60 protein-coding genes and 1 pseudogene (2 of these 61 cut by a window edge) are annotated in these 55,037 nt (G+C 67.0%); 28 read left to right on the top strand and 33 right to left on the bottom strand.

Annotation, left to right across the window (positions count from 1 at the left end):
- The 3 genes in view from TY25_RS12240 to TY25_RS12230 are tightly spaced (at most 54 nt apart) and all read left to right on the top strand, a layout consistent with a single transcriptional unit that may run on beyond the window.
- Positions 1-46, top strand: the 3' end of a protein-coding gene (locus TY25_RS12240) for an ABC transporter ATP-binding protein (protein WP_042256028.1). 950 nt of this gene lie to the left of the window's left edge; only the last 46 of its 996 coding nucleotides appear in the window; its start codon lies off the left edge, out of view; its stop codon occupies positions 44-46.
- An 8-nt stretch (positions 47-54) separates the two neighbouring features.
- Positions 55-813, top strand: a complete 759-nt coding sequence (locus TY25_RS12235) for an ABC transporter ATP-binding protein (RefSeq protein ID WP_041562585.1) — start codon at positions 55-57, stop codon at positions 811-813.
- 54 nt (positions 814-867) lie between these two features.
- A complete protein-coding gene (locus tag TY25_RS12230; protein ID WP_226887428.1) occupies positions 868-2,544 on the top strand; it encodes a DUF885 domain-containing protein in 1,677 nt (558 codons plus the stop codon).
- Positions 2,545-2,754: 210 nt separating this feature from the next.
- Here TY25_RS12230 and TY25_RS41585 read toward each other — a convergent pair.
- Together TY25_RS41585 and TY25_RS12225 are read right to left on the bottom strand one after the other, a co-directional pair.
- A pseudogene (locus tag TY25_RS41585) lies at positions 2,755-3,144 on the bottom strand (integrase core domain-containing protein); the annotation flags it as partial.
- Between the two features lie 47 nt (positions 3,145-3,191).
- Entirely contained in the window at positions 3,192-3,554 is a 363-nt protein-coding gene (locus TY25_RS12225; protein ID WP_042256026.1) for a hypothetical protein, read from the bottom strand.
- A 675-nt stretch (positions 3,555-4,229) separates the two neighbouring features.
- On the opposite strand from TY25_RS12225, the gene polA reads away from it, so the two are divergent.
- Positions 4,230-6,974: a DNA polymerase I gene (polA, locus tag TY25_RS12220; protein WP_081868830.1), complete on the top strand. Its 2,745-nt coding sequence runs from the start codon at positions 4,230-4,232 to the stop codon at positions 6,972-6,974.
- A 116-nt stretch (positions 6,975-7,090) separates the two neighbouring features.
- Here polA and TY25_RS12215 read toward each other — a convergent pair whose 3' ends face one another.
- Complete coding sequence (locus TY25_RS12215; RefSeq protein WP_226887427.1) at positions 7,091-7,312, bottom strand: hypothetical protein; 222 nt, start codon at positions 7,310-7,312, stop codon at positions 7,091-7,093.
- Between the two features lie 1,284 nt (positions 7,313-8,596).
- Positions 8,597-9,004: a nitroreductase/quinone reductase family protein gene (locus TY25_RS12205; protein WP_042256020.1), complete on the bottom strand. Its 408-nt coding sequence runs from the start codon at positions 9,002-9,004 to the stop codon at positions 8,597-8,599.
- Between the two features lie 538 nt (positions 9,005-9,542).
- On the opposite strand from TY25_RS12205, the gene TY25_RS12200 reads away from it, so the two are divergent.
- Positions 9,543-10,703, top strand: coding sequence for an IS110 family RNA-guided transposase (locus TY25_RS12200; RefSeq protein ID WP_081868828.1), 1,161 nt, complete (start codon positions 9,543-9,545; stop codon positions 10,701-10,703).
- 243 nt (positions 10,704-10,946) lie between these two features.
- Here the strand turns inward: TY25_RS12200 and TY25_RS12195 are convergent, their stop codons facing one another.
- Positions 10,947-11,591, bottom strand: a complete 645-nt coding sequence (locus TY25_RS12195) for a TetR/AcrR family transcriptional regulator (protein ID WP_052382941.1) — start codon at positions 11,589-11,591, stop codon at positions 10,947-10,949.
- 74 nt (positions 11,592-11,665) lie between these two features.
- Here TY25_RS12195 and TY25_RS12190 point away from each other — a divergent pair, with 74 nt between their 5' ends.
- On the top strand, positions 11,666-12,553 hold the full coding sequence (locus TY25_RS12190) for an oxygenase MpaB family protein (RefSeq protein ID WP_042256016.1): 888 nt from the start codon (positions 11,666-11,668) through the stop codon (positions 12,551-12,553).
- Complete coding sequence (locus TY25_RS12185; protein WP_052382940.1) at positions 12,550-13,068, top strand: PaaI family thioesterase; 519 nt, start codon at positions 12,550-12,552, stop codon at positions 13,066-13,068. The genes TY25_RS12190 and TY25_RS12185 overlap by 4 nt, the downstream gene beginning before the upstream one ends.
- 238 nt (positions 13,069-13,306) lie before the next feature.
- On the opposite strand, the gene TY25_RS12180 is transcribed toward TY25_RS12185, so the two are convergent.
- Positions 13,307-13,498, bottom strand: a complete 192-nt coding sequence (locus tag TY25_RS12180) for a hypothetical protein (RefSeq protein WP_042256015.1) — start codon at positions 13,496-13,498, stop codon at positions 13,307-13,309.
- 104 nt (positions 13,499-13,602) lie between these two features.
- On the opposite strand from TY25_RS12180, the gene TY25_RS12175 reads away from it, so the two are divergent.
- On the top strand, positions 13,603-14,223 hold the full coding sequence (locus TY25_RS12175) for a TetR/AcrR family transcriptional regulator (RefSeq protein WP_052382939.1): 621 nt from the start codon (positions 13,603-13,605) through the stop codon (positions 14,221-14,223).
- A gap of 184 nt (positions 14,224-14,407) precedes the next feature.
- On the opposite strand, the gene TY25_RS12170 is transcribed toward TY25_RS12175, so the two are convergent.
- Positions 14,408-15,142, bottom strand: coding sequence for an SDR family NAD(P)-dependent oxidoreductase (locus tag TY25_RS12170; protein WP_042256014.1), 735 nt, complete (start codon positions 15,140-15,142; stop codon positions 14,408-14,410).
- Between the two features lie 120 nt (positions 15,143-15,262).
- Positions 15,263-15,859 carry a TetR/AcrR family transcriptional regulator gene (locus TY25_RS12165; RefSeq protein ID WP_042256013.1) on the bottom strand — a complete coding sequence of 199 codons (597 nt, stop codon included), beginning with the start codon at positions 15,857-15,859 and terminating at the stop codon, positions 15,263-15,265.
- Positions 15,860-15,927: 68 nt separating this feature from the next.
- Between TY25_RS12165 and TY25_RS44450 the strand changes: the two genes are divergently transcribed.
- Positions 15,928-16,056, top strand: coding sequence for a hypothetical protein (locus TY25_RS44450; protein WP_256656731.1), 129 nt, complete (start codon positions 15,928-15,930; stop codon positions 16,054-16,056).
- A 3-nt stretch (positions 16,057-16,059) separates the two neighbouring features.
- Here TY25_RS44450 and TY25_RS12160 read toward each other — a convergent pair whose 3' ends face one another.
- The 3 genes from TY25_RS12160 to TY25_RS12150 all read right to left on the bottom strand — a co-directional run bounded on the left by TY25_RS12160 (position 16,060) and on the right by TY25_RS12150 (position 20,824).
- Positions 16,060-16,590, bottom strand: coding sequence for a hypothetical protein (locus tag TY25_RS12160; RefSeq protein WP_115347035.1), 531 nt, complete (start codon positions 16,588-16,590; stop codon positions 16,060-16,062).
- A 386-nt stretch (positions 16,591-16,976) separates the two neighbouring features.
- Positions 16,977-18,377: a DEAD/DEAH box helicase gene (locus tag TY25_RS12155; RefSeq protein ID WP_081868826.1), complete on the bottom strand. Its 1,401-nt coding sequence runs from the start codon at positions 18,375-18,377 to the stop codon at positions 16,977-16,979.
- Positions 18,378-20,032: 1,655 nt separating this feature from the next.
- On the bottom strand, positions 20,033-20,824 hold the full coding sequence (locus tag TY25_RS12150; protein WP_088606930.1) for a helix-turn-helix domain-containing protein: 792 nt from the start codon (positions 20,822-20,824) through the stop codon (positions 20,033-20,035).
- Positions 20,825-21,003: 179 nt separating this feature from the next.
- Between TY25_RS12150 and TY25_RS12145 the strand changes: the two genes are divergently transcribed.
- The gene (locus tag TY25_RS12145) at positions 21,004-21,597 is read left to right on the top strand and encodes a nuclear transport factor 2 family protein (protein WP_052382948.1); all 594 of its coding nucleotides are present in this window, start codon (positions 21,004-21,006) and stop codon (positions 21,595-21,597) included.
- 477 nt (positions 21,598-22,074) lie between these two features.
- Complete coding sequence (locus tag TY25_RS12140) at positions 22,075-23,559, top strand: MFS transporter (protein ID WP_042256010.1); 1,485 nt, start codon at positions 22,075-22,077, stop codon at positions 23,557-23,559.
- Between the two features lie 6 nt (positions 23,560-23,565).
- On the opposite strand, the gene TY25_RS12135 is transcribed toward TY25_RS12140, so the two are convergent.
- The 4 genes from TY25_RS12135 to TY25_RS12120 all read right to left on the bottom strand — a co-directional run bounded on the left by TY25_RS12135 (position 23,566) and on the right by TY25_RS12120 (position 26,589).
- Positions 23,566-24,156: a TetR/AcrR family transcriptional regulator gene (locus TY25_RS12135; RefSeq protein ID WP_042256009.1), complete on the bottom strand. Its 591-nt coding sequence runs from the start codon at positions 24,154-24,156 to the stop codon at positions 23,566-23,568.
- Between the two features lie 278 nt (positions 24,157-24,434).
- Positions 24,435-25,001: a hypothetical protein gene (locus tag TY25_RS12130; protein WP_042256167.1), complete on the bottom strand. Its 567-nt coding sequence runs from the start codon at positions 24,999-25,001 to the stop codon at positions 24,435-24,437.
- A 113-nt stretch (positions 25,002-25,114) separates the two neighbouring features.
- Positions 25,115-25,990 (bottom strand): NAD(P)-dependent oxidoreductase, encoded by an 876-nt coding sequence (locus tag TY25_RS12125; protein ID WP_042256008.1) that lies wholly within the window; start codon positions 25,988-25,990, stop codon positions 25,115-25,117.
- 29 nt (positions 25,991-26,019) lie between these two features.
- On the bottom strand, positions 26,020-26,589 hold the full coding sequence (locus TY25_RS12120) for an NADPH-dependent FMN reductase (protein ID WP_042256007.1): 570 nt from the start codon (positions 26,587-26,589) through the stop codon (positions 26,020-26,022).
- A gap of 154 nt (positions 26,590-26,743) precedes the next feature.
- On the opposite strand from TY25_RS12120, the gene TY25_RS12115 reads away from it, so the two are divergent.
- The 3 genes from TY25_RS12115 to TY25_RS12105 all read left to right on the top strand — a co-directional run bounded on the left by TY25_RS12115 (position 26,744) and on the right by TY25_RS12105 (position 28,646).
- Positions 26,744-27,196: a MarR family winged helix-turn-helix transcriptional regulator gene (locus tag TY25_RS12115; RefSeq protein ID WP_042256006.1), complete on the top strand. Its 453-nt coding sequence runs from the start codon at positions 26,744-26,746 to the stop codon at positions 27,194-27,196.
- Between the two features lie 123 nt (positions 27,197-27,319).
- Positions 27,320-27,703: a DoxX family protein gene (locus TY25_RS12110; RefSeq protein WP_042256005.1), complete on the top strand. Its 384-nt coding sequence runs from the start codon at positions 27,320-27,322 to the stop codon at positions 27,701-27,703.
- Positions 27,704-27,755: 52 nt separating this feature from the next.
- Positions 27,756-28,646, top strand: a complete 891-nt coding sequence (locus tag TY25_RS12105) for an RNA polymerase sigma-70 factor (protein ID WP_042256004.1) — start codon at positions 27,756-27,758, stop codon at positions 28,644-28,646.
- 338 nt (positions 28,647-28,984) lie between these two features.
- Here TY25_RS12105 and TY25_RS12100 read toward each other — a convergent pair whose 3' ends face one another.
- Positions 28,985-29,302 carry a DUF222 domain-containing protein gene (locus TY25_RS12100; RefSeq protein WP_226887425.1) on the bottom strand — a complete coding sequence of 106 codons (318 nt, stop codon included), beginning with the start codon at positions 29,300-29,302 and terminating at the stop codon, positions 28,985-28,987.
- Between the two features lie 244 nt (positions 29,303-29,546).
- Between TY25_RS12100 and TY25_RS12095 the strand changes: the two genes are divergently transcribed.
- Positions 29,547-30,191, top strand: coding sequence for a hypothetical protein (locus TY25_RS12095; RefSeq protein WP_201773658.1), 645 nt, complete (start codon positions 29,547-29,549; stop codon positions 30,189-30,191).
- Between the two features lie 249 nt (positions 30,192-30,440).
- Here TY25_RS12095 and TY25_RS12090 read toward each other — a convergent pair whose 3' ends face one another.
- From TY25_RS12090 to TY25_RS12080, 3 genes are read right to left on the bottom strand one after another with little or no spacing between them, the layout of a single operon-like run.
- A complete protein-coding gene (locus TY25_RS12090) occupies positions 30,441-31,196 on the bottom strand; it encodes an SDR family NAD(P)-dependent oxidoreductase (RefSeq protein WP_042256001.1) in 756 nt (251 codons plus the stop codon).
- A gap of 30 nt (positions 31,197-31,226) precedes the next feature.
- On the bottom strand, positions 31,227-31,985 hold the full coding sequence (locus TY25_RS12085; protein WP_042256000.1) for an SDR family NAD(P)-dependent oxidoreductase: 759 nt from the start codon (positions 31,983-31,985) through the stop codon (positions 31,227-31,229).
- On the bottom strand, positions 31,982-32,254 hold the full coding sequence (locus tag TY25_RS12080; protein WP_042255999.1) for an Atu4866 domain-containing protein: 273 nt from the start codon (positions 32,252-32,254) through the stop codon (positions 31,982-31,984). The genes TY25_RS12085 and TY25_RS12080 overlap by 4 nt, the downstream gene beginning before the upstream one ends.
- 101 nt (positions 32,255-32,355) lie before the next feature.
- Here TY25_RS12080 and TY25_RS12075 point away from each other — a divergent pair, with 101 nt between their 5' ends.
- Positions 32,356-33,198 carry a helix-turn-helix transcriptional regulator gene (locus tag TY25_RS12075; RefSeq protein ID WP_042255998.1) on the top strand — a complete coding sequence of 281 codons (843 nt, stop codon included), beginning with the start codon at positions 32,356-32,358 and terminating at the stop codon, positions 33,196-33,198.
- Positions 33,199-33,316: 118 nt separating this feature from the next.
- Here the strand turns inward: TY25_RS12075 and TY25_RS12070 are convergent, their stop codons facing one another.
- Both TY25_RS12070 and aat read right to left on the bottom strand, forming a co-directional pair.
- Entirely contained in the window at positions 33,317-33,781 is a 465-nt protein-coding gene (locus TY25_RS12070) for a pyridoxamine 5'-phosphate oxidase family protein (protein ID WP_042255997.1), read from the bottom strand.
- 273 nt (positions 33,782-34,054) lie between these two features.
- A complete protein-coding gene (gene aat, locus TY25_RS12065; RefSeq protein WP_201773657.1) occupies positions 34,055-34,792 on the bottom strand; it encodes a leucyl/phenylalanyl-tRNA--protein transferase in 738 nt (245 codons plus the stop codon).
- Between the two features lie 201 nt (positions 34,793-34,993).
- Between aat and TY25_RS40465 the strand changes: the two genes are divergently transcribed.
- Entirely contained in the window at positions 34,994-37,201 is a 2,208-nt protein-coding gene (locus TY25_RS40465; protein ID WP_162184199.1) for a DUF4328 domain-containing protein, read from the top strand.
- 93 nt (positions 37,202-37,294) lie between these two features.
- Here TY25_RS40465 and TY25_RS12055 read toward each other — a convergent pair whose 3' ends face one another.
- Positions 37,295-38,089, bottom strand: coding sequence for a phosphotransferase (locus TY25_RS12055; protein WP_236639111.1), 795 nt, complete (start codon positions 38,087-38,089; stop codon positions 37,295-37,297).
- A gap of 237 nt (positions 38,090-38,326) precedes the next feature.
- On the opposite strand from TY25_RS12055, the gene TY25_RS12050 reads away from it, so the two are divergent.
- A complete protein-coding gene (locus TY25_RS12050) occupies positions 38,327-38,923 on the top strand; it encodes a nucleotidyltransferase family protein (protein ID WP_226887424.1) in 597 nt (198 codons plus the stop codon).
- Between the two features lie 199 nt (positions 38,924-39,122).
- On the opposite strand, the gene TY25_RS12045 is transcribed toward TY25_RS12050, so the two are convergent.
- The 4 genes from TY25_RS12045 to TY25_RS12030 all read right to left on the bottom strand — a co-directional run bounded on the left by TY25_RS12045 (position 39,123) and on the right by TY25_RS12030 (position 42,614).
- On the bottom strand, positions 39,123-40,316 hold the full coding sequence (locus TY25_RS12045) for an FAD-dependent monooxygenase (protein ID WP_042255996.1): 1,194 nt from the start codon (positions 40,314-40,316) through the stop codon (positions 39,123-39,125).
- A 180-nt stretch (positions 40,317-40,496) separates the two neighbouring features.
- On the bottom strand, positions 40,497-40,751 hold the full coding sequence (locus tag TY25_RS12040) for a hypothetical protein (protein WP_042255995.1): 255 nt from the start codon (positions 40,749-40,751) through the stop codon (positions 40,497-40,499).
- A 177-nt stretch (positions 40,752-40,928) separates the two neighbouring features.
- The gene (locus tag TY25_RS12035) at positions 40,929-42,101 is read right to left on the bottom strand and encodes a DUF6545 domain-containing protein (protein WP_042255994.1); all 1,173 of its coding nucleotides are present in this window, start codon (positions 42,099-42,101) and stop codon (positions 40,929-40,931) included.
- Between the two features lie 12 nt (positions 42,102-42,113).
- The gene (locus TY25_RS12030; protein WP_042255993.1) at positions 42,114-42,614 is read right to left on the bottom strand and encodes a hypothetical protein; all 501 of its coding nucleotides are present in this window, start codon (positions 42,612-42,614) and stop codon (positions 42,114-42,116) included.
- 278 nt (positions 42,615-42,892) lie between these two features.
- Here TY25_RS12030 and TY25_RS12025 point away from each other — a divergent pair, with 278 nt between their 5' ends.
- The gene (locus TY25_RS12025) at positions 42,893-43,621 is read left to right on the top strand and encodes a hypothetical protein (RefSeq protein WP_146154024.1); all 729 of its coding nucleotides are present in this window, start codon (positions 42,893-42,895) and stop codon (positions 43,619-43,621) included.
- An 8-nt stretch (positions 43,622-43,629) separates the two neighbouring features.
- Here the strand turns inward: TY25_RS12025 and TY25_RS12020 are convergent, their stop codons facing one another.
- The 3 genes from TY25_RS12020 to TY25_RS12010 all read right to left on the bottom strand — a co-directional run bounded on the left by TY25_RS12020 (position 43,630) and on the right by TY25_RS12010 (position 45,705).
- Positions 43,630-44,277, bottom strand: coding sequence for a maleylpyruvate isomerase N-terminal domain-containing protein (locus TY25_RS12020; RefSeq protein WP_042255991.1), 648 nt, complete (start codon positions 44,275-44,277; stop codon positions 43,630-43,632).
- Positions 44,278-44,520: 243 nt separating this feature from the next.
- The gene (locus TY25_RS40460; protein WP_052382937.1) at positions 44,521-45,006 is read right to left on the bottom strand and encodes a hypothetical protein; all 486 of its coding nucleotides are present in this window, start codon (positions 45,004-45,006) and stop codon (positions 44,521-44,523) included.
- Between the two features lie 123 nt (positions 45,007-45,129).
- Complete coding sequence (locus tag TY25_RS12010) at positions 45,130-45,705, bottom strand: TetR/AcrR family transcriptional regulator (RefSeq protein ID WP_042255990.1); 576 nt, start codon at positions 45,703-45,705, stop codon at positions 45,130-45,132.
- A gap of 78 nt (positions 45,706-45,783) precedes the next feature.
- On the opposite strand from TY25_RS12010, the gene TY25_RS12005 reads away from it, so the two are divergent.
- Together TY25_RS12005 and TY25_RS12000 are read left to right on the top strand one after the other, a co-directional pair.
- On the top strand, positions 45,784-46,176 hold the full coding sequence (locus TY25_RS12005; protein ID WP_042255989.1) for a nuclear transport factor 2-like protein: 393 nt from the start codon (positions 45,784-45,786) through the stop codon (positions 46,174-46,176).
- Positions 46,173-46,676 carry an anthrone oxygenase family protein gene (locus TY25_RS12000; RefSeq protein ID WP_042255988.1) on the top strand — a complete coding sequence of 168 codons (504 nt, stop codon included), beginning with the start codon at positions 46,173-46,175 and terminating at the stop codon, positions 46,674-46,676. Before TY25_RS12005 ends, TY25_RS12000 begins: the two co-directional genes overlap by 4 nt.
- A gap of 8 nt (positions 46,677-46,684) precedes the next feature.
- Here TY25_RS12000 and TY25_RS11995 read toward each other — a convergent pair whose 3' ends face one another.
- The 3 genes from TY25_RS11995 to TY25_RS11985 are packed head-to-tail and all read right to left on the bottom strand — an operon-like array spanning position 46,685 to position 49,104.
- Positions 46,685-47,422 carry a MerR family transcriptional regulator gene (locus tag TY25_RS11995; RefSeq protein ID WP_042256161.1) on the bottom strand — a complete coding sequence of 246 codons (738 nt, stop codon included), beginning with the start codon at positions 47,420-47,422 and terminating at the stop codon, positions 46,685-46,687.
- 34 nt (positions 47,423-47,456) lie between these two features.
- The gene (locus TY25_RS11990; RefSeq protein WP_042255987.1) at positions 47,457-48,359 is read right to left on the bottom strand and encodes an alpha/beta fold hydrolase; all 903 of its coding nucleotides are present in this window, start codon (positions 48,357-48,359) and stop codon (positions 47,457-47,459) included.
- A 55-nt stretch (positions 48,360-48,414) separates the two neighbouring features.
- Positions 48,415-49,104, bottom strand: coding sequence for a hypothetical protein (locus tag TY25_RS11985; RefSeq protein WP_042255986.1), 690 nt, complete (start codon positions 49,102-49,104; stop codon positions 48,415-48,417).
- A 329-nt stretch (positions 49,105-49,433) separates the two neighbouring features.
- On the opposite strand from TY25_RS11985, the gene TY25_RS11980 reads away from it, so the two are divergent.
- The 4 genes from TY25_RS11980 to TY25_RS11965 all read left to right on the top strand — a co-directional run bounded on the left by TY25_RS11980 (position 49,434) and on the right by TY25_RS11965 (position 51,891).
- Complete coding sequence (locus TY25_RS11980) at positions 49,434-49,772, top strand: hypothetical protein (protein ID WP_146154023.1); 339 nt, start codon at positions 49,434-49,436, stop codon at positions 49,770-49,772.
- Positions 49,773-49,795: 23 nt separating this feature from the next.
- Positions 49,796-50,107 (top strand): alpha-amylase inhibitor, encoded by a 312-nt coding sequence (locus TY25_RS11975; protein ID WP_042255984.1) that lies wholly within the window; start codon positions 49,796-49,798, stop codon positions 50,105-50,107.
- Positions 50,108-50,486: 379 nt separating this feature from the next.
- Positions 50,487-50,981 (top strand): beta-class carbonic anhydrase, encoded by a 495-nt coding sequence (locus TY25_RS11970; RefSeq protein ID WP_042255983.1) that lies wholly within the window; start codon positions 50,487-50,489, stop codon positions 50,979-50,981.
- 475 nt (positions 50,982-51,456) lie between these two features.
- Positions 51,457-51,891, top strand: coding sequence for a 2-isopropylmalate synthase (locus TY25_RS11965; RefSeq protein ID WP_042255982.1), 435 nt, complete (start codon positions 51,457-51,459; stop codon positions 51,889-51,891).
- Between the two features lie 72 nt (positions 51,892-51,963).
- Here the strand turns inward: TY25_RS11965 and trxA are convergent, their stop codons facing one another.
- The gene (trxA, locus tag TY25_RS11960; protein ID WP_014983374.1) at positions 51,964-52,338 is read right to left on the bottom strand and encodes a thioredoxin; all 375 of its coding nucleotides are present in this window, start codon (positions 52,336-52,338) and stop codon (positions 51,964-51,966) included.
- Between the two features lie 194 nt (positions 52,339-52,532).
- Here trxA and TY25_RS11955 point away from each other — a divergent pair, with 194 nt between their 5' ends.
- The 3 genes from TY25_RS11955 to TY25_RS11945 form a co-directional block, all read left to right on the top strand.
- Positions 52,533-53,627 carry an isocitrate/isopropylmalate dehydrogenase family protein gene (locus tag TY25_RS11955; RefSeq protein WP_042255981.1) on the top strand — a complete coding sequence of 365 codons (1,095 nt, stop codon included), beginning with the start codon at positions 52,533-52,535 and terminating at the stop codon, positions 53,625-53,627.
- A gap of 182 nt (positions 53,628-53,809) precedes the next feature.
- Positions 53,810-54,670 (top strand): ABC transporter substrate-binding protein, encoded by an 861-nt coding sequence (locus TY25_RS11950; RefSeq protein WP_081868823.1) that lies wholly within the window; start codon positions 53,810-53,812, stop codon positions 54,668-54,670.
- A gap of 4 nt (positions 54,671-54,674) precedes the next feature.
- Positions 54,675-55,037 carry the 5' end (the start) of an amino acid ABC transporter permease gene (locus TY25_RS11945; protein WP_042255979.1) on the top strand. The gene runs 597 nt beyond the window's last position, so only the first 363 of its 960 coding nucleotides appear in the window; the start codon lies at positions 54,675-54,677; its stop codon lies off the right edge, out of view.

Below are 55,037 nucleotides of genomic sequence, written 5' to 3'. Positions count from 1 at the left end.
CGGCACCGACGCGGAGACGGCAAGCGCACACGGGACGAACGGGTAGGAGCAGCGATGACATCGCAGACAGAACCGGTGCGGCGCAACGGCTCCGACGCCTTGCTCGAGGTCGACGACATGGTCGTCAACTACGGCAGAATCCAGGCGCTGCACGGGATTTCGCTGAAAGTGGCGCCGGGTGAACTGGTGACCTTGCTCGGCGCGAACGGTGCCGGCAAGACCACCACCATGCGGGCGCTGTCCGGACTGCTGCCCCTGACCAAGGGGCGGGTCCTGTTCGAGGGCCGCGACATCACCCATATGAAAGCGCACGAGCGGGTGGGTCTCGGGTTGATCCAGGCACCGGAGGGCCGTGGCGTGTTCCCCGGCATGACGGTGCAGGAGAACCTCGACATGGGTTGCTACGGAAGGCCGTTCAAGCAGAAGGCGGAATACGACAAGACGCTCGAGTGGGTGTTCGAGTTGTTCCCGCGCATGCTGGAACGGCGCAAGCAGGTCGGCGGCACGCTCTCCGGCGGCGAGCAGCAGATGCTGGCCATCGGCCGTTCGCTGATGGCCCGGCCACGACTGCTGTTGCTGGACGAACCGTCGATGGGCTTGGCGCCCATGATCATTCAGCAGATCTTCCGGATCATCTCCGAGATCAACAAGCAGGGCACCACGGTGCTGCTGGTCGAGCAGAACGCGCAGCAGGCGCTCTCGCGCAGCGATCGCGCCTACATCATGGAGACCGGTGAGGTCACCAAGACCGGATCGGGCAGCGAACTGCTGACCGACCCGGCCGTGAAGTCGGCCTACCTCGGTGTCGGCTAGCCGATGAGGTAAACCCCGGTGCCGCGCGGCCGCACTCGAGGCATGATCATGCTCATGACTGAGCGCGATCAGCTGAGGGATCTGGCCGAGCGGTACTGGGACTCCTTCCTGGCGGCCCGGCCGAGCGACGCGACGTTGCTCGGCGACCGGCGATTCGACGACAAGATCGAGGATCTGTCCGCCGCCGCCGACGAGCGGTTGCTGTCGACCTGGCGCGAGCTGCTCGGCCAGGTCGACGCGCTCGACCCCGCGGGACTCGACTCGACCGACCAGGTCACCCACAGCCTGCTGCGCACCGAATTGTCCGGCGCGATAGACCGTTTGGCGTGGCGGCCGACGGAGCTGGCCTCCGATCAGATGGAGGGCGTGCACGCCTGGGTGCTCACCATCGCGCCGCAGCTGAATGCCCCGCAACCGGAGCACGCGCTCGCGCTCGTGCAGCGGTTCCGGCAGTTCGGCGATCTGCTCGGGCAGGCGGTCGTGCGGTTCCGGGACGGTCTGGCCGCAGGCCGCACGCCGCCGCGAATCACGCTGGAGCGCTCGCTGAATCAGCTCGACGGGTACCTCTCCTCGGAGCTGTCCAAGGATCTGTTCGTCACCTTCCCCGGCCCCGAGGGCTGGGCCGGCGAGGCGGCGTGGCGGGCCGAATTGACCGACGTGGCAAGGGATGTCATCCGTCCCGCGTTCCAGAGCTACCGGGACATGCTGTTCGAGGAACTGGTGCCGGTCAGTCGCCCGGACGACAAGCCGGGCCTGTGCTGGCTCGGCGCCGACGGTGAGGACATCTACCGGCGCCAGCTGCGCTTCCACACCACCCTGCCCGAACTCGGCGCCGAGGAGATCCACGAACTCGGCATGACCGAATTGGCCGGGCTGCGTGAGGAATACGCGACCATCGGCGAGCGGCTGTTCGGCACCGCCGAACTCGGCGAAATCTTCGCCAGGCTGCGCGAGGACCCGGAACTGCGCTACGCCGACGGCGAACAGATCATGTTCGACGCGCGGCGCGCCCTCGCCGCGGCGAGCGCCGAGATGGGCAACTGGTTCGGCAGGCTGCCCAAGGAATCGTGCGATATCGTCCCGATGCCGGAGTTCCTCGCCGCGGATGCGCCTGCGGCGTACTACTTTCCGCCCGCCGCCGACGGATCCCGGCCCGGCGCCTACTTCGTCAACCAGTACCACCCGACCGGTCGCGGCCGGTTCGAAACCGCCTCGGTCGCCTTCCACGAGGCCATCCCGGGCCATCACCTGCAACTCACCATCGCCAACGAACTCGACCACCTGCCGCGGTTCCAGCGCCAGTCGTACGCGAACACCGCGTTCGTCGAAGGCTGGGCGCTCTACACCGAACGACTCGCCGACGAAATGGGCCTGTACGAGGACGATCTCGGCCGGCTCGGCATGCTGTCGGGCGACTCGTGGCGTTCCTGCCGCCTGGTCGTCGACACCGGTCTGCACGCGAAAGGCTGGAGCAGGCAACAGGCCATCGACTTCATGGTCGCCAACGTGCCGGTCGGGCTCGCCGAGATCACCGCGGAGGTGGACCGCTACATCGGCATGCCCGGCCAGGCTGTCGGCTACAAGGTCGGCCAGCTGGAAATCCGCAAACAGCGCCTCGCCGCCACCGAACGCCTCGGCTCCGCCTTCGACATCAAGGCGTTCCACGACGTGGTGCTCGGCTCCGGTTCGGTGAGTTTGCCGGTGCTGCGGGAGCTTGTCGCCACGCTGTGAGGTTGTGTGCCGGGGTGCGGGTATGTGTGCCCGGGACGCGTGCCGGGCGTGGTGAGGTTGCGTGTCGAGGCGGCGACGTTGCGTGCCGGGCGCGAGGTTGTGTGGCCCGGTGCGGTGAGGTTGTGTGCCGGGCGCGGTGAGGTTGTGTCTGGTGCGGTGAGGTTGTGTGCCGGGCGCGGCGAGTTTGCGCGCTGGGGCGCGGCGACTGCGCTAGGTGTACTGACCTGAGAGGTCCGCGACGCGGCTGGCTGGTGGGTGGCCTGCGAGTGCGGTGTGGCCGCGGTGGTGATTGCAGGTGTGGAGCCAGGTGGTGAAGGCTGCATCTGTCGGCGTCGCTGCGGTAGAGCCGTGCGTAGGCCCATTCGTCGGCGAGGGTGCGGTGGAAGCGCTCGACTTTGCCGTTGGTTTGGGGCCGGTAGGGCGGGTGCGTTTGTGGATCACCGGTCCGAGGGCTTCGGCGAAGGTGCGTGATCGGTAGCAGGAACCGTTGTCAGTCGGCACTTTTCGGGTGGTGATGCCGTGGTTGGTGAACCAGGCCTGGGCGCGGGCACAGAACGCGGCGGCGGTGTCTTTGCGTTCGTCGCCGAGTAGTTCGGTGTAGGTCGCTGGTGTCCCTTGCGGGAGCGGCGTCGGGATGCTGATTCGGTTCAGCAGTGCTCTTCGATCATCACCATCACGCGGTGGTCGGTGTCGCGGAACTCGGTGAGGTGGAAGTCGGCCATGGGGTGTGCCCGGTCCGCCCAGAATTCCTCGACCTGGTGCACGAGGTCGGCGCGGTCCTGTCCGACCACCTCGTGTGCCGCGCCGATGTAATCGTGGAACACGACCGTGTCAGGATTCTGGAGCAATCGACGTGCCCGCGACGGGATGAGCAGATCCTGGCCGCGTCGTCGCCAGGTCGTGCCGTTCTGGTCCGTCCAGAATCGCTTGGTAGGGCGGGGAGTCGCGTAGCTCGCGGCCGCGTTTTCGAGCGGGTCGGCGCTGAGGCGTCGACGACGATTGGTCGACATAGCGTGAGTGTGCCAGCGGACGCGGCATCGCTCGACCGATTTTCCGGCACGGCTCCGAGCTGTGGTGCGCGGGCGCGGCGTCGTTTGGCTGTGTGCGCGGGGATTGTGCCGCGTGGCTCGACTCTATCTCGGGGGCACGGGTCCAGGCTGTGGTGCGCGGGGATTTCAGGTCCGGCGTCGTTCAGCTCCCACTACGTTTCACGACTTCCGCATCGCGCGGCCGACCCGCTCGCCCACTTGTTCCAAGTTCTCGCACGGGTTTTGGGTTCTCGCACCCGCTGCGGCGTGGCATAGGGGGTGCGCGAGCACAGAAGGGGTGCGGGAGTCGAGGGCGGGCGTGTTGCTTTTGGGCGTGGCGTCGTGAGTGCTCGGGTTGCAGGAGTGTGGCGCTGGAGCGGGGGCGTCGGGCGTGAGGGACTTCGGGTTTCGGGCGCGGGGGGACTTCGGACTTCGCGTGCAGGCGGCGTGGTGCCGTGTTGTTGTGACTGGGTGCTTGTGTTGTCGGTGGCTCCGAACCTGGTGTCTGCGGTGGCTACTCAGGTCTCGGCGAGGCGCGCCTGGATCGGGTAGCGGGGGCGGTGGTGTGCGTCACAACGAGGGGGTGTCGAGACTCGATGCGATGCGCATGGGTGTCGGCGTAACACCTTGTCGGTGGCGGTCCCTAGACTCGGGGGCGTGAGTTCACCCACGACTGCTCAGCGTCCCGCCACCGCGTCCGCCACCAGCGAAGTCGCGCCGGGAGACCGGCCGACTCTGATGTTGCTGGACGGGCATTCGATCGCCTATCGCGCGTTCTTCGCGCTACCGGCGGAGAACTTCAAAACGGTGACGGGCCAGACCACCAACGCGGTGTACGGCTTCACCGCGATGCTGATCAACCTGCTGCGCGACGAGAAGCCGACGCATATCGCGACGGCGTTCGACGTGTCGCGCAAGACCTTCCGCACCGAGGCGTACCCGGAGTACAAGGCGAACCGGTCGCAGACGCCGGACGAGTTCCGCGGGCAGGTCGAACTCACCAAGGACGTGCTCGGCGCGATGGGCATCCCGGTAATGGCCATCGAGGGTTTCGAGGCCGACGACATCATCGCCACGCTCACCACCCAGGCGGTGTCGGAGGGTTTCCGGGTGCTGATCGTCTCCGGCGACCGTGACGCGATCCAGCTGGTCAACGACAACGTGACGGTGCTCTACCCGCGCAAGGGCGTCTCCGATCTCACCCGGTTCACCCCCGACGAGGTGTTCGCGAAATACCAGCTCACCCCGTCCCAGTACCCGGACTACGCGGCCCTGCGCGGCGACCCGAGCGACAACCTGCCCGGCATTCCCGGCGTGGGGGAGAAGACCGCCGCCAAATGGATTCGTGAGTACGGCGACCTGAACACCCTGGTCGACAAGGTGGACGAGGTGAAGGGCAAGGTGGGCGACGCGCTGCGGGCGAACCTCAGCAGCGTGGTGCTCAACCGCCAGCTCACCGAGATGGTGCGCGACGTGCCATTGCCCTACACGCCCGACCAGCTGGCGCAGCAGCCGTGGGACCGCAACAAGATCCACCAGCTCTTCGACGACCTGGAGTTCCGCGTGCTGCGGGACCGGCTGTTCGAGACGCTGGCCCCGAAGGAGCCCGAGGCCGAGGCCGGCTTCGAGATCAGCGGTGGCGCGCTCGAGGTGGGCGCGGTGGCGGACTGGCTCGCCGAGCACGCAAAAGCCGGTGTGCGGCAGGGCGTTTCGATCGTCGGCAGCGGCACCCCCGGTAACGGTGACGTGCGCGCGCTCGCCATCGCGGCGGGCGACGGCGAGAGCGGCTACATCGATGTCGCGATCCTGACCCCGGAAGACGAAGCGGCACTCGGCGCCTGGCTCGCCGATCCGGCCGTGCCGAAGGCGCTGCACGAGGCCAAGGCGGCGATGCACGCTTTGCGCGGACGCGGCTGGACCCTCGGCGGACTCACCAGCGATACCGCGCTCGCCGCGTACCTGGTCCGTCCCGGGCAGCGTAGCTTCAACCTCGACGACCTGTCCCTGCGTTATCTGCGGCGCGAACTGCGCGCCGAGACCGACGAGACCCCGCAGCTGTCGCTGCTCGACGACGAGGACACGGTCGACGCCGAGCTCGCGCAAACCGAGATGCTGCGCGCCCGGGCAGTCGCCGATCTGGCCGACGCGCTCGATACCGAACTCCAGCAGATCGAATCGGTGCCGCTGCTCGCGGACATGGAGCTGCCACTGCTGAGTGTGCTTGCCACGCTGGAGGATTCGGGCATCGCGGTGGACACCGACCAGCTGGAGACCTTGCAGCGGCAGTTCGCCGACAAGGTGAACGAGGCCGCCAACGCCGCCTACGAGGTGATCGGCAAGCAGATCAACCTCGGCTCCCCGAAGCAGTTGCAAGTGGTGCTGTTCGACGAACTCGACATGCCGAAGACCAAGCGCACCAAGACCGGCTACACCACCGACGCCGACGCGCTGGAATCGCTGTTCGAGAAGACCGAGCATCCGTTCCTGCAGCACCTGCTCGAACACCGGGATGCGACCCGGCTCAAGGTGACCGTCGACGGTCTGCTCAAATGCGTCGCCGACGATGGCCGCATCCACACCACGTTCAACCAGACCATCGCCGCCACCGGCCGGCTCTCCTCCACCGAGCCGAACCTGCAGAACATCCCGATCCGCACCGATACCGGCAGGCAGATCCGCGACACGTTCGTCGTCGGCTCCGGCTACCAGTCGTTGATGACCGCCGACTACAGCCAGATCGAGATGCGCATCATGGCGCACCTGTCCGGCGACGAAGGCCTCATCGAAGCCTTCAACTCGGGTGAAGATCTGCACACGTTCGTCGCCTCCAAGGCGTTCGACATCCCGCTCGCCGAGGTGACGCCCGAACTGCGCCGCCGCATCAAGGCCATGTCGTACGGTCTCGCCTACGGTCTCAGCTCCTACGGCCTCGCCGCCCAGCTGAAGATCAGCACCACCGAGGCCAAAGAACAGATGGACGTGTACTTCGACCGCTTCGGCGGCATCCGCGACTACCTGTACGAGGTGGTCGAGCAGGCCCGCAAGGTCGGCTACACCTCCACCCTCTTCGGCCGCCGCCGCTACCTGCCCGACCTCGATTCCAGCAACCGGCAACGCCGCGAAGCCGCCGAGCGCATGGCCCTCAACGCCCCCATCCAGGGCACCGCCGCCGACATCATCAAGGTGGCGATGATCAACGTGCACAAGGCGATCCAGGAAGCCGGCCTGCGTTCCCGCATGCTCCTCCAAATCCACGACGAACTCCTCTTCGAAGTCGCCGAAGGCGAAAAGGAAACCCTCGAAGCCCTCGCCAAAGCCCAGATGTCAGCCGCCATCCACCTCTCGGTCCCCCTGGACGTCTCAGTAGGCACCGGCCGCAGCTGGGACTCCGCCGCCCACTGATTTCCTGGGGTGCGGGTGTTGGTCGGTTGATCACGAGGAACTGGTGGCGGCATCGGTCGAGAGGCTCCCGCCACCAGTTCCTCGTGATCATGTGTCCAGGAGCCGGGGTGGAGCGTTCAGCGCTGGTCGGTGCGGGGGCGCAGGGCGTAGGCCGGGACCAGTTGCCCTTGAACTACCAGGTCAGGGCGTCCGTCGGCGTATTGCACGCTGAATGTCACCCGCCCCATCCAGTCCCCGGCGACCGTCGGCACCCAGTGGGTGAGCAACCCTGCTCGCTCCCCGGTCATGATCACTCCGGCCCCGTTCGTGTGCTCGGGCGTGCCTGGATCACGAATCACGATCGCATCCAATCGAACCCACACCGGCCGTGGCCGCACAGTGACCGCAGCCGCATAATGCCCGACCCCATCCGGTTCGATCAGCTCAGGCTCCGTACCTTCCGTGCGCGGCACCCCAGACTCTGATGTCGAACTCATGTTCGAATAGTAGCGCCTCTATCGCGTCATCATGGGTGGCAGGATCCGCAGGTTTAGGGTCGGGCCACTCATCCCCACGGAAGGGAGCGCCATGTCGCGATCGGCGAGGACCAGAATCCCGGTCGAGGACAAGCTGCGGATCGTCCTATCGGTGCTCAGGGGTGGTGAGATGAGTGTGTCCGAGGCCGCTCGGCGGCGGGGCGTATCCGCGGTGGCGGTGTCGTAGTGGAGGCAGGCGTTCCTGGAGGCGGGTACGAAAGCTCTCGAGCCGCGCCCGAGCGGTCCCGCCGGTGCCCGTGGCGGTGCGGAGGAGCGGCGGTTGCGGATCGAGAACGAGCAGCTCGAGCTCGCCCTAGCCGAGGCGGCGGTGCAGCTTCGGATCCAGCGGCACGGCGGTGTCGAACGTGTCCCTTCGTCGACCTCGAAGCCCTGAGAGCGGCACGACGGTTGCCGGTTTCGAGGTTCGCCCCACTGGCCCGAATCCCGGAACGCACCTATCGCCGACGGCTGGCCAGGCTGCGCGGCGGAGAGCCGCAACGTGCACTGCGGCCGTCACCGCGACGCGATCGGATCGAGCCGATCGCGGCGGAGTACGGCGAGGCGTGGCCGGCCTGGGGGCACCGCAAGATCGCGGCATCGATGCGCGCCGACGGTTACGAGGTGTCGACGTCCACGGTCGAGCGGGCACTACGCCATCGCGGGTTACTGTTGCCGCCGGGATTTCGCGCGGACCGTAAGTCGTGGGCGGCGTTGCGGCGCAAGGTGTTCCGGACACCGCCGACCCGACGAAATGTGGTATGGCAGGGGCCACGACGCACTGAAATGCCTCCAACTCGCCGTTGCCGAAGCCGAGCATGTCCTGGGACTGAACGACCTGCGCACCGACCGGCGCCTGGCCGAGGTCTTCGGCCCCCACGGCGAGTCGGCCGGCATGGCACCGGCGCCGATCGCGGCGTCATCGCCGACGGTGAGGCCCTGGACATGGAAGTACACCGCTTCCGCGTCATCTACAACACCCTCCGTCCACATCAAGCACTCGGAGACCGAACACCCAAGGGCGCCTACAGCCACGAGCAATCTGGCTGAGAACACGCGATATGCGGCGATACGGGGTGTTGCTCGGAAGTTCCGCGGCCAGGCCGCGAATCAACTGGTTCGGGTGATCCGCAGCACCGGGATCCGTCGCCGTGTCTTGGCCTCGAACTCGGCGAAACCCGGTTGGACGGTTATGGCCTTCGCGAGCAGCCGGGTGCGCTCCTCGCCCTCGGTGGGCGTCGCTTCGGCCCGGTAGCTGTCGGCGCCGACCTCGACGGTGAGTTCCGGGTTGGCGACGAGGTTGTGATACCAGGCCGGATTCCGGTCGGAACCGGCGGCGGAGGCGACGACGAAAATGTCGCCACCGTCGGTGAAGTACACGACGGGGCTGATGCGCGTCAGGCCGGTCCGGGCGCCGACGGTGGTCAGCAATGCCATATCGAACGTGGCGAATCGGCCGCCGACCCGGCCGCTGTTGGCGCGGAACTCGGCGATGACTTCGGGGTTGTACTCGAACATTCCGTTCCGATCGTCGATTCGGATGTTGGTGCGGGACAACGAGGATGCCGGCTCGCAGGACCGGCCCGGGTCGTACGAGCCGGCGCCAGTGGCCGAAGTGGCCTGGGGCCCGTCTCGATCGCCACCGCGTCGCCTCGCCGACCGCCGGAATCGGCCAGCTCTCACATTGCCTTTATTTTGAATCAAATGGTTTTATTGCGAGTCAAACACAAGGCTCTGTCGTCGTCAATCGCTCGCGTATCGCCGCCGCGTGGCCTGTCGGTGCACTCTCCGAGGGTGGGGGTGCTGCAAGCCGCGCGGGTCGCGGCTAGTAAGAGACTGGTGTCAGGATCGGATCCCGGCCAGGATCAGGTCTAGGTGCCCGGTGGGATGCTCCCTTTATTCGGCTGCCCGCCTGTCGTATTGGTGTGGCTCTCTAATGGCTTGCCTCCCATCGGGTGCCGTGCTGGGAGTGGCTGAAGAGGGGTCTGCCCCAAGCTCGTACTAGCGGTGCCCTCCCGCACGGACACCACCATGTCGACTACGGGAGGAACCAGCGGTGACCGTCATCATCGGAATGGATCCACACAAACGCTCGGCCACCATCGAAGCCATCGACCCCACCGGCCGGATCCTGGCCACCGGAAGATATGCCACCGACACCGCCGGCTATACCGATATGCTCACCGCCGCACAGCAATTCACCAAGCGGGTCTGGGCGGTCGAAGGCTGCAACGGCATTGGCCGCCACCTCGCCCACCGCCTGGTCCACGACGGAGAAACCGTCATCGACGTCCCCGCCAAACTCTCCGCCCAAGTCCGGGTATTCGCCACCGGCAACGGCCGCAAGACCGATCCCGTCGACGCGCACTCGGTCGCCCTCGCCGCCCTGCACGCACCGAATCTGCGCCGGGTCACCGCCGATCCGGAGTTGGTTGCTTTGGGCATGCTCGCCGACCGCCGCGACGAGCTGGGGCGCGCCCGCACCGAAACCCTCTGCCGGCTGCACCGGTTGCTGCTCGAGCTGATCCCTGGTGGCGCCAAACAGTTTCTCTCCGCTCGCCAGGCCCGCGAGCTGGCCGTCACTGTCACCCCATCGGATGCGGCCGCGCGGGTCCGACTGCGCCTGATCATGGAGATGATCGAGGACCTGGAAACCATCGACCGCAAAACCAGAGCTGCCGACAAAGAACTGTGCCAGCTGGTCGCCGACCGCGGCTCGACATTGATGGAGCTCCACGGCATCGGACCTTCCTCCGCGGCAAGGCTTTTGGCTGATGCGGGTGATGTTCACCGTTTCCGGGATCGAGACCGGTTCGCGTCCTGGAACGGCACCGCACCACTGGACGCGTCCTCCGGTGATCAGCAACGGCATCGGCTTTCTCGCGCCGGGAACCGGAAAATCAACCGGGTCCTGCACATCATGGCGATCGTCCAGCTGCGCAACCGCACCACCGGCCGGGTCTACTACGACGCCCGCAAAGCGGGCGGGAAAACCTCGATGGAAGCACTGCGGGCGCTCAAACGGCGGTTGTCGAATGTCGTCTACGCCCGAATGCTCGCTGATCAACGTCGTCGTGAATGGGCAGGCCCGGGAGGGCAATCGGGAACGGCTACTGACTCCAGCGCGACCGGTTCCAACCCGCACACCGATCCTTCGGACAAGCCACATCCCGGACCCGCCATCCAGGCTAACCCCGCATCCACCCCAACGCCTTGACATAGAGGGGAGCCATTACAGCGCGTTCTCAGGAGCGAGCCAGACAACCGAACTCGCCGTCGCATCCTGCCATCGACTTGACGCAAGACAGGGGCCTTGCGTCAACCCGCTGGCAGGGTTCGGTGAATTGTTCGGGATCACGGCCGGACGGAGTTCGTTCCGTTCTACTCCTGTGTGGAGAGTTGAGCGCTGTCCCTCCCCGAGAGCGGCAAACGTATGCGTGGGCTGGTTGCCGAGGTCCGGTCAGCGGGTGTGGTCGAGGTTGTGAAAGGCGGTTCCGAGGCCGATGAACAGCACGGTGAGATCGTCGACGAGAAGGCGACGGTCGACGGGGACGCCGTCGGCGAGGACGGCGGTCAAGGCTGCGGTGAAGCCGCCGATGGCGAACTGCGCGGTGACGCGAACCGGGCGGGAGTGGGGATCTGCGCCGCGCCAGGCGGCAGGTGAGTAGCGAGCCAGCAGGTCGGCGAAGCGTTGCACTTCGGCGTGGAACCGGGGGCCCAGGACGGGGGAAGTCGCAGGTTGCATGAGCAGGACGCGACCTTTGCGGGGGTCGTCGAGCATCAGGTCGACCATGGCTTCGAGCACGGCGCGGATGCGGTCGCGACTGCGGGGCGCAGCGGTGACCATAGCTAGTTTGGCGAGGTGTTCGGCTTCGGTGATCAGTTGGTCGAACACCGCCAGTTGTAATTGGTCCAGGTCGGTGAAGTGGTCGTAGAAGTAGCGGGGTGCGAGCCCGGATTCGTCGATCACCTTGCGCACGGTGACCGGCCCCAGGTCGGGGGTGCCCAGCACCTGCAGCCCGGCGTCCAGCAACCGGGCCCGGCGAGCCGCCGCCCGGTCGGCCGGGGTCTGTCCGCCGTAGATGCGACCTTCGGTGACTCCCACCCCCACATCTTGACACAGATGTTTCCTGATCGCATGATCATCTGGAAACGGTTTGTGACAGATGGGAGAGTCTGATGTCGCGCTCGAGCGGGCCCGGCGGTCTGGCTGCGGAGTTGGCCTCGGATTGGCGGTTGTTGCTGCTGGCGCCGACCGCGTTGGCGTTGCAGGTGACTCATCCGGTGATCGGGGCCGGTGTCGGGCAGTATTCGAACTACCGCACCGATCCGTGGGGCCGGGCGGCCCGGTCGGTGTGGCCGGTACTGGCCTTGGTGATGATCGAGGACAATGGCTATGCCGCGCAGATGCGGCAGTTGCACCGCGGGATCGGCGGTGTCGATGATCGGGGTCGCCGCTACCATGCGTGGCACCCCGAAGCCTCCTACTGGGTGCTGGCCACCGCCGGATACGCCAGCGAGCAATGGCGCGAACACTTCGCCAGCCCGCTGACCGCCGACCAGCGCGACGAGGTGTTCCGGGCTTGGCGGGCGGCGGCGGTCGATTTCGGGATTCCCGACCGAGAGCTCCCGACGGACTATGTGGCCTACCAGCGATGGTTCACCACCATCGTGGAACAGAAGCTGGAAAACCACACCACCTTCCACGAACTGGTCGAGACATTGCGCGCACCCGCGGCGCCGCCGCTGGTGCCGAACTGGTTGTGGCGCCCGGTCGCCCGGTGGGTGATCGGCCCGCTGGTCCTGCTCGCGATCGGTGCGACGATCCCGCCGGTCCTGCGCGAGCGGGTCGGCATGGAGTGGACCGCCCGCCACGACCGCCGGTTCGCGCTCGCCGCACGAGCGGTCCGGATCGTCAACACGGTCCTGCCGCGACCACTGCGATCGATCAACGGGCTCATCGTCGGTCGTTACGAACAAACCATGCGCGACTACATCGCCCGAGGTGCCGAACTGGGCATCGCGCCCTCCATAGCCGCCCACCACGCCAACGGACACGTCGCATGATCCCCCCTCAGCACCCGAGCGCCGCGACAACTGCCGCCCTCCCCGCGCACGGCCCGCAGACCAGCGCGGCCCTCGCGCCCCATCACGACCACTGCTACGTCTGCGGGCCGCGCAACCCGGCCGCCACGGGAATCACCTTGCGCCGCAACGGTGATCGAATCGTCGGACAGGTCTGCCTCGACCAGCGCCATCAAGGCGTGCCCGGGCTCGCCCACGGGGGAGCCATCGCCGCACTCGTCGACGAGACCGCCGGCGCGCTGCTCATCAGCCGCGGCCTACGGTTCGTCACCGCCCACCTCGACGTCGACTACCACGCACCCGTGCCTATCGGCCGACCGTTCACCGCCGCCGCGCGGCTCGACCACCACGACGGCCGGAAATACACCGTCATCACCGAACTCCGCACCGACACCACGCTTCTCGCGACGGGCCGCGTCCTGTTCCTCACCGTGGAGGCCGACCACTTCACCACTCACGGCGTCGCCCCCGGCGCATTCCCCCACTTCGGCATCTGACACCAAGCCCTGGCGGCACCCGTGCAAACGCGCTGTCATGCCGCTGACTACGCGGAGAAATGCGGCCAGGCGTACCGATCTGTCGAATTGAGCGCGTTCGACCCGCTGTTCATGTCCCGCCGCAAGCTCGTGCAGGCAGACCGGCCTTCGATCCAGATGGCCGGCCGTCGCGTCATTCGGGCGGACGCCGGCCGCGCTCATTGCGACCCCCGTACAACCAGGCGCCTGACTTGCTCGATCAGCGGAAAGCCTTGTGCCGCAGCGCGAGGACAGCACCGGCAGCGCTCAGGATCAGGTAGCCGGTGAGTCGCGCCCACCCGGGGAGGTCGAGATAGTTGAGTAGGAACCAACTCTTCGAGCCTCCGGCGAGGTTGTTGATCAGCCCGCCGACGCCCTGAATGAGCAGGAGTACCCCAAGTGTTTCGAACATCGCTCCACCTTATCGATACGATCGTATTGATTTGATGGATGTCAGGGTAGCCTCGGGCCTCCACTAGAGTCAAACCAATACAATCGACACGGAAAGGTGGGGTAGTGGGCGGCAAGGGCGCAGCGGTGCGTGGTGTGGGCGCCGCGCACGACGAGCGACGGCAGTCGATCCTGGAGGCGGTGTTCGCGATCGTGGACACCGACGGGGTCGAAGGAATGAGCATCCGGAACGTCGCCCAGCAGGCCGGCGTCTCCATCGGCCGAGTCCAGCATTACTTTCCCGCAAAGGAAGATCTGTTGGCGGCCGCATTCACCAGCATCGCCGAGGTCGGCGGCAAGCGAGTTCAGGAGCAAGTCGCAGCGGCGGGCACCGACGACCCGGTCACTACGCTTCGCGCGATACTCGCCGAGACCATTCCGCGCACCGCAGCCGACCACCGCCGGTTCCGAATCATGCAGGCATTCGAGACACACGCATTGCCACGCCCGAGTCTCGCCGCGCAGGTGACCCAGGGCTACAACGAGCTGATCGACCTGATCGCACTTCTTCTGAGTCGCACGGCCGCAACCGGTCTCGACGTTGCCGAGGCTGCACGCGAACTCCTCGCGCTGTGCACGGGCCTCGCCGGACTGACCCTGACCGGCAACATCACTCCGGAGCGAGCCCAGCACATAGTTTTCGCTCGCCTGGATGCCTTCGTGAGCGGATGTCGAGGATCCAGCTGAAGCCGGGGCCCGCGGCGACGAACCGACGTGCAGCGTGGGCCTCGAACGCTGCCGGCCCCGACGAATCCGTGGCATCGGTCGTGGCTGCTCGGCGTTTCCGGTGGCATCCGCTACAAGCGCATCCACGAACTCGGGCGCCGCTGTCGCCCGGCTCGGCGCGTGGCGTGCAGCGCTCGAGGAGCATTCACACCTGCGCGTACCCGCCGTCGGCGAAGAACTCGGCACCGTTGACGTACCTCGACGCGTCCGAGGCGAGGAACGTCGTGACCGCGGCGACCTCCTCGGGCTCGGCGAGCCGGCCGAGGGGGACGGCATCTTCGGCCTGCTCGAGCATCTCGGGCGTGATCAGCTTGAGCAGGCCGGGGGTGCGTGTACCGCCTGGGGATACGACGTTGACCCGGAACCCGTGCGTGCGCGCGCTGAGTGCCCAACCGCGGGCGAGGGTGCGGACCGCGGCCTTCGACGCCGCGTAGATTTCGAGTCCCTGGTTGGGTCGCGTCGCGGCGGTCGAACCCGTCAGGATCACCGAAGCGTTCGTGCTGAGGAATGGCAGCGCTTGCTGCAGGGTGAAGATCGTTCCCTTGACGTTGGTGGCGAATACGGAGTCGATCAGATCCTCGGTCACCTCGCCGAACGGAGCTGCGGTGCCGACGCCGGCGTTGGCGACCAGCACGTCGATGCGCCCGGCCTGGTCGTGCACGGTCCCGTAGAACGCGTCGAGTTCCGCGGGCACCGAAGCATCGCAGACCGCGCCGGTCACGTCGGGCCCGAGCTCGGCGACCGCGGCGTCGAGCGCGTCCTTGCGGCGGCCGGTGATGAACACCTTGGCGCCCTCGTCGCGGAACGCGCGTGCGGTCGCGAACCCGATGCCACTGCTGGCCCCGGTGATCACAGCGACCTTGTCTGCCAAGACGGCCATGCCGCCTCCCTCCAGGTTATGGACTACTACGTCCATAACCTTCCCTGTTATGGACCGGGCAGTCAAGATTCCTTCGGCAGCGAGAAAAATGAACTCGCCAAGGCTGATGGGTGAGTGTTGCTACTGCGTCGGGGCGGGCAGCAACCGCGCCAGGGTGGACCGGGCCACCGTGGTGAGCACGTCGATGTCCATGCCGGTGCGCCCGAGCGCGATGACGCCGAGTTGGGCGACGAGGACCGCGCGGGCGGTCTCGGCGGGGTCGGTGTCGGGGTCGAGGTCGCCTTCGCGCTGGGCGCGCTCCAGCGCGGCGGTGAGGATGGTGGCGATCGCGTCGTAGCTGCGGCGGGCCTCCGCGGCCACGTCCGGCGTGCTGGTGGCGAGCTCGGCGTTGGTGTTGGCGAGCAGGCACCCCCGGCGCGCAGTTGCTCCGGTCGGGTCGCCGGTCGAGCCGAGCACGAACTCGCGGACCAGGTCGATCCCTCGCGCCGCGGCGGCCAGACGCTCGCGCAGCAGCAGCAGGTTCGCATCGTCGTAGGCGCGCAACACCCGCAGGAACAGGCTGCGTTTGTCCCCGAAAGCCCCGTAAAGACTGCCTTTGCCCAACCCGCTCACGCGCAGCAGGTCGTCCATCGACGTCGCCGCGTAGCCCTTGTTCCAGAACTCGTCACGGACGGCGAGGAGCACGCGATCTTCGTCGAACTCACGAGGGCGGGGCATGCCCCTACGGTACTAGTTCTGGACCGTACGGGCCATAATGGGCGTCCACGAACGTCTGCCCATGCCGCATGGAGCGCGGCCTGAAGGAGTCGCTCGGCGTTCTTGAAGATCAACTGGCCGAGATCATCTCGGGCAGAGGAACGCACGAAAATGCCGATGTGCGTGCCTCGGCGGGTCTGGCCTCCAACGAAACGTGACCGCTACTGATTACCAGGGAGTTGGGAGCGCAGAGACTCCATCTCGGCGCCTTCCCCAAGCACGTCTACCGCCAACTCTATTAGGCTCCTCAGTGAATGCTGGTCGTCGAGGTCTCTCACGTGCTCGGTGATCAGCCCACGTAGTTGCGGCCACCGCTTCACCCACTCGCGCAGGTGCCAACGAATCGCGTCGTCAAGATAGGTAACGGCGGGCCCCGTGCCGTTGAGTTTCCACTGCCGCACCAGGCTTCTTCTGCCGACGAGAATTCCTTCGAAGCACCACAGCAGCGCAAAGTAGCTCGGCAGGATATCCTTGGCGTCTCGTCGACTCCGCTGCGCCGCACGGCGATACGCTTCCAGCGCATCGCGGACCTCGCACATCTGCGCCGACACGAGTGTGCCGTATAGCGAACGCGCCAGTTCATAGCCCGCATGCAGCTTCACCCCACGCGCGTTTCGCCACGTCAGTCCCGCTCCCGCGAGGGAGACAACAGCAGACAGAGCGCCGATGATTGCCGGGTCGATCAAAGCCACAATGGGGCGACGCTACTCCACGGGGAGCGACGCGTCTACGCGATGGTATTGACCTGCAACGGGATTCATTCGGTCAGTACCGGCCGCCACAGTCGGGAAGGTCAGCCACGACACCGCCGCGACGTGGCGAATGTCCGCAAATGCCGGTGGGCGCGCATTGGGGATTCGTCGAAATCGGTTGGCTGACAGCACTTCCCAACGCATGCGAATGCCGAGGAGTGCGCCACATGGGTTGACGCTTCTGCCGAGCAGCGCGCACCCAAGGCGGGTACGCGCTGCTGCCGGCAAACCTCCGCATGATTCGCTATCAGCTCATACCGCTGTCGCTCTTCTCATCCGGGGATGGGGATCGAACGCTGCATTGCGTTCTTGTCGCCGAATCGGCCCTATGCGGCCGCTCGGCGCGCGGAGTGAGCGCGCGGCTTGGCGCGCGACTGCCCTTGTGCCGCACTGCCGTTGCGACGGCCGCCGCCTTGGCGCGGTCCGCCACTGCTCCGGCGCGGTCCGCCGCTGTTTCGGCGCGGTCCGCCGCTGTTCTGGCGCGGTCCGCCGCTGCTGCGGCGGTCGTCTTCGCGTGCTGCCCGCTCACTGTATGAGGGGGCGACGAATGCGGCAATCGTGCCGACGAGCTCGGCGACCACGGGCGAATCGGCGGTGACTCGTTGCGGGGTGACAGTGATCTTGGCCTTGCGCATGAGGTCGGCCAGGTCGCGTCGTTCGCCGGGCAGGACCAGGGTGATCACTTCACCGGAGTTGCCGGCCCGCGCGGTACGGCCCGAACGGTGCAGGTATGCCTTGTGTTCGGCGGGCGGATCCACGTGTACGACCAGCTCGACATCGTCGACGTGCACGCCGCGCGCGGCCACATCGGTCGCCACCAGCACCCGGGCGTCACCGGCGGCGAAGATCGCGAGGTTGCGGTCGCGGGCGCCCTGCGAGAGGTTGCCGTGCAGGTCGACAGCCGGAATTCCGGCGAGGGTCAGCTGCTTGGCCAGTTTGCGAGCCTGATGTTTGGTGCGCATGAACAGGATTCGCCGGCCCGAGCCCGAAGCGAGCCGGTGCACGACCTCGCGCTTGGCTTCGACGCTCGCGATTTCGAAAACGTGATGGGTCATGGCGGCGACCGGGGAGTTCGCCTCATCGACGGAATGCAGCTCGGCATCCGGTAGGAAGCGGTTGACCAGCTTGTTGACGCCATTGTCCAGGGTGGCCGAGAACAGCAGGCGCTGACCGTCGTTCGGGGTGGCCGCGAGGATGCGGGTCACGCCGGGAAGGAAGCCGAGGTCGGCCATGTGGTCGGCCTCGTCGATGACGGTGACCTCGACGGCATCCAGCGAGATCAGGCGCTGGTTCATCAGATCCTCGAGCCGGCCGGGGCAGGCGACGACAATGTCGACGCCGGCGCGCAGCGCCCGGACCTGCCGGTTCTGGGGGACGCCACCGAAAATCGTGGTGACGGTCATCCGGTAGGCCGCGGCGAGGGGTTCCAGCGCGGCCGCGATCTGGGTGGCCAGTTCCCGAGTCGGCGCCAGCACGAGGCCGGTGGGGCGGCTGGGTGCGCGTCTACCGGCGAGGCCGCCGCCGAGACGGTTGACCATCGGGATGGCGAACGCGAGCGTCTTGCCGCTGCCGGTCCGGCCGCGGCCCAGCACGTCGCGTCCGGCCAGCGAATCGGGCAGGGTGTCGGTCTGGATCGGAAAAGGTTCGGTGATCCCGGCGCGAGTCAGCGCCTTCACCAGGGGCGCGCTCACGCCGAGCGCGGCAAAAGAGATGTCAGCAGAAGTCATAGGTGTTGCAGTGCCTTTCGGGCATCAGGTGGTGCCCGAGCCGTCTGCGGACCTGCGGTCCGCGCCGGGGGCACGAATGGCGAGATTGCCGATGGGCAAAATCGATCGCCGTAAGAAGAGCGGATGCGGCAAGCGCTGGTTGCGAAGCGAATGCGATCTACGACGCTGGGCGCGACATTGTCACGCTCTTGATCAACTATAGCCTGTGGTGAGCGATTCATGCTTATCGGGTGAGTTTTCTCGCCCTGCGAGGCTGGCTGCCGGGTCACGGTTCCGGCGGACAGGGGGTGTTCACATCGCGGACGGTGACCGTACTTCCATGTCTACGCGAACCAGCCCACCCCGCAAACGTCCGCTCTCAGCCGCCTATCGTCCGGTCCGAAACGGCCGGGTGTTACGCCGGAAGATCAACGGGAAGTCAACCCCCGCCACGATGCGAGCCACCGCAACAAGAACCCTGGCCATCCTGGTCGGCGGTGAATTCCCTTGTGCCCAAAACTTCCCGATCGAATCCAGTGCAGCCGCATGGTGGGTTTCGGTGTGGATGGCAACCCCGCCGACGATCGCGATCGGGTCGCTGATGCTGCTCTTCGGTGTCCTCGAATCGAATTCGTCTGCATCGCAGCGGGATAGACGGACAAGGCAGTGCCGAGCCTCTCGGCAGGATCCTATGAGGTCACGGCCACCCGACACGATGTTCGTGCCGTCGCGCAGGAGCCGAGTCGACAGAGCGCAACAAGGACACCCCACGATAGCGAGAGTCGGTCGAACTAGAGGCCAACCCGGCGCCTGCGCGACCCAACCATCTTCACTGGCATACGAGGGGCAGGATTCGCAGGTTCGGGGTCCAGCTCCTCGGAAAGGTGGCGGTTTGCCCGGTGATCCGGCGCAGGCATCGCGCGCATGTGGCGGCGGCCGGGTCGGTTCCAGCGCGACCGAGCGACCCCGGTGCGGCACAACAGTTCTGGCATCCTCTTCGCCGACCACGGGCCTGAGGGTGACCGAGTGCACGGTACATACGACCGCGTGCACGCCCGGGTCACCGAAGGTCGGCGAACGGTAACGACGATTGGTTTGCGAGCGGGACCGCCGGTTGGCAGTCCCGCTCGCCGTGGTTTGCATAGAGGTGACGGAGGCGCGTCATTGCCGCGCGCAGCGGCTACCTCTGCACCTTGCCGGAGCCGGACTACTTGCCGTCGTTGCGTCCGGACTTGGGCTCACTCTTCCTCGGCGGAATCCGCTCGTACGTGCAGGCTCCGCCCGAATTCGGGGGGCAGCTCAGGCATCGGTAGCCGGGGATTTCCCGGCCGGCGCAGGAGGCGGCGAAATACATTGAGGTGCTTTGCGCTCCATCGGCAACCGGGGCTGCCGATGCCTCGCTCATGCCGAGACCGAGACCGGCGGTACAGACGGCGATCGCGGCGCCGACGGCAATACGTTTGAACACAGTTCTTTCCCTCCCAAGGCGACTCCCCGCCGCCAATCGTGATTTGGCTCGACAGCAAACCTTGTTGTCGCCGAACGGTTTACAAGCTAGCAGTACAACCGCTCTGCGCGGCCCCTCCTCGCAACCATGGCAGTGCCATGTTCACAATGGCAGGCGCAATAGCGACTGACTCGTGCATGGCCGACTACGCTGCCCGCCTCGTAGGCGGCTAGAGCGTTTGCCCGCTGTTCTCCCGCGGGCGCCGCAGATCGGCCTGATAACGGCCCGGGGTCTGGCCGATGAGGGCGGTGAAGGCCTCGATGAAGCTGGTGGGGTTGGACCAGCCGCAGCGGAGCGCGATCTCGGTGACCGAGTGGCCGTGCGCGAGATGCACCAGGGCGTGCTGCACGCGCAGCAGCGTGCGCCACTGGTTGAAGCTCATGCCCAGCTCGGTCCGGAACAGGCGGCTGAGGGTTCGCTCGCTCGCGCCCACGGCTCGGCCCAGTTCCCCGAGCGTGGCCGGGGAGGCCGGGTCGGCGTGCAGCCGGTCGGTCACCGCGCGTAGCCGGTCGTCGACCGGTTCGGGCAAATGCAGTGCCTGCTCGGGCCGTTCGGTCAACTCGTCGACGATCACCCGCAGCAGCCGGTCCGCGACCGCCGGCCGCAGCGTGCTGCCGCCGGTGAGCTTCAACACCGCCTCGCGCAGCAGCCCGGACACCGCGAATACGCCCGGATGCGCGGGGAGCGCGGCACACAATGCTGCGGGCACCTCGAGGATGCTGATCTCGGTGTCGCCGTAGGCGCGGTGATAGTGCTCGAAATGCGGTGGGGTCCAGGAGATCCGGTTCGCGGGCGAGACCCAGGTGCCACCCACGGTGGTGGTGGCCAGCACCCCGCTGGCCGCGTACAACAGCTGACCCTGCGCGTGCGAATGCGGTGCGATGCCCTCGCCGTGCACGAGCGCCCAGCGACCCTGGATGTCGTCGTAGCCGAACCACGGGATCTGGCGGTGTTGGGGCACACCCCATGGTGCCATTGATCTTGGCGGGAATCCGGCATCTGCTGTCCGGATGGCGGTAGCAGGCCATGTTCCGCCAGGACGAGATTGGTTACGCACACCTAATCGAGGGGATCGAGATGTCGTGTCCGCCCGAGTGCGTAGTCAGACTCAACCACCCTGTGAACAAGGAGATTTCGGACATGATCGAAGATCGCATCGCCGACCGCCTGGCGATCGGTGAGCTGATGTCGGGCTGGATCCATCGCGACCGGGAGCAGTGGGAGGAACTGGCCGGACTGTTCCACGAGGACGCGACCCTGACCATCCTGTGGTTCTCCGGCAGCGCCCGCGACTTCATCGACGGCTCCCGTCGCCTCAGCGGCGGCCCGTTGCGCAACAAGCACTTCATCGGCCCCCCATCCATTGAGTTCGCGGGCGATCACGCGTTCGTCGAGACCAACGCGATCCTGCTGGCCGACCACCGCGACTCGGGTCTCGGCGCGACGATCCACAACCGCTTCCTCGATCGCGTGCGCCGCGACGACGGCGTCTGGCGCATCGCCCATCGCGACTCCGTCTACGACCTGGGCGGCTTCACCTATCCCTTCGGCGTCGACGGCGCGGAACACATCGACGCCGCGGCCCTCGGCCGCCGCCACCCCCGCGAATACGCGGCATTGGCCTACCTGCTCGAACGCAGCGGAGTGCCGGTGACCGGCACATACCCGACCCGCTTCAGCGACCGGGAGCGCACCATCCGCGCAACGGGCCGCGCCTGGCTGGCGGGGGAGTGACCATGGGAGACCTGGCAGCCGCGGCATCGGGCCTCGGTTCATGTCGGCTCGGGGTCCGATGAGGTTCAAAGTGGTGATCCACACGCGTGCGAGGGTGGTCGCATCGAAGCCTGTGCTGCGGGGCGAAGGGGAGCAGCACAGGCCGGTGTGTCGGGGATGCGCGCGTATTTGATGTGCACGGAGCTCAGGGGATGTCGTATCGTGGCGGAGTCCTGCACCGCCTGTCGGTGGCAGGCGTGGACTTCCTGTTGCTTCTGTAGTGGATTCGAGGTGGTGACTTATATCCCAGGCCATGTAGCCGTCCGTGTTCCCCCACGTCCTGATTTGTGAACGTGTGCGGGGGCGGATGCGCGCCGGCCTGAGTTATGTCACCCCATCCCTGTTTTCCGGGTGTAGCTCTGCCGACTGCCCCGGGTTTCGTATTGTCCGGTCCTGGTCGACGGCGAGCTCCCCGATTCCTGAACCAGGAGTCCCGCCATGAATTCCGCCGCGCTCGACAACGAGCCCGAACACACCCCTGGGCACTCGGCCCATCCCGCATCCGGCACGGCGTCGACGATGACGACGGCCGCCAGGATCGCCCTCGCGGTCATGCTGACCGGCGAGCTGATGAGCATTCTCGACGATTCGGTCGTCCTGACGGTCATGCCGACGCTGCAACGCTCGCTCGGCGCCGGGCCGGCCGTGGTGCAGTGGCTGACCGCGGGCTACGCGCTGACCTTCGCGCTCGGCCTGATCACCGGTGGCAGGCTCGGTGACCTCTACGGCCGGCGCAAGGTCTTCCTGCTCGGCACCGCCGGGTTCACCCTCGCCTCGCTGCTGTGCGGTGTCGCGGCCGGGCCCGGCATGCTGATCGCCGCCCGCGTGCTCCAGGGCGGTGCCGCGGCCGTGATGATCCCGCAGGTCCTGGCGACCCTGCACGTGACCTTCGACGGCGCGAACCGCAGTCGGGCATTCGGTCTCTACGGGGCCATCCTGTCGATGGGCAGCGTCGTGGGTCCGGTGCTGGGCGGCGTGCTCACCGAGGCCGACCTGTTCGGGTTGTCCTGGCGACCGATCTTCTTGATCAACGTGCCAGTCGGGCTCGTCGTGCTCGTCCTCGGCCGTAAGTTCATCATCGAGTCGACCGCGGCGAAGGCCGACCGCCTCGACCTCGCCGGCGTGCTGCTGTCGGCGATCGCGATGGTGCTGCTCGTCTTCCCGCTCACCGAGGGGCACGCCTACGGCTGGCCGCTGTGGTGTTTCGCCATGCTCGCCGGTGGTGGGCTGGTGCTCGGCGTCTTCCTCCGGCATCAGCAGCGCCGCCGGTATGATTCGCCGCTGATTGCGCTGTCGCTGTTCAAGGACAAGCAGTTCTCCGGTGGTCTGTCCGCGCAGCTGACGATGGCCTTGCTGTGCGGGCTGCTGTTCCTGACCTGGAGCCTGTATCTGCAGCGCGGCCTGGGTATGAGCCCGCTGATGGCAGCTTCGGCCTTCACGTTGCTCGCCCTCGGCGAGCTGGCCGGTGCGATGACCGCGACGAAGACCGCTGGACGTTTCGCGCGTCGCCTGCCGCAAACCGGGGTCCTGATCGCTCTGGCCGCGACTGCGGCCTACGGGATCCAGGTCAGTAGCGGGCAAGCCGAAGTGACCCTGCTCGCGATGGCGTTCCCCGTTGTGCTGCTCGGGTTCGGCTTCGGCCTGATCGGCGGACCGATCGCCGACCTGAGCCTGGCGCAGGTCCCACACGAGCGCGCCGGTTCGGCCTCGGGACTGTTCAACACCGCGCTCCAGCTGGGCTACGCCCTCGGTATCGCGCTGGCCGGCCCGGTGTTCTTCGCCGCTACCGGCGGCGCACCCACGGGCGCACTCCACCGCGACGCGTTCACCGGCGTGCTGTGCTGGGTCGGTGTGGCCTCGAGCGTGCTGTGGGCCCTGATGTTCTGCCTGCCCCGGCGCGCGAACGGTGCCGCCGAACGGTGATATCGCCTAACGCAGTACTCGGGCGACGAGCCGGTCGGTGAACTCCCTCGGGACAGGCTCGCCGGTGACCAACGCGCGGTAATAGATCGGGCCCACCAACTGATCGACCAGGAAGTCGATGTCGGTCTCCGGTGGCAGCTCGCCGCGGTCGAGGGCGCGCTGCAGGGGCAGGCGCTCGCGCTCGCGCTGGTGGCCGAGCGGGTCCGTGCGCAGCTTGGTCGCGACCTGCGGATCGTGTTGCGCCTGTCCGGTGAGGGCGCGGAAAACGGCTCCGGCGTCCGACGTCGTCAGGAATTCCGCGAGGTTGTGCAGGTGGATCCGCAGGTCTTCGCCGAGGTCGCCGCTGTCGGGTGGGGTGAGGTGCTGTGCGGCGTCGTCGGCGAGGGCGTCCAGCAGGATCTCGGTCTTGGACGGCCACCAGCGGTAGATGGTCTGCTTGGCGACGCCGGCTCTGGCGGCGATCCCCTCGATCGTGAGCCCGGCGAACCCGCGCTCGACCAGCAGGTCATCGGCCGCTTCGAGCACCGCGCGGCGGGCTTGCTCGCTGCGCTGATAGCGGTTTCCATGGTGGGCGGGGCGGCCGGCGTCGCCTGCCATGCGAGTTCTCCTCTGCGGGGGAGCACGGCGTCCCGATTAGACGCCACGCAACGTTGCGTCTACTCTAGCATGCATATGCGACGCCTGCGGGGACCTGTTCCGCGAGATCCGGTCGAATCGCGGTCGTGCTGCTGGTGGTCGGCGGGGTGGCGAGCCTGGCGTCGATGTCGATCGGGCAGACCGTCGTGCAACTGCTTTCCCGGCCGCCGACCGGGGCCGGGCGATCGGGCTCTACGGTGTGTCCTCCAGTGGCCTGCGCGCGGGCAGCGGCTGCGCCGCTACTTCATGAGGCAAAGCAAGCCCAGTTCGGGTTCGAGCGCACCGTCCTGGCCGAGCGCCAGGAAGTCCGCTTCGACCGCCGTCCGGGCCAGGTGTCCGGCCCGGACCGCCCGATAGCGGACGAACGACCAGAGGAAGACATCGAGGTTGTCGAATCGGGTGCCGCCCTCGACCACCTCCTCCTCGTGAAACCACACGGCCACTTGACCATTGGTGAGTACCACGTACAGGTTGCCGCCGCCGTCGGCGCCGATCGAGTAGACGTCGTCGTCGGTGAGTTCGGTCGTGTAGTCCGAATCGAGGATGCCGCAATCGTTTCCGGCGAAGTCGAAGCCGTAGGACCAGTCGAAGATGTCCAGGAACTGCGGCAGCAGGCCGGAGCGCACCCGACGGTCGAACGCGCTCAGTGCCGCGGCGTCGGACGGGGCAAGACGAGCGAGAAATTTTGTCACCGAACGTGTTTCGTCCGGAACCTGAACTCGCGGCGCAGTCGGGAACCAGCGCGCCAGGTCGGCGTCGAGGTCGCGTTCGGTGTAACCGACGAGGTCGGCGGTGCAGACAGACATGCCGAGCATCCTAGAAGGTGCGGCGACGGTCGTAGTTCGCGTAGACCGTTGCCCCGCAACGTGAACGCCGCGGGGCCGATCCTTCGGGCATGTCCTGGAGCAGGGCGTGCTGCTCAGTGGCGGCGGCCGGTGGACCGCTGCCGGGTGACTTCGGCGACGCTCGCCCAGTCGAGTTCCGCGCCGATCTGCTCGACCGCGGTGGCGAACACGTCGTGCAGGACTGGTCCGGTCGGTAGGTGGGTGCCGATTTCGTCGGCGGTGCGCAGTGCGAGGTTCAGGTCTTTCAAGCCCAGCGTGGTGGTGAAGCCCGGGGGCGTGTAGGTACCGGTGGTGATGGCGTCGCCGTAGCCGCCGTACACCGGGCCCGGGAAGATCGAATCGTTGATCATCTCGACGAACCGTCCCGCGTCCAGTTCGGCGTGCTGCAGCAGGGTGATCGATTCGGACAGGGCCTGTAGTGCGTGCAGGATCAGGTAGTTGACCGCGATCTTCACCGTCGGTGCGGCGTCCGCAGCGGCACCGAAGTCCCACACTCGCCGGCCGAGCACGGCGAGCATCGGTGCCGCCGCGGCTCGGACGTCCTCGTCGCCCGAGATCAGCACGGCGAGCTTGCCCGCCACCACCGCCTCGGGTCGGCCGATCACCGGGGCGCTGAGGTAGCGTCCGCCGGCCGCCGCGAACTCGCGCGCCGCGGCCGGACTGATGGTCGCGTGGTTGATGTGCACGAAACCCTTTGGCGCGGAGCGGATCCGGTCCGTCGTGAAGACCTGCCGCACCGCCTCTTCGTTGCTCAGCATGGAGAAGACCGTCCCGGTGGCGATCGCGTCCTCGGGGCGTTCGGCGAGCGTCGCGCCGCGCGCCAGCAGGTCGTCCGCCTTGCCGGCGGTCCGGCTCCACACGGTGACGTCGTAGCCGGCATCGAGCAGTCGGCCTGCGAGGGCAGCGCCCATCTTCCCGAGGCCGATGAAACCCACCTGGCGAGTTGTCATGATTGTCTCTCCGTTCTCCGTAACTGCGGTCATGAGTTGCCGTCGAGTGCGCGGGCCATTTCCGCGCCGATTTTGTGCAGTAGTGCCCGGTTCGGGCCGAGCGTGCTGTCGAGGTCGCGCAGCTGCCAGTTCTCGTCCACGTCCTGCTCGGTGATGACGGCTTCGACATGCGTCTCGAGCAGTCGCATGTGCAGGCCGTGCAGGACGCCGATGAGCTGTTCGGCGCCCTTGCTGCCGCCATGGGTGCCGTAGGTCAGCAGGCTCGCGGGCCGGTCGCGCCATTCCCAGTAGAGGTAGTCCAGCGCGTTCTTCAGCACCCCCGGGTAACCCCAGTTGTATTGCGGGAAAACGAAAAAGAAGCCGTGGTAGCTCTGCACGAGCCGACTCCAGGCCCGGGTGTGTTCATGCTCGTACTGCCGCAGCGCGGCCTGGCGGGGTTCGTCCAGGAACGGCAGCCCGACCTCGGCGAGATCGAGCAGGTCGTAGTGGAGATCGCTCTGCTCCTGCAGGGCGTCGCGTGCCCAGGCGGCTATCCCGGCGCAGATGCGGGTGGGGCGAGTGCTGCCGATGAGGACGGCGACGCGCTTCTGGTCCGTCATAGGTCTGCTTCTTCCCTGTCCGGGTCGTGCCGAGCCTTGGCCACCGTCTGCGGCCGACCCCGCGTACCCACGCTATTGTTCGTGACAAATACTGTTGGTGTCACGAACCAAAATAGTTGGTATCGCGAACTGAATCAAGCTAACCTGGCCTACTGTGACCACTGACGCACCCGACCCGGAGCTGGACCTGGTGGACGGGCTCATCCAGCTGTCGTTCATCCTCCAAGCCGTGCTGGGACGCCTCGCCGGCCGGCAAGGGCTGTCGGTCACCCAGTTGCGCATGCTCGCCGTCCTCGACGATCGCGAGATCGGCATGCAGCAGCTGGCCGGCATCCTGGAACTGGAGAAGTCCAGCGTCACCGGCCTGGTAGATCGAGCCGAGCGGCGCGGGCTGGTGCGGCGGATCGCCGTCCCCGGAAACCGGCGTGCCGTCCATGTCACCGTCACCGCCGACGGCCGCGCCGTCGTGCATCTGGTGCGCGACGCGGTCCGGGCCGAGATCGGCAATCTGGCAAACACTTTGAGCGAGCGGCAGCAGGGCTCCTTCCGTCGCTCGATCGAAACGCTGATCTCGCATTACGTCACCCAGCACGGCATTCCGGTGTAGCGCTGGGTAGCGCCGAGCCGGCGGCTGCGGTCGGGTCCAGCGATGCGGTGACCTGCGTCACGCGATGTCACGGGCGTCGGCTCAGCGGTGTCTTCAGGTCGAACGTCGAAACGAGGAGACCTGATGAATAGCGCACTGTGGATCGTCACCGGACTGCTGGCCGCCGTCGCATTGGCCGGCGGCAACATCAAAATGTTCACGCCCAAGGCGAAACTGGCCCAGGCGCCCGGCGGGCGCTGGACCGCCACCGCCGGTGCGGGAGTCATCAAGACCCTTGGCGGCGTGGAGGTCCTGGCCGCGATCGGGTTGATTCTGCCCGCCGTGCTCGGTATCGCGCCGGTGCTCGTCCCGGTCACCGCGGTGTGCTGGGCGCTGCTGATGGTCGGGGCGATGATCACCCATGCCCGCGACGGCGAATACAAGGTCATCACCGCCAACGTGGTCTACCTCGCGATGGCGGTCTTCGTAGCGTGGGGCCGGTTCTGGCTCGAACCGTTCACTGCCTGACCCGGTAGCCTTGCCGAGCATTTCCTGGCAGGCACGAGGAGCAGAGTTCGCGATGACGACCACAGCCGACCCGGCGATCGACCCGTTCGTCGCGCACCGCAACCTCTTGTTCACCATCGCCTACGAAATGCTCGGCTCCGCCGCCGATGCCGAAGACGTCCTGCAGGAAACCTGGCTGCGGTGGGCCCAGGTCGAGGTGGACCGGATCGACGATCCGCGTGCCTATTTGGTCCGGATCACCAGCCGCCAGGCCCTGAACCGGTTGCGCACGCTGAAACGCCGGAAGGAAGCATATGTCGGGCCGTGGCTGCCCGAACCGTTGCTCACCGCACCCGATGTGGCCGAGGATGTCGAACTCGCCGAGAGCATGTCGATGGCGCTGATGCTCGTCCTCGAGGCGCTTTCGCCCACCGAGCGGGTGGTCTTCGTGCTGCGCGAGGTCTTCGACGTCGGCTATGACGAGATCGCTGCCGCCGTCGACAAGACTCCGGTCACCGTGCGCCAGATCGCCCGGCGGGCCCGTCAGCATGTCGAAGCCCGACGCCCACGGTCGGTGGTTTCCCCGGCTCAGGCCAGGGCGGCGCTGGAGTCTTTCCAGCAGGCATTGGAAACCGGTGACCCGCAAGGGCTTCTCAACGTGCTGGCCCCGGATGTCGTGCTGCTCACCGACGGTGGCGGCATCAAGACCGCGGCCCGGGTGCCGATCGTCGGCATCGAAAAGGTGCTCAGGAACCTGCTGGTCGGCTTCGGCAAGATCAACCCCACGCTCCGCACCGAACCCGCCGTGGTCAACGGCGGCCCGGCGCTCATTCTGCGCTGGGACAACGAAATCGGCATCATGAGCTTCCGCATCGACAACGGTCGCATCACCGGCCTCTACTTCGTCCGGAACCCGGAAAAACTCACCCACCTCGACTCCCTCCCGGGCCTCAGCCTGCGCTAAGCCTCACTGCGCCACAGTCGTTCTCGTGTTCTTCGATCCCGGTCCGGATTCGCTCGTATCCATCCATACCGGAGAGGCCGAATTGTTCGGCCGGTCATGGTGGCGGGTAGCCCGCGTGTACACGGGTCTCGACGGGTGGGGGCCACGTGGCGGACGACGGCCGAATCCCTTCCGTGCAACCGCATCAGCGGGTGCGGTCACATGGTGACGGCCCGGCAGCGATCGGCTTAACCGAACACATTGGGCCGCACTAGATCTCGGCGTAGACCCGCGCTATCGGAGTGCTGGGCGCCGATTCCCGTTCGGCGTCTGCCGTGATGCCCGGTCTGGGCGCGGCGTCAGCTTGCGGCCGCCAGCACCCGCCACACCTTCTTGGAACGCGAGCGGGCCTGCGGAGCCGCGGTTTCGATTCGGCGGCGCGCCTCGTGGGCGGTGATGCGCAGCAGATCGGTCAACAGCTCGACGGTGTCCCGATAGCCGGTGTCTGCGGCGAGGCCGCGTCGCTCGGCTTCGGCGACGGCCGCGCGCATGGCGGCATCCAGTCGCCGTCGACGGCGTTCGGTTTCGACTAGGGTGCGCAGCAGATCGACGTCGGCCAGTTCCGGCCATCCTGGTGTTCGAGCATCCGGCGCCAGCGCGGTCGAATGTATGGTCACGCGAGGGAGCTTACCGCAAAGATAGAACATATGTTCGATGATTCGGCATGCTGGCGCGCCACGAAGGTTCTCACCCGAGCGGTCCGAGAGCGCGCGCCCAGCGGCATGCCCGTGCCTTTGGCCTCGCGGCCATGGAAGACCGATGCGGCGACCGCGTCCAGGTAGTGATAGCCCTTCGGTGACACGCCTGCTCGGTCCGATATCGGGATGACAGGCGTCGACAGGCCGGGCAGACTGTGCGCCCGTGGACGAACCGGGCGAACGTGACTGGCAGGTGCTACTACTGGGTGGCGCGTCCGGTTCCGGTAAGAGCCAGCTCAGTTACCCGCTGGCCCGGCACTACCGCGTGCCGTTGGTCGAGGTGGACGACCTGGTTCTCGCCGTGCAGGCGATGACCACCCCGGCCCAGCAGCCGATGCTGCACTACTGGGACACCCATCCCGATCCGGCCGGCATTCCGGTTCCGCAGGTCGTGGAGTTGCAGATTGCCTTCGCCGAGGCTTTGCAACCGGCATTGGCGGCCGTGATCGGCAACCACCTGGAATCCCGCACCCCCGTGATCATCGAGGGTGATTACCTACTTCCCGCGCTGGCCGCACAGACTTCGTTCGCCGGACAGGAGGTCGCCGGGCAAGTCCGCGCGGTGTTTCTGCACGAGCCCGACCCTGATCAGCTGGCCGCGAACTATCTGAGTCGGGAACCGGACGCGGGGGAGCAGCGCATGCGGGCGGAAGGCAGTGCCCGCTACGGTGATTGGCTGGCCGCGACCGCCGAAGCGTACGGGATTCCAGTGATCGCCCCACGACCGTGGACCACTGCGCTGAGTCGGCTCAGCGCAGCGGTCGACCGCCCCACGCAAGGGCGCCGTCCGCATCGAAAAACATCCTGAATCGGCTTCGAGCGCGCACCAGGAAGCGCTGCCGGCGAACCAAGTTCGATCGGCCGACCAACACAGTAGTCGGCGGGGAGGAACGACAGGTCTTGGCCTGTGGCGGGACTCGGCAGTGTGGTGTGTTCTGTCGACTTGAGATCCGCACGGCCGGTTGATCTTCCGCCGTCCCGCGCCGGCCGGTCAAGTCAGCGCGCAACGGGAGCCACTACCGGTAGTCCGGTATCCGTGTGCATCCGGGACTGGTCGTCAGTACGCGGTGAGTCCGCCGTCGACGACGAGTTCGGTTCCGGTGATGAACGAGGATTCGTCGCCGGCCAGGAAGAGCATCGTGGGAGCGACCTCGGCGGGGGTACCCGCGCGGCGCATGGGGGTGCGCACGATGTCGGGTTGCTGGTCGCCTTGCTCGTCGAGCAGAGCTTGGATCATCGGGGTGGCGATGACCCCGGGGTGCACCGAGTTGACCCGGACGCCACGGGTCGCGTACTCGACGGCGGCGGTCTTGGTGAGCAGCCGCACCGCGCCCTTGGACGCCTGGTATGCGGCGGCGGCTCCGCTGCCCACCAGACCGAGCACCGAGGAAGTGTTGATGATGGAGCCGTTGCCGGAGGCGCGCAGCAGGGGCATGGCGGTCTTCATGCCGAGCCAGGTGCCGGTCTGGTTGACCGCGATCACGCGTTCCCACGAGTCCTGCGTGGTGTCCTCGATACCGGGCCAGTCCACGATCCCGGCGATGTTGACCAGGACGTCGAGCCGTCCGAAGCGTTGCCGGGTCAGCTCGATGACCTCGCTCCAGTTTTCGGGTGCGGAGACGTCCAACCCGGCGGCCAGCACGTCGGCGCCAGTGGCTGCCAGGCGTGCGGCGAGCGCCTGCGCGGCGTCCTGGGCTATGTCGGTGACGACCAGGCGGGCGCCTTCGCGGGCGAAAAGTTCTGCGGTGGCTTGTCCGATGCCACCGGTCGCGCCGGTGATCAACGCGACCTTGTCGGTGAGCCGTCCAGGCATGATTCGCTCTCTTTCGTTGGGTGTCGAGACTCAGGCTGCGGTGTAGCCGCCGTCAGCGGCGACGACCGCGCCGGTGATGAAACCGGCCCGGGGTGAGGCCAGGAAACCGATCACCTCGGCGATTTCCTCGGGTTGCGCGACGCGGCCCAGGGGGTGGGCGGCGCCGAAGGAACGCAGGTATTCCCGGCTGTCGGCCCGGAAGTTGTCGAGCATGTCGGTCTCGATGACACCGGGCGCGACGACGTTGGCGCGGATGCCGTGCGGCGCGCCCTCCAGCGCGAGCACTTTGGTCAACTGCGCCAGCGCTCCTTTGGACGCGCTGTAGGCCGCGGCTTCGGCCAGTCCGACGGTGCACGCGAACGACCCGACGGTGACGATCGCGCCCCCGCCGTGTGCACACATCACCCGGAATGCCTCCCGGGCGTGCAGGAACGTTCCGCGGGCGTTGATCGACATCAGCTCGTCCCAGTCGGCCGCGGTGGTCTCGACGATCGGTTTGTTCACTGATCGACCGGCGTTCCCGACCAGGATGTCCACGCTGCCGAACCGATCGATCGCCGCTGCCACCGACCGCACCGCGGTGTCCTCCCGGGACACGTCGCCGACCAGAGTGGACACCCGGTCGAACCGGGCGGAGAGCTCGTGCACCTCGGGGCGCAGGTCGGTGGCGAGCACTTGCGCGCCGCGGGCGTGCAGCCAGGCGACCGTGGCCGCGCCGACCCCGCGGGCGGCGCCGGTGACCAGCGCGACCTTGCCCTCCAGTTCAGGGTCGGCGACAGGCATGCTCATTTCCGTACCTGCCGGTGGTGAGCGTCGGCGGACTCGCGGTAGAGGACGAGATGCTCGTGGTACAGCACGCCGTCGCGGATATCGCCCGTCGCGGTGAAGCCGGTGTCGTCCAGGTAGTCGAGGTGATTTTCGGTCACCGTGTAGCGACCGGTGTAGGCGCTGCGCCGTTCGCCGCGCGCCTCGTCGTAGCGCCCATCGGCGCGCAGTTCCTGCCGGATATGCCCGTCCGCGGTGACCCACACGCCGACCACGTCGATATCGCTTGTCATACCGACCAGCTTCGGCAACGACGGAAAACGTTGGCAGGACGCGTGGTGACTGGGTGTGCCGCACCCACCCAACCGCGCCGGCCACGACCTACCCTGAGGCCATGGTCAGTGGTGAGCTGGGTGCGTTCCTACGAGCGCGCCGCGCACAACGGGCACCCGGAGACGCGGGCGTGCTCTACTCCGGACGACGCAAGGTGGCCGGACTCCGCCGCGAAGAAGTCGCCGTGCTCGCCGGGATGAACGTCGACTATTACACCCGCCTGGAACAGGGCCGCGAGACCCACCCGTCACCGCAGGTGCTCGACGCCCTGTGCCGCGCACTGGATCTCGACTCCGATGCCCGCGAGCACCTGTACCGGCTGGCCGGCGCCACACCGGACAGCACACCCACGCCGGTACCCCAGACCGTGAGCCCCGACCTGCGCCAACTCATGGACGGCTACTCGCACACCCCCGCCTTCGTGCTCAACCCCATCCTGGACGTACTGGCCACCAACACCCTTGCCGACGCCCTGTTCTCCCCGTTCCGCACGGTGGACAACCTCGCCCGCATGACCTTCCTCGACCCCGCCGGACAGCAGTTCTACGCCCGCTGGGACTGGACGGCACAGGCCACCGTGGCCAATCTGCGCGTAGCCGCGGGCCGCAACCCCCACGACCCCGCGCTGCGGTGTTTGGTGGCCGAACTCAGTGAGGGCAGCGCGCACTTCCGCGCCTTGTGGGACACCCACCAGGTCCGCGGCAAGACTCGCGAACCCAAACACCTCCTACACCCCGACGTCGGCCCCCTCACCCTCACCTACCAGGCATTCGACGTGCGCAGCGCGCCCGGCCAGCAACTGGTCATCTACCACGCCGAACCTGCCACGCCCAGCGCCCACGCCCTCGCACTACTGAGCAGCGTCCACGCCACCACACACCACGCGCGCACCGTCGACACCTAGCTCGAAAGGCGTCAGTCGAAACCACGTGACTCTCGCCCCACATATCCGGAAACGTAGGGCATGGCGCTTGACCGGACCGCGTCTGCACGGGCGGCACGTCCACCGTTCGGTGCGGGCTCTAGTCGATCGGACGGTCGAGCCATCGGCCGTCTGCCATAACAGTGCGCCCGGTGAACTCGTGGAAGCCGTTCCATACCTGGATGCGTTGTGGAGCGAGTCGGATGTAGACGAAACCCGGCATGGTGCGCGGGTCGTGTGACACCCGGGCATATTCGTCGGCGGCGGTCGCGTCGATCGCATCGACGGGTATGAGCGATGCGGTGGCCTCGATCATGATCACGTCGGCGGTGTCACCGATGGCGACTCTGGCCCGCGGCGTCGTTTGCAAGTTGGCAACGGTGCGACTGCGCTCGAACGTGGCCGTGGTGAGGGTATCGGTGTTCCAGGTGTAGGCAACCGGGATGAGGTGCGGGCCGTGGCCTTCGCCTGCGGTGGCCAGCCACATTTGATGAGAGGTACCGAGTCGTTTCAGCGCGTCCGCACGGCGCTGATCGAGGCTGCGCGGAGGTTCGTAAGTTTCCACTAACGGTTAGTTTCCGCTTACCGACTCGGCCTGTCAAGGTCTGGGACGAGCCGCCACGACCGTTGACCGACCGCGTCTACATCGAACTCCCCTTCTTCCCCGCCACAGGGCACGCTCGCTCCGGCCGTGTATTCGAAATGACCGTCGGCGACATCGCGGGTCGGCTCGGCCGACGAACTCATTCCGAGCCGCACCAACGATCGGGAAGACACCTTCGTCGTCACGATCGGCGATCGTGGCATCGCGTAAGGCGGACCGCTCGCCAGTGCTCGCTTACGTCGGTAAATGCTTGGGGGAGTGGGGGACTGGGATGTCGAACTGCCAGGGGCCGACGCGGCCGGGTCGGGCGGCGGCCTGGGTGTGCAGGCGCAGGTAGTCCGTGCGGGAGAGGTCGATCGCGCCGAGCGAGGTGAGGTGGCTGGAAGCGACCTGGCAGTCGATGAGGGGGAAATCCCAGGCCGTCAGTTGGGCGCACAACCAATACAGCGCGACCTTGGAGGTGTCGCGGGCGCGGGAGAACATGGATTCGCCGGCGAACGAACGGCCGCGGGCAACCCCATAGAGGCCGCCGACCAGTTCGCCGTCGCGCCACACCTCGACCGAGTGCGCGTGACCGAGGTGGTGCAGTCGCAGGTAGGCCGCCTGCATATCGGAGCCGATCCAGGTTCCGGCCTCCTTGTCCCGCGGGCCGGCGCACTGCGACATCACCTCGGCGAAGGCGCGATCCATGGTCACCGCGTAGTCGGCGCCGGCGACCGATCGGCGATACGACCGGCTCACCCGCAGGTCGGTCGGTATCAGAATGCTTCGCGGATCCGGGCAGTACCAGTGGATCGTTTCGCCGGGGTTGTACCAGGGAAAGATGCCCGCCGAATAGGCGTCCAACAACCGCTCCGTCGACAGGTCCCCGCCGAATGCGACCAGCCCGGACGAATCCGCGAGCTCGACAGACGGAAAAGGCTGATCTGGATCCACCAGATACATCCGCATCAGGTCGCCGGCGTCGCTCACCGGACCGACCTTACCGACCTTGGTTCAGTCGATTCGGGTGTCATGGGTGGCACGGTTGGCGAGCACTTCGTGGAAGAGATCAGCGGTCTGTGACCTGACGCATGATCGAAGGTTTGCCGTTGTGGTCCGGTGCGACATGATGTCATGGGGCCGTTGCCACGGGCGGTATCTTGCGCCGTTGGAACCGAAGGGATTTGGACGATGTCAGTGGGGTGGGACGTTGCGCTCGCGCGCGGCGGAAGGAACGTCCGTCCGATCGGAGCGCTCGGGGGCTGGGCGATCGGCCTGGTCGCCGCGGTTGTGGTCATGATGTTCGTCAGCGCGATCGCCGACTGGAGACTCCTCGCGGACTTCGAGGAAAGCTGGGGGCAGCGTGGAGGCACACGCACGGAGTGGGAGTCCTACACCTGGCCCGGCATCCTCGCGCAACTGCTGCAGCTCGGCGCGGGAATCGTGGTCATCAGCTGGTTGTGGCAGGCGCGTCGCAATGCCGAAGCGCTGTGCACGGCACGGCATCGGCTCGCCAACGGCTGGGTGATCGGCGGTTGGTTCTGCCCTGTCGTCAATTTGTGGTTCCCGCACATGATCATGTCGGATGTGTGGCGGGCGAGCGACCCGCGGACGCCATCGGACGCACCGGATCTGCGTGGCCGTCCCGGCAGCGCGTTGGTCACCGCGTGGTGGTTGTTCTTGCTGCTCGGGTGGGTGCTCGGATTCGTGGCCCTGATCTTGGGCATTCCGTCTTCGCGGGTGGAACGGACCGGTGACTACGTCATATACGGGTCCGCTCCCGTCGGCGGGTTCGGTTTGATTGCAGTGGAATTCATCCGCGCGGGTGTGCTGGCGGTGCCTGCTATCTGTCTGGGAGCTGTGATCATCCAGGTCCAACGTCGGCAGCAAGCTCCCCGCGCTCACCATCCCGGCACTGGTTGGGCTCCGGCGACTGTTCAACCGCGGACAGCGCCCGCGCGTGCGACACCCCAATCAGCTTCAGGCTCAGTGCCGGTCGTGGAGTCGGCTCCGCGCACGCTACCGTTGCGGGACATCGACCCGTCGTCGCTCGGCCCGTACACGCTGATCGGCCGGCTCGGTGCAGACTCCCGCGGCGACGTCTTCCTGGGCCGTGCGGGAGATCTGGCGAACGTCCTCATCCGCACCGTGCACCTGGATCGCGGAATGGGTAGCAGCGACCGCGCCGAGGTCGCTCGTGTCTTCGCCGTCGCTCGAACCGTGCACAGCGACTTCACCCCGGCGGTGCTCGACGCGGACGCGGAGGCTCAGAGTCCGTGGATAGCAACCGAATACATCACTGGCCCCTCGCTACATGACCTGGTGACCGGGCGCGGGCCGTTACGGTCGGCGGCGGTCCAGCACATCGCCGTCGGTCTCGCCCATGCTCTTTCGGCCATCCACGGTGCCGGTCTCACACATGGTGCGGTGACGCCCAATTCGGTGATCATCACCGAAACTGGACCCCGGCTGGTCGATCTCGGCCTCCCCACGGCACACCCCCAGCCGTCGGCGTTCACCGCTCCGGAACAACTCATCGGCGAACCGGCCGGACCCGCGTCCGATGTGTTCTCGCTGGGCGGTGTGCTCGCCTACGCGCTCACCGGCCGGCCTCCGTTCGGTGACACGGACGCCGCAACACTTCTGCACCGCGTGACAACTCAGCCGCCCGATCTGGCCGGCATCCCCGAAACCGGGCTGCGCATCCTCCTCACCGGCTGCCTCACCGGGCAAACCGATGCTCGGCTCACCGCAGCACAACTCCTCGGCCAGCTCGGAACGACGAAATCCCTTCCCGCATCGGCTGATTGGCCCGCCCAGTCCGGCCCCGGTAGCGGTGACCGCATCCTCACGATCGCGATCGTCGCCATCGCGGCGATCCTGGTTGTCATCGCCGTTGTTGTCGCAGTCGTGGCGATCACCAGCCCCGAGGAAACCGTTCGATCCGCCGACACCGCCACCCGGACACCCGCAACGTTCAGCCCGATCGGGCCACCCCGCCCTTGGGGCGACCTGCAACCGGCAGCGGATCTGTTTCCGCGGCTCATCCCGGCAACGCCGACCTCGACCGACGGGTACCGAGGCATCACCTGCACGATCGACAGGCACAACTACGCCACGATTCGATGCTCGAACAGCTCGACCTTCGCTCCGACCTTCGACCTCTACTGCTTCCCGCACGGCAAGGACATGAGCCAGTACGGGGGCGACACTCTGATAGAGCGATTTCAGCGCCCCGCGGGAACCGTAACTCTCCGCCGCCAGGAGTACGGCTTCCAAGACCCCAAAATCGTCCTCTCCTTCGATAACCCACCCCGCAACTCCTGCCACATCTACTCCGAGGCGCCGCCGGACCGCGAAAACGAGCATGTCGAATGGTGGCGCTCCGCACCCCTTTAGTAACCAGCCCGCCTGATGGGCGAATATGTAGTGCGGCAGGAGCTTTCGTGCTCAGGCTTGTCCGTATGGCGGAACTTTCCGCGAGTGTTGGTGTCAGGCGCGCAGTTTCGGCGATCCCTGCAGAACGCGTTCTAGGGCTGCACGGCCTGCGGGGCCCCAGTGCGGTTTGCCCCCGGGGAGACCGCGATCTCCGTTCTGTCCCATGAGGATCAGGAAGAGGCTTTTCATTGCGGCGAGTCCGCGGGCGCGCCGGATTGCTGACTCGTCCGCGTTCGCGTAGGTGTCGAAGAACCGGGTGGCTGTGCCTGCTGGTAGCAGGACCCACGCGGCGGCGAGGTCCCATGCTGGATCGCCGGCGAACATGTCACCGAAATCGACTATGCCCGAGAGGGTTCCGTTCGACACCACGACGTTGGCGGGATGCAGGTCGCCGTGCACCCACACCGGCGGGCCCGCCCACGCCGGGGCTGCGGCTGCGTCGGCCCAGACGTCCCGGACGTCGGCTGCTCTGTCGTCCAGAGCAACGGACTGGAGGAGGTTCTCGAAGCCGTCCGTGTAAATCCTGGGGTGCGCGCCGCGGTCCTCGGCGGTCGGCGCTTCGGCGGGCGCCGGCACATGGAGTGCCCGCAGGAAACCTGCCAGGGTGTCCGCCGAGTCGATGCCCCGGCTGATCGAGGCGTGATCCAGTGGCTCGCCGGGCACCCAGGTCATCACCGTCCAATGCTTGGGAAAACGCTCAGACGGCGCACCGAACCGCACCGGCACCGGCACCGGCAGCGGCAAGCGCGGAGCCAGCACCGGCAGCCACCGTCGCTCCTTCAGCTGAAGCTCCGGGGTGGGGTCCATGCGCTGCATCCGCACCACCAACTCGTCGCCGAGCCGCCACATCTGATTCCCCCAACCCCCACCACCTCCCGAATCGCAAGCCCCGCCAGATCCGGATGCTGCTCCCGCAACAACGCACGCACCAGCTCAGCGGAAACCTCGATCTCGTTGCCGGTCATACGAAGTCACAGTACTGCGATCGCGAAATCTCGGACGACGCCGAGAGACCGACGGTGATTCGGCTGCCATCCCTTCGGATTCGGCACACTTGATGTCGGTGCGCCTTGATAGACAAGGGTGGTGCGGATCGGACGTCTTCCCCTCGATGAGCAACTCGCGGCGCTCCCCGACGTGCTCGCGACCAATCCCGTCATGGTCAGTGTGCTGGAAGGCGCCCGGGAGCTGCAGCTGCCGGGGTGGTGGTTGGCGGCGGGCGCTGTCGCACAGACTATTTGGAATCATGTAACCGGTCGGGACGGTGCTTATGGGATCAGAGATTATGACCTGATCTATTACGACTCGTCGGACCTGTCGTGGGAGGCCGAGGCGATCAGGGCTGGGCGGGCGATATTCGGGGACGTGCCGGTGGAGATCCGCAACGAAGCGCGCGTGCACCTGTGGTACGAGGAGCATTTCGGTCTCCCGTGCGCTCCGTATACGAGCGCGGAGGACGCGATCACCTCGTTCCCTACCACGACTTGCGGTATCGGAGTGCGGGTCACGGGGTCAGGCGAGTGGAAGGTGTTCGCGCCCTTCGGGCTTGCCGATGCATTCGAGATGATTTTGCGACCCAATCCGCGGCAGGCGCCGCGGCACGTCTATGACGCCAAGGTGGCCAGATGGACCGCGGCGTGGCCCGAGCTGACCGCGCTGCCCTGGTGCGATCCCGTCGAATAGCCGGAGGCACTGCCGTCTAGCTGGAGGCACTGCCGTCGTACGAGGCCACGGTGATCCCGTGGCCGAGCCGGTCGGCGGTGGACTGTCATCGGGGCAGCGCCGATCCATGTTCTGTGCATATCTGCTTGTGCGGGCCGCCGGTGCCTTCTATTACGCGACCGGCGCTTGAAATATCAATCGCGCAAGGGCGTTTGAAGAGCTAGGGGGTGGTGGAGGGGATCGAGGGGACCTCTGGGTAGGCGGGGAGGTCGAGGTTGAGGGCGCGGTCGATCAGGGCGGTGAACCATTCGCCGGTGAAGTCGGGGGTGGGTTCGGGGGTGGGTTCGGGGAGGGCGCGGGTTCGGGCGTGCAGGCGACCGATTTCCTGGTTGGCTTCGACGAACGAACGCATCCGCTGCTCGTAGGCGGCGAAACCGAGCTGGGGGTTCCAGTCGGCGGCGGCGAGTTCGCCGGCCAGCACGTAGGCGCCGATCAGGGCGAGGCCGGTGCCCTGTCCGGACATCGGGGACGAGCTGAAGGCGGCGTCGCCGAGCAGTACCACCCGTCCGTTCGACCAGCGGTCCATCACCACCTGGGCGACTTGGTCGAGATAGAAGTCGGGGGTGTCGTCGAGGTGGGCGAGGATGCGCGGGGTCGACCAGCCCAGGCCGGTCATCCGCTCGCGCAGCAGCCGCTTCTGCGCCGCGACGTCGCGATGGTCGACGTCGAAATCGACTGCGGCGAAAGAGAACATGGCCATCGCGCGGGTGGCGTCCTGGATGGGCCGCAGCATCGCGGAGCGACCGGGTTCCTGATAGTCGAGCAGCCAGCGGTCCAGCCCGAATTCGTTGGGCACGCTGTAGAAGGCCAGCACGTGTCCGAGGTGCCGGATGAACTGCTCGTGCGGCCCGAAGACCATCGCGCGCAACGCCGAATGCAGCCCGTCGGCCCCGACCACGAGGTCGAAGCGCCGCCGGTCGCCGCCCGCGAAGCTCACGTCGACGCCGTCCGCGTCCTGGGTGAGTTCGGCGATCCGGTCGCTGAAGAGGTATTCGACCTCGTCGCGGGTGTCGTCGTAGAGCACCTGCGACAGGTCGCCGCGCAGGATCTCGATTTCCGCGATGTATCCGTCGCCGCCGTCGTCGTCGGCGCGGAAGGTCTCCAGCACGTTTCCGTCCGCGTCGACGGTGTGCGCGCCTGCGGTCTCGGTGCGGGCCGCGCGCACCGCCGCGTCCAGGCCCATCCGCCGGATGACCTCCCTGGTCACGCCGCGCGCGTCCACCGCCTGCCCGCCGGGACGCAGCTCGGGCGCCCGCTCCACCACGGTCACGTCGGCGCCTCGCCTGCGCAGCCAGTGCGCCACCGCGGGGCCCGCGATGCTCGCACCCGCCACCAAAACCTTGATTCCACTCACGCCGAAGACCCTTCGCGCCGGCCCGGATCAGTCCGGATCGTTCTCACCGCGCTGGGAGGGTCCCGGCGCAGGCCCACCATTGTCGGTGTGTCGAAGGTATCGACGGCGGGTCGTCGCGAAATTCATCGGGGCTGGGGACATTCCCGGCGACCGCTCGTGCGGGCGCTGAAAACCTGCCCGCTAGCGTCCCATGCCGGGTTCGCCGGAGCCGCCGGTGCCGGGATTGCCCGGGCCACCGCCCTCGCCCATGCCCGGGTCGCCCGGACCACCCTGCCCCATGCCGGGGTCGCCGGGACCGGCCGCCAGCATGATGCCCGGATGCACGACAAAGGTGGCCTCGGCATAGGCGAGTGCGGGACCGGTCAGCGTGACAGCCACGGCTGCTCCGGCGATTGCCGCGGCCGTGAAACCGCGGCGAACAGTGAACAAGCTCATCGAAACTCCCGCTCGGGAAGGACGACGGATCGTCGTCGGTGTCCGAACCGCGACCGGCTGGCCGGGCCACCGTCGAGACTAGGAAGTGCGCGTAATCGCGGCGTCACCCCGGTGTAACCGCCCGCCCAGCGCTCGAATACGCTGGCACACAGCAGGTCTGATGCGCCGGATGATGCGCTACCGGGTGCTCGGCTGCGCCACCCGGGCGGCGATGCCCTCGGCGACGTTCCACTGCCGACCGAGCGCGGTCAATTCGGTGACCTCGTCGAGGAGGCTGTCGGCGGCCGAGACGGTGAAGTAGCGGTGTCCGGTCGGTGCCGCGCCTTGCGCTTTGGCGTCGCGGGCGCGCACGAGCAGGACGGCGCGATCCAATGCGTCGTAGGCAGGGCTGGTCGGGGCGGCCCTCGAAATGGCCGCGGCGACCTCGGGCGGATGCGGTGTCGCGTAACGGGCCAGGTCCAGCATGCTGTCCCGGATCTCGATGACGGTGCGGTGCAGCAGGTATCGGTTGGGCTGGGCGCCGTGCGGCACCGGGCTGTGATGCACGATCTCCGGACACGCGGTGGTCAGCTCACGCCAGAGGGGCCGCAGCGCTTTTCGGTGCCGGGTCAAATCGTCCACACCCATCCGGCTGCGGGCCGCCGCGATGATGGCGATCAGCGTCAATCCCATGCACAGCACGAGAACGAAAAACACGCCGTCGCGATCTATTCCGGCCTGGATATCGGTGAAGGAGTTGTGCGGCACGGTGATCCGGACGGCTGACGCGGCGATGGTCGCACCGATGCGCACGAGCACCGCGACGCCCGCGAGCAGAATCGCCACATACATTGCCGCGTCCCGGCGTTCGACCTGATTACGCAGTTCGGCGCCCGCGGCCCGGATGACGATGACCGCCATCGCGGTGCCGATCGGCGCGGTGCACAGCCAGTAGCCGAACTGTGCCCAACCGGTGCGCTCGAAGATCGTGCCGGCACCGCCGCCGACTGCGCTGAAACACAGCGCCGCCGCACTGAATACGACGGCGAGCCCGTAGTAGACGAGCGGCGATCGCGGACGATGCAGCAGCGCCACCCCGATCAACAGCCCGGCCGCATAGCCGACATTGAAACCGATCACTCCGAGTTCGAGGATCAATCGCTCGGAGAGCCGGCCGCCGGACAGCTCGCTGAGCAGCCGACACAGCGTCGGTTCCCGGGTGGTCGCCGTGGCGACGAGGCAGCCGAACGCGATGGTGACGTGCCGGTCGAGTTCGGTGCTGAGCAGCCCGACCAGGCGACCGGCAAGCAACAGGCAGGCCGCGATCACGGTGGGCAGCGTTACCGCGGTGGGCAGCGTCGAGGTGAGCATCGCGCGGGGTACTCAGCGTTGAAAAAGCAAGCGGCCGAGCACCGAACGTGGCCGTTCGACATCCACGTCGGACATCAGCATGGACGCGAACAATTCGGCCTGGCTCTCGTCGACATCGTCGTAGTCGCTGCGGGCCAGCACCCGCAGCACGCTGTCGAGTGCCAAATCGGGGAACAGCGCGGCGAGGGTCCGGTGCCGCGAGCCCGGCGCGACGAATCCGGCGTGGTCGAGCAACAGGTGGGCGATCTCGTGCATCACGATGTGGTCGGTGTGATAGCCGGTGCTGGCCGCGTCGTAGGCGATGACGATATCGTCGGCGCGTTCGACGACGAGTCCGCACGGAAATCCGCCTGTGGTCAGATCCTGTTGCGGAACAATCAGAATCGGCTTGCCCACCCGTTCCGCCACGTGCGCCACGAATGTCGCCAGCTGCCACGGCCGCGGCACCTCCAGCGAAGCCGCCAGTTGTCGTACTTGCTCGACCGCGGGGTCGACACCGGCGCGTCGGAACATGCAGCCATCTTTGCCGTCGACGGTTCAGGTGTCCAGCGTCGCGTGCTGCCGTCCGACTGCCGGAAGTGGCCGATTGCGGCGAGATCGCCGGCCGGGGCCGCAATCGATCCGTGCGCGTGCCGATCGCGCGCAGCGTCGCGGGTACCGCAACCATCTCGGTAATAGATGGAAGGTATCTGTTCACATACCTGGTGATCACGTGTCCAGTCGCGCATATCGGGTGGTGCGGCCCGGGTGCGGCTGGAATCATCGGGGCGGCGGCTGCGGAAGGGACTGGTGTGGCCATGGTGCGGCGGTTCTGGATCGAGTTCGAGCTGCCCGATCCACCTGATTCGGTGTTCACGCAGCTGCGTGCAGGCGTCGGCGTCACTGGGTTCGACGAGCGGGACTGTTTGTCGATGGCGGCGGATCTGGTCTACGACGGCCGCCCGCTGCCGCCGGTCCGTCGCGTGATCGCCGACATCTCCCTGGCCGAGCCGCTTCCGGTGCGGCCGTACGCGCTCGGTGTTCCGGTGTGGCGCGGCGTCTGGTTCCCGCCGAAGAATCTCGAGACCGGGGGCAGCTGGCGCTCGCCCGACTTCGACCGGTTACGTGAACTCGACACCCAGTCCGTCGAACCGCCCACGCCGATGCGGGCCAGCGACACCTTGCGCACGAAAAACCTGTGGTGGAACGATATTCCGCAGATCGACAAGCTGCTGTGGCCGATCGTGTACGTGCACTACGCGGCGTGCGCCGACATGATGGGGCGCTTCGCGGCAGGCGTGCGGGACAACATCGCCGCAAGTCCGGCCTACGGGTCGCGGGTGCGCGACGCACTCGACTACATCATCGAGCGGGGGACCACGCCGGACGAATGGTGCGACCCGACCGGAGTCGTGTTCGCCGATCGAGCCGAGCTGGCCGCCTATCTGACTGCCTACCGCGACTACTTGTCCGGGGACCGCCCGGAGCCCAGGTATCTGCCTGGTGTGCAACAACTTCCGCAAGTACCGCCGGAGGAATGAACTCGCGGTCAATCGCGCGGTGTGCCGTCCCAGCGCCATTTCGTCAGGGCCGGGAGACCCGGCAGGTCGGCCCGCCCGGTGGCCCACAGCAGCGTGGTCCACGGTTCCGTGTCGGTCGGGGCATCCGGGAACAGGCGGGTGAGGACTCGCTCGCACAGGTCGGCGGGCGGGTTCCAGGGGAGATCGAGGCCCTGGATGAGGTCGTGGGTGTGCACCAGAGCCTCGACGATGCCCATGGCGGCGAACCCTTCCGGATCCGAGACACCGTAGACGTGGAAGGCGCGGGTCTGCGGCGGCTTCATCCGCACCATGGCACTCAGGAGTGCGCCGTTCGCCTCCAAGGTTTGCAACAGGCCCGCAGGCCCGGAATCACGGTCGGCGTGTACGGAATTGGCCGGGCCACCCGCTCGCCGGCGCGTCGCGGCGAAGGGTACGTGACCGGCCGACGGCGGAGTGCTGGGCCCCATCTGCACGGCGTACGCGAAGAAGTCGTCGCCGAGATGTTCGACGGTTTCCCAGCGGCTCCACTCCAGCGTTCCGGCCTGCTCGTCCCATGCGGTCTGCGGCACCGCGCGCAGCACGTCCACGGACAACCGCACGGCAAGGTCGAGATCGTCCGGGGTGACGGGGGAGCGGGAATCGGTCGGTGGGGGCATGCTCGAACCCTACTGAATTCCGCCCGGGTCAGCGCGAACCGATTCCGGCCACCGCCGACAGCGCACTCGCCGCACCAGGGCCCGACCAGCGTGCTCGAAACAGGCCACGACGTAGACGAAGGCGGTAGCACGCCACTGTCACATCGCCTCGATGTCTGGCGGCACCCCGGAATCTGCTGCGGGTCCGAGCAGTTGGGTGTACCAGCGGTCCGCCGTAGCGAAGTCCGTAACCGGCCGCAGCTCTCACGACCTCGCCGCGGGCGGCGGAGCATCCTTCGCGGGATGCAGTATCGGTGTGACGGAGCGCAGCGTGGCCATCAGTTCGGTTGCACCGGAACGTATTCGCGGATCCTGATGATTGGTGAGCGGTGTACAGAGATCGACGGCGGTGTCCCGGTCATCGGCGTACACGCCGTAGACGTCGTGGACGGCGGTACCCAGCCATTCGGATTGCGTGTCGTCGGCCGTGGCGAAGGCGGCGGCCACCGCGGTGAGACCAGCGGCATCTTTGCGGCGCAGGAGCGCTTCGGCTGTCGTCAGGGTGACGAACGTGTTGTCCTGATCGAGGAGCAGGACCGCCAAAACCGCCCGTGCTTCGGCCCTTTCGGCGAAGGCGGCCAGGGCGTGTCCGGCGTCGGCGCGATCGCGGACGTCGCTGCTGCGAGCCAGGGTCGCCAGCGCGTGGACGGCGGCACTCCTGGGATCGTCGTTTTCGGGTCCCTCCTGCATGCTCGGAAGGTAGCAGCACGCTGGTCACCAGTTATATCGAGTGGCCTCAGGGTGCTGACCGCCGCGGGTCACAGGCCGGCACGTCATGCTGCTCGGCCGCTGCGGCCGCGGAGACGTCTGTGCCTATCCCTCTGCGCGCACGAGCCGAAGTACGGTGTGGCGCAACGTCTCTTGGGCTCGGTCCAGCGTCATGCGGTCGTTGCGGACCTGCTCGCCCGCCGCGTGGCTCACCGCGATGATGGCCGCGACCAGCCATTCCGGGGTGGCGGTGCGGTCGAATTCACCGGTGCGGTGTCCGCGCCGGATGAGTTTCAGGAGCCGGTCTTCGACGGGGACGTGGCGCTCGCGGTCGCGCTGGGGCGCGAACGCGCCGAGGAGTTCGGGACCGGGGGACTTCTGGAAGAACTGCCAGCCGACGTCCAGCATGCGCAGGAGTGCCGCTGTCGCGGTACCGCTGTCGAGGTCCGCGGCGTCCATGGCGGCGATGGCGCGCGTGGTCGTGTGATCGATGACCGCGTGCAACAGTTCTTCTCGTGAGGCGAAGTGTGCGTACACCGTCTGGCGGGTGACCCCGGCCGCGGCGGCGATGGCCGCCAAGCCGACCTCCGGACGGTCGGCGAGTAGACGAGTCGCGGCCGCCAGGATGTCGGCCCTGCTGCGTTCGGCGTCCGCGCGCCGTTTCGCCCTCGCCTCGGTCAAAATCTTACATCCTTGTCAAAGTTGATCCTGCTGATCTAGCCTTTACAGCGTTGTAAGAATTCTAACGGCTGGAGTGCCATGAACCCCGCACCGACTCGCAAGCCCGAACAACTCCTCACCGACTTCTTCACCGCCTACACCGCCGCGGCGGTGGATCCGGACAACGATCCCGCCGAGGTGGTCGATCGTTTCCACACGCGCGACATCGTGCAGGTCGCCGACGGCGTCCGGCTCGACCGCGACCGTTTGGTCGCGCATATCCGGCCGGTGCGAAAGAACCTGCGCCACTATCGTTTCGAAGTCCACGAGGCGGTGTCGGACGGCGCGCGGTTCGCCGCCCGGATGACCATCCATGCGCAGATGCGCAAGGCTGATCTCGTCACCACCGAAGTCTTCATGTTCGGCGAGTTCGCGCCCGACGGCAGGCTGCGCCGGGCCGAACAACTCACCCGGACGGTGCCGGCCGCATGAGTGACTCCGTCTTGCGTTCCGTGCGGTCGCTGGCACTGCTCGCCACCGGGCTGCTGGCCGGTGCATTCGGTTACGGCGCAGCCAATCTCGCGCCGACCTTCCATCGGGTGCCGTTGCAGATGCGGCTGGATTTCCACACCGAACTGATGAAGAACAACAGCGTCAGTATGCAGATCACCATGGCCGCTGCCGCATTGAGCTGCTTCGGTTTGGCGGTGCTGCTGCGTGGCCGGGCGCGAACACTCGCCGCCGGGGCGGGCGCGCTGGTCGTGGGATCGTTCCTCGTCACCCGGCTGGGGAACGTGCCGATCAATCATCAGATCAACCGCTGGGCGGTGGAAGGCGCACCGGCCGAACATCTTTCGATCCTCACCCGCTGGGACTTCTTCCACTGTCTGCGCACCGGCACCGCCCTCGCCGCGTTCGTCGTGATCATCGTGCTGGTCCTGCGGCCGCGGGAGGAGTCCGTGACACGCACCATGGTCGACAGCCCGCAATAGCGTCGTATTCAGCTGTCGAGCGGGGCGTTTCGCCGCAGCGCGGTCCGGTGCGCCAACACCTCGAGCACGCGCTGCCATGCCGGCGCCGCCTCGGAGATCTGGGTGGTCACCAGCTTCAGGTAGCCGGGCTGCCCGGTGTCCTGTTCGTGTTTGATCGCCCAGGCATCCAGGTCATCGATGAGCCGGTCCAGGCGGGGGTCGTGCGGATCCCACTCGGCCGCTTGATCGGTGGCGAGGTAGAGGCGCACGGTCTCGGAATCGTCGAGACCGGCGTTCTTCTCCTGGACCCGCCGCGGCAGCATGCCGGGGTCGAGGGCCTGCATCAAGATCCACGAGTCGCGTTCGAGCCGGACCCGCTGTTCGCTGATCCCGAGGCGGCGCATCCGGTCCAGGATGTCGACCACCTCGGGTGGCAGAACGAGCCTTTCCCCGCCCGTCAATCCGGCGATACGGCGGCGGTATTCGGTCAACTCGTCGACCTTGCGCTGCAACGCCAGATCGATATCGATGATGGCCGAGGCGAATTCGGCCGGTGGCGCGTGCAGCAGCGCATCGATCCGCGCCAATGGCACACCGGCATCGGCGAGGGTCCTGATCCGGATCAGATCCACCACCGCTTGCGGACGGTAACGGCGATAGCCGGAGCCGTCCCGCTCGGGCTCGGGCAGCAAGCCGATCTGGTGGTAGTGGCGCACGGTGCGCACGGTGACACCGGCGGTGGCCGCCAGTTGGCCGATCGTCAGCACCTGCCTCCTGGATTCGCGGGACGCGGTGCCGAGTCTAGCGGGCGCGGCGAGCCACCCGGTCGAGCACGTCACGGACCGCCCGGAGCACGGCATCGGGGCGATCGAAGCACAGCCGGTGGTGGAAGGTGTCGGTGAGGATGCGCTGTTCCCCGTGCGAGACCGAGTGCACCAGGGCAGCGTCCATGCGCGTCTTGGCGGCGTTCACCTCCGCCCACGGCAACGGCTGGGTGGGATCGGTGCCCAGCACGGTCAGCGCGATCACCGGGACGTCCGGCAGCGGCGGTCCGGCCCGCAGTTCGGTGGCTAGCCCGGTCAGCGCGGTGCGCTCGGCGAGGCCGAAGCGGAGCCATTCGTCGCTCGTCTTCGCCTCGAGCAGCGGGTCCCGCAGGTGGGCCGGGTAGTCGGCCAGCAGCTCGGCGTTCATCTCGTGCAAGGCCGGGCGGAGTCGGTCGAGGTGCGCCGGATCGGGTGCGGCTCGTTCGGTGGCGGCCAGACTCATTGCGGGCGGCATGAACTCGTCCCAGTCGTGATGAAAGGCGTCCAGCCACACCAATCCGGCGACCTCCTGTGGGAACAACTGCGCGAATCGATACGCATAGGCGCCACCGAGCGAATGCGCCGCGAAAACATAGGGTGCGGTGATGGTTTGAGCGCGCAGCAGCGCCCGCAGTTCGGTGGCCACCGCGGCGGCGGTGCGCGGCAGCGGTAGCGGATCGCTGTAGCCGGTGCCGCCGCGGTCATACAGCACGGACGTGGTGAACTGCGAAACCTGTTGCTGCACCGTGAAATAGTCCAATCCGACCGCGCTGGCACCCGGCAGGAACACGACGGCCGGTCCGCCGCTGCCCGACCGGTGCACGAAGAGGTGGCGGCCGTCGATGTCTTGGAACTCGCCGATCGGCGGAGCAGGTCGGGTCGGGGAGGTGCGGTTGGTCATGGGAACAAGCCTGCAACCCTGACGTTGCGTCAGGGTCAAGGCGCTCGCCGGTGCGTCAGTCGACCGGGCGGTACGGCACGGCCGCTTCGAAGACCGTCAACCAGTCGGCGCCCACCGCGCGATAGCCGAAGGCGGTGTGCATGGCCGTGATCACGGCGGGCATGTGCGCCGCGCCGTACACGACGGCGATCACCTCGGCGCGGTCGTGACGCTCGGCGTGCAGCTTCGTCAGCGCGGCGATCAGGGCCTTGTCACGGTCGTGCAGGAAGGTCTTGTTCATCAGCCGGAGGCGCACCTCGGTGTTGTCGTGGACCTCGAATGTGTTGCGCAGCAACCACCCTCGACCGCCGAGCGCCATCACCACCACGTAGTAGGGGGTCAGCAGCAGCATGTCGAGAAATGACAGGAACGGCATCCGCTGTCTGCCACGGGAGTTGCTCTCGGGCCAGACCACCGGCACACCGAGCGCGGCATGGTCGATGTCCTGGTACACCAGCGTGCGCGCCGCACGTTGCAAGGTCAGGCGCATGGCGAGGATGATCGCGCGACCGGTGGAACTGGGCGTGTCGGCGCCCTCGGACACGATCACATCGCAGGCGCGCAGCTGCTCGGCCACCGTCAGATAGAACTCGCGCCGGCCGATATGCACCATCGGAAACAGCCGAATGGTCAACGGATTTCCCCGCACCCGCAGGTCGATGATCGCAGACCGCAGCCCGAAAACACTGAACTCGGTGATCTGCACCGCCCACCTCCCCGCATCCGCAGCGGACCCACGCTGCAGACCCCCCAAGCCTACGACGCCCCCAAACCTCCCCTCGTGCCCTCGATTCCAGTGGCACGGAAGAACGGGGGATCGCGCGGTCTGCGTCGTCGAGCGTCCAGTCGAGAGAATGGCGAGTTCTGCTGGCAGCAGATATCGATTGTTGGCAGGCCGACTGCCAAGTGCTGAGTATCGGTGCCACGGTGCGCTTTTCAGCACACGGGCGAACTGATCGGCGTTACGGTATGTCGGACGAATCAATGCGAATGCGTCGTTCCGATTTGTCTTTGATCCACAAAGGAGGGGAAATAATGAACGTTGCCAAATATAGGCGTCTCGGTATGGCGCTCACGGTGCTCGCGGCTTCCGCGATCACCCTCGGGTTCCCGGCGGCGACCTCGGGTGCTGATCCCGGGCGCTGCGGCGTGTCGGTCTCGAGCAGCATCGATACCGGAAAGCAGGTGCCGAGTTTCATCTATCTCATGCGTAACAACTGCTCGGTGGGCGCGAAATTTCGCGTCTATCAGTACACGCTGGGGCGGGACGCGCAAGCCGGAAACGGGCAGACCTGTAAATGGGTCGGCGCCCACGATACGGCCACATTCTGGGATCCGGTGGGTGACCGCACCTGGCAGCCGCTGGGCTGCTGACAGCAATTCGACGAGGAACTGACATGACATTTCTTTTCCAGCGCGTCGCGGTGGCAGCGGCTGCGGCCACGGCGATTGCCGGCCTTTCCGCGATCGCGGTCCCGGCGACGGTCCAGGCGGATCCAGGCCGTTGCGGAGTCGGGGTGGAGGGGCCCGCCAACTCCGGTTCCCAGTGGGCCTACTTCGTCCGCAACGACTGCTCGAAGAACATTCGAGTGAAGGTCCACCTGTACACGCTCAACAAGGACACCTCGTGCCACTGGATCGTGCCGGGGGAGACGGTCGGGCTCTTCTCCAACTACATCGACAGGACGTGGCAAGCCGTTCCGTGCTGAGAACGTTGCGGTGACTCGGCGTCGAGGTCGGGGCGACGTCGGGGCACCGGACGAGTCACCCCGGCCGGCCCGCGGGCCACCAGCGCTGTCGCCGCCCCGCGCACGAGGGTTATGGCTATCCTCGAGCTGTCCGCCCTTCCCGGACTGCTCGACCACGGACGAACCTCCGTCTCGGGCAAGGAGCGAGCGGGCTCGGATCAAGGTGGCGGCCGTCACAGTTCGACCGCCTCGGCGCAATGTGAGGCGAGTCCGTGTCGCTCTCGGCGCGCCAGTAAACGAATCACGGTGAGCGCGACCGGTCCGCTCTGCGGCGCTGCTACCTATCGTGGGCCACGCCACATATAAGCAGCCGTGCATACCTAGCGCAGGGGACCACCCAATGACCGTGACCGACGAGTATCTGCAGAACAACGCCGTCTACGCGAGCACCTTCACCGGACCACTGCCGTTGCCGCCCGCCAAGCAGGTCGCGGTGGTCGCGTGCATGGACGCCAGACTGAATGTCTATGGCGCACTGGGCATCCAGGAGGGCGAGTCGCATGTGATCCGGAACGCGGGCGGCGTCATCACCGCCGACGAGATCCGCTCGCTGGCGATCAGCCAGCGCCTGCTCGGCACCCGCGAGATCATCCTGATCCACCACACCGACTGCGGCATGCTGACTTTCACCGACGACGACTTCAAGGCGTCGATCCAGCAGGACACCGGCATCAAGCCCGAATGGGCGGCCGAGGCATTCGGTGATCTGGAAACCGATGTGCGCCAATCGATCGCGCGTATCGTCGCGAGTCCGTTCGTCGTGCACAAGGACTCCATCCGCGGTTTCATCTTCGATGTCGCGACCGGCAAGTTGAACGAGGTGCTCGCCGACTGACCGGCTGCGCGCCACACGAAATCCGGGCCCCTGGGCCCGGATTTTTCGTTTTTCGCCGCGCGCGACACGACACGCCGCTGAAAGTGTCGGCTACGTGACGGGTGGGCGAACATGAGCCGCGTCGCACCCGGATATCCGGCGTGGCGGCGCGGAACACGCCTGAGCTGCGTGAACGCTACCGGCGGGTAGACAAAACGGGCGCCGAATATGGTTGCGATCGCGCCGCGATGTCCCTATCCTCGATCGCGTGCCGAATCCCGCCGACCGCCACAGCGCAGCGCTCAACGTCGCAGACCGCGACAGCGCCGTGCTAATTCCGCTCACCGCGATGGTGGCGCGGCGGCGACTTCTCGTAGTACCCCGCCGTAGCGGGGTCTGATTCGGACCGGCCCCCTCGCTGCGGGCTGAAGACTTTTACTTGCTGGTCCCCTCTGTCAACTGAGCCACGACATTCTTCGGGAAGACCTAACTTTCAATGACCATCCTCACGCTTGATACAGACACGTTCCAGTCCGCCGCGCCCAGGGGCCTGCGCGCCGAAAGCATCGGCCTCACCCCGGCGCAATTCCACGATCGCTACTGCGAACACACCGGGCCGATCCGGCTCGGCGACTGGTCGCCCGCGGGCAGCCGGGGCGCGGAATTCACTGCGACACTGGAGTTCACCGACCACCTGCGTACCGTCATCGCCTCCGGCAGCCCGGTCGCGGCGATGACCTCGGCCCTCTACGACGAGGGCTACCCGGTCGAGATCCTGCAGTTCCATCAGCGGCGCACCCCGGAAGGCACCGCGACGTTCGTGCAGTGCGAATACAACGGCCGGCGCGGCTGGAGCGCGGCCCTGGCCGACGACAGTGCCGAGTCGACGGTCCGCGCGATGATCGCGGGCGTCAATCTGCTCGGTCACTGAGCCCTACCGGCAAGAACAGGGCCGTCCCTCCGCGGGGAGGGACGGCCCTGTTCGGTCGGCGGTTCGAGCGAATTACTGCTCGGCACCAGCCTGCTGCTCGGCGAGCTGCTTGCGCACCTCGTCCATGTCCAGACCCTTCACCTGGGTGACCAGGTCTTCGAGCGCGGCGGGCGGCAGGGCGCCGGGCTGTGCGAACACGAGCACGCCCTCGCGGAAGGCCATGATGGTCGGGATCGAGCGAATGTTCGCGGCGGCCGCGAGCCCCTGCTCGGACTCGGTGTCGACCTTGCCGTGTACAACATCGCTGTGCTTCTCGGACGAGGCCTCGAAGGTGGGCGCGAAGCTCTTGCACGGGCCGCACCACTCAGCCCAGAAATCGACGAGTACCACGTCGTTTCCGGCGACTACCTCTTCGAAATTCTGTTGGGTCAGCGTCTGGGTGGCCATGACGTCCTCTCATTCGGTATGTCGGCTATAACGCCGACCGTCGCTCTAATCTTCCATGGGCTGCACGGGCGCCCGCCCCTAATCGCCGTCCTCTCGCCGGATACCCACGTCCGTCGCCGGGAAATCACGGTGGCACCGAGGGCGGGTGATGGGGCGGTGCGCGGACCCGAGCCGGGCGAGGCGAGGATGAGACGGTGACGGATCGAACCAACGGGCCGGTACGGCTCGGACTGATCGACGGCGACGGCATCGGACCGGAAGTGGTGCGGGCCGCCCGGCAGGTCGTCGACGAGGCCGTGGCGGCGGCGGGCGCGCCGCCGATCGAATGGGTGCCGCTGCTCATGGGGCATCGGGCGATCGAGGAATACGGAGACCCGCTGCCGCGGCAGACCCTCGACGCGCTGGCCGAGGTCGACGGCTGGATTCTCGGCCCGCACGACAACGCGTCCTATCCGCCGCAGCATCGCGCGGCGCCGGGCGGCGCGATCCGGAAACAGTTCGGCCTGTACGCCAACATCCGGCCGGCTCGTGCCTTCGCCGGGGTCCGCGCGCTCGCGCCCGCCATCGATCTGGTGATCGTCCGGGAGAACAGCGAAGGTTTCTACGCCGATCGCAATATGTTCGCCGGCTCCGGGGAGTTCCGCGCCACCGAGGATGTCGCCATGGCGGTCGGCGTGGTGACCCGGCAGGCGTGTGAGCGGATTGCGCACGAGGCCCTCCGGCTCGCCGCGACTCGGCGCAAACGACTGACCATTGTGCACAAGGCGAACGTGTTGCCGATGACGATGGGCCTGTTCCGCGATGTGTGCTATGAAATTGCCCACGCCTATCCGGGGGTCGAGGTCGACGACGAACACGTCGACGCGACGGCCGCGCATCTGGTGCGCGCCGCCGCCGATTACGACGTTCTGGTCACCGAGAATCTCTTCGGTGACATCCTGTCCGACCTCGCCGGAGAGCTCAGCGGCTCGCTCGGTCTGGCCGCCTCGCTGAACTGCTCGGCCACGCACGCGATGGCGCAGGCGGTGCACGGCGCGGCGCCCGCGCTGGCCGGGCACAACCGCGCGAATCCGGCGGCGCTGCAACTCTCGGCGGCAATGCTGTTGCGCTGGTTGGGAACTCGGGACCGTGACGGTCGTAACAGCGGCACGCTGGGACAGGCCGCTGAGCGGGTGGAACGCGCCGTCGCCGCCACCTTCGAGGCCGGCATCGCCACCGCCGACCTGGGCGGACTGGCCTCGACGAGCGAGTTCACCGAACAGGTTTGTGCTAGGGTCCACCGCCGGTAGTCATGGTGTTGTAGCTCGGAGTGTTCAGCACGGAACGGATCAATCTTCCGTTACTGTCCAGCACGAAGCGTCTCGGTCGCTTAGATTGCCAACGGGTGGTGACACCCGGGTTTCTTGAATCCGAAATGTGGAGGGCTGCTGTGTCTGTTCGATCGGTTCTTGGCAGGCGTGCCCTGCAGGCGATGTGTGTACTCGCAGGAGGCGCACTGGTGCTGACGGGCTGTAGTAATACCGAAGACTCCGGACCCGCCGTCGACAAGGTGAAGGTCGACAAGGTCGACTCGATCGCGGCGCAGCTCCCCGACAAGATCAAGCAGTCCGGCAAGCTCGTCGTCGGCGTGAACATTCCGTATCAGCCGAACGAGTACAAGGATCCGAGCGGCAAGATCGTCGGCTACGACGTCGACCTGATGGACGCCGTCGCCGCCACGCTGGGCGTGCGGGCCGAGTACCTCGAGTCCGCGTTCGAGAAGATCATTCCGACCATCCAGGCCGGCACCTATGACGTCGGCATGTCCTCGATCACCGACACCAAGGAGCGCGAGCAGCAGGTCGACTTCACGACCTACTTCAACGTGCGCACCCAGTGGGCCCAGCAAAAGGGCAAGCCGATCAATCCGGACGACGCCTGCGGCAAGAAGGTCGCCGTGCAGGCCACCACCATTCAGGACACCGACGAACTCCCGGCCAAGAGCAAGAAGTGCGTCGAGGAGGGCAAGCCCGCGATCGACATCAAGTCGTTCGAGGAGCAGAGCGCCGCGACCAACGCGCTGGTGCTCGGCCAGGTCGACGGCATGGCCGCGGACCTGCCGGTGACGGTGTACGCGATCCAGAAGAGCGACGGCAAGATCGAGATCTCCGGTACGGCTTACGGCGAAGCGCTCTACGGCTGGGCGGTCGCGAAGGGTTCGCCGCTGGCCGGCGTGCTGCAGAAGGCGGTGCAGAGCCTGATCGACAACGGCAAGTACCTCGAGATCGCCAAGAACTGGGGCGTCGAGCAGGGCGCGATCACCAAGTCGGTCGTCAACGGCGCCGCGAGCTGACCCGATGAGTTCGAACGAAACCAAGCCGGTGCCCGGCGATCCCGGGCTCGGCGCGGCAGCGGACACCATGGAACCGGAGCCGATCAAAGCGGTTCCGCTACGCAGGCCCGGCCGGTGGATCGCCGCCGCGGTCATCCTGGTGCTGGTCGGATTGTTCGTCTACGGTGCCGCGACGAACGAGGCGTATCAATGGTCGACCTACCGCAAGTACCTGTTCGACAGCCGGATCGTGCAGGGCGCGGTCGTCACCCTGGAATTGACCGTGCTCGCCATGGCGATCGCCGTCCTGCTGGGCACGCTGCTCGCGGTGATGCGGCTCTCGCCGAACCCGGTGCTGCGTTCGGCGGCCTGGGTGTACCTCTGGATC

The sequence above is a fragment of the Nocardia brasiliensis NBRC 14402 genome, from assembly GCF_000308475.2.
In the GTDB taxonomy this organism is placed as follows: domain Bacteria; phylum Actinomycetota; class Actinomycetes; order Mycobacteriales; family Mycobacteriaceae; genus Nocardia; species Nocardia brasiliensis.
This window is presented reverse-complemented; position numbering and strand designations above follow the sequence as displayed.

Bases quoted from the DNA above. Each gene is read 5' to 3' on its own strand.
- TY25_RS12235 (WP_041562585.1), top strand. From the start codon at position 55: ATGACATCGCAGACAGAACCGGTGCGGCGCAACGGCTCCGACGCCTTG.
- TY25_RS12230 (WP_226887428.1), top strand. From the start codon at position 868: ATGACTGAGCGCGATCAGCTGAGGGATCTGGCCGAGCGGTACTGGGAC.
- TY25_RS12225 (WP_042256026.1), bottom strand. From the start codon at position 3,554: ATGTCGACCAATCGTCGTCGACGCCTCAGCGCCGACCCGCTCGAAAAC.
- TY25_RS12205 (WP_042256020.1), bottom strand. From the start codon at position 9,004: ATGTTCGAGTACAACCCCGAAGTCATCGCCGAGTTCCGCGCCAACAGC.
- TY25_RS12190 (WP_042256016.1), top strand. From the start codon at position 11,666: ATGTCGCGCTCGAGCGGGCCCGGCGGTCTGGCTGCGGAGTTGGCCTCG.
- TY25_RS12185 (WP_052382940.1), top strand. From the start codon at position 12,550: ATGATCCCCCCTCAGCACCCGAGCGCCGCGACAACTGCCGCCCTCCCC.
- TY25_RS12180 (WP_042256015.1), bottom strand. From the start codon at position 13,498: ATGTTCGAAACACTTGGGGTACTCCTGCTCATTCAGGGCGTCGGCGGG.
- TY25_RS12170 (WP_042256014.1), bottom strand. From the start codon at position 15,142: ATGGCCGTCTTGGCAGACAAGGTCGCTGTGATCACCGGGGCCAGCAGT.
- TY25_RS12165 (WP_042256013.1), bottom strand. From the start codon at position 15,859: ATGCCCCGCCCTCGTGAGTTCGACGAAGATCGCGTGCTCCTCGCCGTC.
- TY25_RS44450 (WP_256656731.1), top strand. From the start codon at position 15,928: ATGGAGCGCGGCCTGAAGGAGTCGCTCGGCGTTCTTGAAGATCAACTG.
- TY25_RS12155 (WP_081868826.1), bottom strand. From the start codon at position 18,377: ATGACTTCTGCTGACATCTCTTTTGCCGCGCTCGGCGTGAGCGCGCCC.
- TY25_RS12145 (WP_052382948.1), top strand. From the start codon at position 21,004: ATGATCGAAGATCGCATCGCCGACCGCCTGGCGATCGGTGAGCTGATG.
- TY25_RS12140 (WP_042256010.1), top strand. From the start codon at position 22,075: ATGAATTCCGCCGCGCTCGACAACGAGCCCGAACACACCCCTGGGCAC.
- TY25_RS12135 (WP_042256009.1), bottom strand. From the start codon at position 24,156: ATGGCAGGCGACGCCGGCCGCCCCGCCCACCATGGAAACCGCTATCAG.
- TY25_RS12130 (WP_042256167.1), bottom strand. From the start codon at position 25,001: ATGTCTGTCTGCACCGCCGACCTCGTCGGTTACACCGAACGCGACCTC.
- TY25_RS12125 (WP_042256008.1), bottom strand. From the start codon at position 25,990: ATGACAACTCGCCAGGTGGGTTTCATCGGCCTCGGGAAGATGGGCGCT.
- TY25_RS12120 (WP_042256007.1), bottom strand. From the start codon at position 26,589: ATGACGGACCAGAAGCGCGTCGCCGTCCTCATCGGCAGCACTCGCCCC.
- TY25_RS12110 (WP_042256005.1), top strand. From the start codon at position 27,320: ATGAATAGCGCACTGTGGATCGTCACCGGACTGCTGGCCGCCGTCGCA.
- TY25_RS12105 (WP_042256004.1), top strand. From the start codon at position 27,756: ATGACGACCACAGCCGACCCGGCGATCGACCCGTTCGTCGCGCACCGC.
- TY25_RS12090 (WP_042256001.1), bottom strand. From the start codon at position 31,196: ATGCCTGGACGGCTCACCGACAAGGTCGCGTTGATCACCGGCGCGACC.
- TY25_RS12085 (WP_042256000.1), bottom strand. From the start codon at position 31,985: ATGAGCATGCCTGTCGCCGACCCTGAACTGGAGGGCAAGGTCGCGCTG.
- TY25_RS12080 (WP_042255999.1), bottom strand. From the start codon at position 32,254: ATGACAAGCGATATCGACGTGGTCGGCGTGTGGGTCACCGCGGACGGG.
- TY25_RS12075 (WP_042255998.1), top strand. From the start codon at position 32,356: ATGGTCAGTGGTGAGCTGGGTGCGTTCCTACGAGCGCGCCGCGCACAA.
- TY25_RS40465 (WP_162184199.1), top strand. From the start codon at position 34,994: ATGTCAGTGGGGTGGGACGTTGCGCTCGCGCGCGGCGGAAGGAACGTC.
- TY25_RS12055 (WP_236639111.1), bottom strand. From the start codon at position 38,089: ATGTGGCGGCTCGGCGACGAGTTGGTGGTGCGGATGCAGCGCATGGAC.
- TY25_RS12040 (WP_042255995.1), bottom strand. From the start codon at position 40,751: ATGAGCTTGTTCACTGTTCGCCGCGGTTTCACGGCCGCGGCAATCGCC.
- TY25_RS12035 (WP_042255994.1), bottom strand. From the start codon at position 42,101: ATGCTCACCTCGACGCTGCCCACCGCGGTAACGCTGCCCACCGTGATC.
- TY25_RS12030 (WP_042255993.1), bottom strand. From the start codon at position 42,614: ATGTTCCGACGCGCCGGTGTCGACCCCGCGGTCGAGCAAGTACGACAA.
- TY25_RS12020 (WP_042255991.1), bottom strand. From the start codon at position 44,277: ATGCCCCCACCGACCGATTCCCGCTCCCCCGTCACCCCGGACGATCTC.
- TY25_RS40460 (WP_052382937.1), bottom strand. From the start codon at position 45,006: ATGCAGGAGGGACCCGAAAACGACGATCCCAGGAGTGCCGCCGTCCAC.
- TY25_RS12005 (WP_042255989.1), top strand. From the start codon at position 45,784: ATGAACCCCGCACCGACTCGCAAGCCCGAACAACTCCTCACCGACTTC.
- TY25_RS12000 (WP_042255988.1), top strand. From the start codon at position 46,173: ATGAGTGACTCCGTCTTGCGTTCCGTGCGGTCGCTGGCACTGCTCGCC.
- TY25_RS11990 (WP_042255987.1), bottom strand. From the start codon at position 48,359: ATGACCAACCGCACCTCCCCGACCCGACCTGCTCCGCCGATCGGCGAG.
- TY25_RS11980 (WP_146154023.1), top strand. From the start codon at position 49,434: ATGAACGTTGCCAAATATAGGCGTCTCGGTATGGCGCTCACGGTGCTC.
- TY25_RS11975 (WP_042255984.1), top strand. From the start codon at position 49,796: ATGACATTTCTTTTCCAGCGCGTCGCGGTGGCAGCGGCTGCGGCCACG.
- TY25_RS11970 (WP_042255983.1), top strand. From the start codon at position 50,487: ATGACCGTGACCGACGAGTATCTGCAGAACAACGCCGTCTACGCGAGC.
- TY25_RS11965 (WP_042255982.1), top strand. From the start codon at position 51,457: ATGACCATCCTCACGCTTGATACAGACACGTTCCAGTCCGCCGCGCCC.
- trxA (WP_014983374.1), bottom strand. From the start codon at position 52,338: ATGGCCACCCAGACGCTGACCCAACAGAATTTCGAAGAGGTAGTCGCC.
- TY25_RS11950 (WP_081868823.1), top strand. From the start codon at position 53,810: ATGTGTGTACTCGCAGGAGGCGCACTGGTGCTGACGGGCTGTAGTAAT.